Genomic DNA, 55,070 nt, shown 5'->3' on the forward strand with positions numbered 1-55,070 from the left:
ACGCAGACCATACCCATATGTAGCTGTATGCAGAAGGCTCGGCACCGAAAGTTATTTGCCGCATGACACGCATCTCTGCGGTGTCTTCGCCGGAATCGCCGGTGTACCAACGGTTTCCGGCCACCGAACCCGACACGAACCCGATCGTGGTACCCCGCGGCGTGTCGTCGACGCGCCAGGTTCCGCGGCATGTTCAACGTTCACAATCTGCACATAAATGGCAGCTGCCTGTGGCTCCGACGTGCACGGGAAGCGGTGGATGCTCGGGGGTGGCCACCCCGGTGACGGCGGGCGTGTTCACCGCGGGCGTGCACGGGCCGAGTCGGTGTCCGGCGGCTCGTTCGACGTCGACGCGCTGTTCGGCACGTTCGCGGCGCGGTCCCGCCAACTCGTCGACCGTCCCGAGAACGACGACTCGCTGTTCGCGCCGCGCTCATCGACAACGGGCTGCCTCGCCGCAGTCGGTGCGCCGGTGGGGCGTCGTGACCGGCGCGGCGGGCAGGTCGGCGGAACCCGCGGCGGCCGAAGGGAACCGTGCCGCGGCGTGGCTGCCGGGAAATCCTTGCGGTAGAAGGGTTTCATCGGCCGTGCGGACGGCGCTCCGGTACGAGGGGCTGAGGTGTTCGTGCAGCATCACCCAGGCGCCGTCGCGGCGTACGAGGACGTTGGTGCCGCGGCCGGCGCCGGTCCGCGGCACGCCGTCGACCAGGCCGCGCCAGGCGAAGCGGTACCGGCAGACCGCGGTGTCCGGTGTCTGTACGACCCATTCGACGTCGCTGATCTCGTACACCTCGTCGTGGATCGTGGCGAAGGTGCGCGCGATCGCCGCCGCGATCGCCGGCACGCCACGGAACGAGCCGTCGCTGAACCAGTACGTGGCGTCGGCGGCGATGTGCGGCACGATCCGGTCGATGTCGTGGCTGTTCGTCGCCCGTACGTAGGCGGCGAGGAACGACGCGGCCCCGGTGTCCGGCACGGCAACCTCCAACGTCGGCGGGTGGGCCGCCAGCGTACGACCCGCATCCGACGGTTTCGCGTCGCGCCGCCCCCGCCCGGCCCGGTCGGTGCCGAGCGTGGCGCGGAGGGCAGCGCGGGCGGAAGCGTTGGCCCGCAAGGGAACGGGACGGGTCAGCGGCGGCGCGCGGTGACCAGCGCGCACCCCAGGTACTCGCCGGCGTCGGCGGTGAGCATGTCGATGACGCGCCGGGCGTCGGCGCCGCCCGTACCGTGTTCGGCGACGGCGCGGGTCCACAGCAGCCCAGTCGCGCCAGCCGTCGGGTTGGTGTCGCGCCGAGGTGACGTCGACGAGTCCGGTGATCTCCCACTGGAAGCGCCACCAGGCGGCGGTGTGCCAGGCGATCGCCTCCCAGCCGACGACGGCCCGGATGTGCGGCGGCACCGCACCCATCTCGCGTACTTCCCGGGTCAGGGCCGGGGTCGCCATCCCGAGCTGGCCGCCGGGGCGCAGAAACCGTACCAGGTAAGGAAGGTAGCCGTCGGCGGTGCCGAAGTACTCGAAGGCGTCGATGCTCACGACGGCGTCGAAGGCGCCCTCGTCGAACGGCAGGGTGTGCGCTTCCGCGCGGACGGCCTCGACCCGGTCGCCGACGCCGGCCGCGGCGAACACGGCGGCGGCCTCCTCGGGGGCGATCCACCAGTCGGCGGCCACGACCCGCACCCCGTACTCGCGGGCCAGGAACACGGAGGTGGCGCCGCGGCCGGAGCCGAGGTCGAGTACCCGCATGCCGGGTCGGAGGTCGAGGTCGGCGGCCAGGTCCTCCAGTAGCCACAAGGGATTCGGCCCCATGTCGAGCGACAGCAGCCAGCCGGGGTCGTACCGGGCGGAGCGCGGGAAGCGGTCCGGGCGTACGAGGTCGGTCAGGGCGGTCATGTCGGGAAGCCAAGCGTGCCGCGCGCCCGCCCACCACCGGTTTTCGCGTCGCCGTGCCCGGCCGGCCACCGCCGCGACCCGTACGATGCGGTGCTGTGGACGAGGAGTCGGCGCCGCGCGGGCGGGTGTGGGCGTGGGTGCTGCTGGCGGCGGGCGGGGTACTGGGCGCGGTCGCCGGCGCGGTCTGGGAACTGCTGACCGAGCACGCGCACGACCACTGCGCGGTGGCCGACGCGCAGAACCCGGAGAGCTACTGCGCGCTGGGGTTCTTCGTGGCCACGCTGCCGGTGATGGTGCTGGCGGCGGGCGTCGCGGTGGGCCTGGCGACGTGGATCCTGCTGGCGGCGGTACGGCTCCGGCCCCGGGCGGGCCTCGTGCTGCTCGCCTTCGTCCTGACGCTCGTCGGCGGCGCCGTCTTCGCGTGGGCGGGGTCGTTCGCGCTGGAGCATCCGAGCCCGTGGCGGATCCTCGCGCCCACCCTCGTACTCGGGGCCGGGATGGGCGGTCTCGCCGCGCTCTCCGGCGTGCGCCGTACGGAGTGACGCTCAGTCGAGGGTGGCGAGGGCGCGCTCGGCCGCGTCGAACGCCTGGTGGTACGCGCGCACGCTGCCGGCGGTGATCGTGTCGGGGTCCGTGCCGGCCATGGCCCGGGTGGCGGCGGTGAGGTAGACGGACCGGTGCGCGGCCAGCACGTACGCCCCGGCGAGGCGCGCGCGGAGCCCGTGCGGGTCGATGCCCTCGGCCTCCGCGTACAGCCGGGCGACGAGGTCCTCCAGGTCCTGGACGACCTCGCGGACCCGGGCCCGCAGCGCGGCCGAGGCGGTCACGGTCCGCCAGAACGACGCGTACCGGGGCTCGGCGTACCCGCTGACCGGGTTCTTCGCCTTCAGCAGCGCCAGGTACATGTCGCGCAGGGCGCGCAGCACGCTCGATCCGGCGGGACGGTCGCGCACGGCCGTCGTGATCATCTCGCCGAGGGGCGCCAGCCGGTCGAGGAACAGGTCCTCCTTGCGCGGGAAGTAGTTGAACACCGTCTTGGTGGACACGTCCGCGGCGCGGGCCACCTCGGCGACGGTCACCTGGTCGAACCCGCGTTCGAGGAAGAGACCCGACGCCAGGTCGGAGATCTGCTGCCGCGTCGCGCGCTTCTTCCGCTCCCGCAGGCCGGGTTCGTCGCTCATGCCGACACTCTACTTGCTAAAAACTTTTAGTGACAGTACTTTTTCACTCGACGTACTGATCGGGGAGGACGACATGACCGAACACGTGGACGTGGTGGTGGCCGGCGGTGGGCCGGTCGGGCTGATGCTCGCCGTCGAGCTGCGGCTCGCAGGTGTCGCGGTGACGGTGCTGGAGCGCCGCACGGACATCGACCCGACGATCAAGGCCGGTTCGCTGAACTCGCCGACCATCCAGGCGCTGTACCGGCGGGGCATGCTGCCCGAGCTGGAGGCGGCGCGGGACGAGAACATGCGGCAGTTCGCGGCGTTCGCGGCGCAGCGCAGCGGTGGCGGCGGGCCGGCGATCCCGCGGTTCGCCGGCCACTTCGGCGGCGTGATGCTCGACCGGGACACCATCGACCAGGACGATCCGGTCCTCGTCGAGCAGGCGCACCTCGGCACCCTCGGCCTGGTCAGCCAGCAGCAGTTCGAGTCAATGCTGGAACGGCGCGCCCGGGACCTCGGCGTCGACGTACGGCGTGGCGTCACGCTCACCGGGTTCCACGACACCGGCGACGGCGTCACCGTCGACACCGACTCCGGTACGGTCACCGCCGGGTGGCTGGTCGGCTGCGACGGCGGCCGCAGCCTCGTACGCAAGCAGGCCGGGTTCGACTTCCCGGGCACGGCACCGGAGATCACGGCGTACCAGGCGATGGCGACGTTGCGCGGCACCGAGGCGCTGGAGGTCGGCTGGCACGTCACCGACACCGGTGTGTACGCGTACGGGCCGCATCCGGGACGGATCCTCGTCGCCGAGTTCGACGGCGCGCCGCGCGACCGGACCGAGCCGGTCACCCCCGCCGAACTCCAGGCCGCCGTACGCCGGGTCACCGGTGTCGACGTCGGCGTGGACGCGATCACCAGCGCGACCCGGTTCACCGACAACGCGCGCCAGGCCACCGAGTACCGGAAGGGGCGGGTGTTGCTGGCGGGGGACGCGGCGCACGTGCACTCGCCGTTCGGCGGGCAGGGGCTGAACCTGGGCGTCGGCGACGCGGTGAACCTGGGCTGGAAGCTCGCCGCGACGGTACGCGGGTGGGCGCCGGACGGGCTGCTGGACACGTACACGGCGGAGCGGCATCCGGTGGGGGAGTGGGTGCTGGACTGGACCCGCGCGCAGATCGCCATCATGCGGCCGGATCCGCACGCGCGCGCCATTCGCGCGGTGGTCGCCGACCTCGCCTCCCGCGGCGACGGCGCGACGTACCTCGCCACCCGGATCTCCGGCGTCTGGCAGCGGTACGACCTGCCCGGCGAGCATCCGCTCGTCGGCCGCAGCGCACCGGACCTGGCGTTCGCGGACGGCAGCCGGCTCGCCGACCACCTGCACGACGGTCGCGCGCTGCTGGTGGACCTGCGCGACGACGCCGGCCTTCGGCGCAGCGCCGACGGGTACGCCGACCGGCTCACCGTGCTCACCGCGACGGCCGACGACACCGACCTGCGCGCGCTGCTCGTCCGGCCCGACGGGTACGTGGCGTGGGCGGCGACGGACGCCGCGGACACCGGGCCCGACAAGTACCTGGGGCTGTGGTTGGGCGCGCCGGTCGGCGACTGAGCGGTGCCGGCGCCGTGTCGTCGTCGGGTCAGCCGGCGGCGGCGCGGGCGGCGGCGGCCGCGTCCAGCAGGTGCTGCTCGGCCTCGGCACTCAGCGACGTACGCAGCAGCGTGCCTTCGAAGTGGTACGGCGCCATCGCGGCCAGTACCTTGTCCTCGGTCATCTGGTCGACGAGCAGGAACAGCGCGGCGCTGCCCGGTTGCAGCCGCGCGCCGACGTCGCGCATGAACGCGTCGTCCACGCCGGTGTCGGCGAGCTTGCCGGTGAGCGCGCCGCCGGCGGCGCCGACCGCCATCCCGAACAGCGGGGCGAAGAACAGCAGGCCGATCAGCCCGCCCCACATCGCGCCGCCCGCGGCACCCCGGCCCGGTCCGCCGCGCAGCTGGTGCAGCTTGATGCTGCCGTCGTGGCGTGCCTCCACGATGACCGCGTCGGAGAGGGAGATCAGCCCCTCGCGCTGGAGTCCCAGGATCCTGTCCCGGGCCATGTCCGCGGTCGCCACGTCCCGGTATCCGATCGCCACCAGATCGCTCATGACTTCCCCCGTCTCCCCGTACGGTGCCGCGTACGCGCAGGTGAGCGGGCGTACGGGTGCGGCGGCCGTACGGTCGCGACGCTACGCGCGCTCGCCGCGCCCGGGTACCTGCCGAACGACCGTGCACCGGTCGGCCGCGCGTCGGCGCCGACCGGTACGTACGGGGCGGGCCGGGACGGCGTATGCGGCTCCGTGGGTGTGTCTGTCACCCGGACGGGCATCACCCGGTGCGGGTGGTCCCGCCGCCGTACGGGCCGGGCCAGGCTGACGGTGGGTGCCGCGACCCGGCGGCGCCGAGTCAGCGTGGAGGCGAGGATGGACACCTACCCCGCGATCGAGAACCACGGGTTGATCGGCGACCTGCAGACGGCGGCGCTGGTGTCGTCGGACGGCACGATCGACTGGTTCTGCGCGCCCCGGTTCGACTCGCCGAGCATCTTCGGCGCGTTGCTGGACCGCGAGCGCGGCGGGTACTTCCGCATCACGCCGGAGGGTACGGATTTCGTCAGCAAGCAGCTCTACCTGCCCGGCACCGCGATCCTGGTGACCCGGTTCCTGAGTACCGACGGGGTGGGCGAGGTGGTCGACTTCATGCCGATCGCCGGCGACCGCGCGACCGATCGGCACCGCCTGGTACGGATGGTCCGGGTGGTACGCGGGCAGATGCGCTTCCGGATGGAGTGCCACCCCAAGTTCGACTACGGGCGGACCGGCTGCACGGGGCGCATCACCGAGGACGGCGCCGTCCTGTCCGGCGCGGGCACGACCCTGAACGTCAGCGCCGCGCGCCGCGAGGACCGGCTCGTACGACCCGAGGACGTGCGGCTGACCGACGAGGGACTCACCGCGTTCGTGACGTTGTCGGCGGGGGAGATCGGCGGGATGGTCGTGGAGACCGCGCCGGACGGGCCGCCGCGGATCGTGCCGCCGGACCGGTTGGCCGAGCTGTTCCGCGAGACCCGGGACTTCTGGCGCTCCTGGATCGGCCGCTGCACGTACGCCGGGCGGTGGCGGGAGATGGTGGAACGCTCGGCGATGACCCTCAAACTCATGACGTACGCACCGAGCGGCGCGCTGGTCGCCGCGCCCACCGCCGGGCTGCCCGAACAGATCGGCGGCGAACGCAACTGGGACTACCGGTTCACCTGGGTCCGCGACGCCTCCTTCTCCGTGTACGCCCTGCTGGGGCTCGGATTCACCGACGAGGCGCGCGCCTTCATGGGTTGGCTCAACGACCGGGTCGGGCAGGTGCACTCGGGCTCGGCGCCGCTACAGATCATGTACCGCGTGGACGGGTCACCGGACCTCGACGAGGAGATCCTCGACCACCTGGCCGGCTACCGCGACTCCCGCCCGGTACGGATCGGCAACGGTGCGGCGGGCCAGCTCCAGCTCGACATCTTCGGCGAGGCCATGGACTCGGTGTACCTGGCGGACACGCACGGCCTGGAGGTCTCGTACGACGGGTGGCGGCGGCTCGTCGACCTGACCGGCTGGCTGTGCGAGCACTGGGACCAGCCGGACGACGGGATCTGGGAGACCCGCGGCGGCCGGCAGCACTTCACGTACGGACGGCTGATGTCGTGGGTGGCGTTCGACCGGGCGGTACGGCTCGCGGACCGGCGCGGCCGTCCCGGCGACGTGGCACGCTGGTCCGCCATGCGCGACGCGGTGTACCAGCAGGTGATGGACCGCGGCTTCGACGAGAAGCGGCAGGCGTTCGTGCAGCACTACGACACCGACGTACTGGACGCGTCGCTGCTGTACATGCCGCTGGTGGGGTTCGTGTCGCCGGCGGACCCGCGGTGGCGGTCGACGCTCGCGGCGATGGACGAGGAGCTGGTGTCCGACAGCCTCGTCTACCGGTACGACCCGGCGGCGTCACCGGACGGCCTGCGCGGCTCCGAGGGCACCTTCAGCATCTGCACCTTCTGGTACGTCGACGCGCTGGCCCGGTCCGGGCGGCTCGACGACGCCCGGCTGACGTTCGAGAAGATGCTCACGTACGCCAGCCCGCTCGGCCTGTACTCCGAGGAGATCGCGCCGACCGGCGAGCAGATCGGCAACTTCCCGCAGGCGTTCAGCCACCTGTCGCTGATCAGCGCCGCCGTCAACCTCGACTACCAGCTCGACCACGGCGCCGGTCAGGTCGGCGCGGTACTCGACCGCGCGCTGCGCGGGGTGGTCTGATCGCTCGTCCCGCCGCCCGCCGGTGCGGGCTGGCGGGGCAGCAACAGCGCCGCGACCAGGCCGAGCGCCGCGATCACGGCCAGCGCCACCAGCGACAGCAGGAACGGCCGGCCGCCCGGTACGGCCGCGGCCACCAGGATCGAGCCGGCGAACGCGGTGCCCATCGAGGAGCCCAGGTTGGAGACGCTGCGCGACAGTCCGGAGATCTCGCCCTGGTCCGGTTCCGGGAACGCCGACTGCACCACGTTCACCGACGACGTGAGCATCACGCCGATGCCCAGCCCCATCAGCAACAACCCGGGGATGAAACTGAGTACGCCGGAGTCGTCGCGGACGAACACCGGCAGCAGGATCATCCCGACCGTCGTCACCGTGAAGCCGATCCGGATCAGGAACCGCTGCGAGCGGCGCTGCGCCAGCCGGCCGGCCGCCGCCGACGCCAGCAGGATGCCGATCGTGGCCGGGGTGAGCATCAGGCCGGTCCGGATCGCGTCGTAGTGGCGGACCTGCTGGAGGAACACCGAGATCACGAAGAACGAGCCCTGCATGGTCAGCCACTGCACGTTCTGCGTGACCAGGCCGAGGTTCGACGTCCGGTTCCGGAACAACCGCAACGGTACGAGCGGCTCCCGGCCGCGGCGTTCCCGGCGCCGCACGTACAGCACGAAGGCGGCGAGCAGGATCGCGCCGACGCCGATGTACAGCCAGATCGGGGAGACGCCACCCTTCGGGATGACGACCGTGCCGCCGACCGTGAAGTCCTTGCGCGACACGAACCAGCCGTACGTGCTGGAGCGCAGGATGCCGAGGACGACGAAGAACAGTCCGGCCGCGGAGAGTACGGCGCCGACGACGTCGAACCGGGGGCGCGGCGACGCCGGCCGCTCGTCGGTGATCCGCAGCGCCAGCACCGCGACGACCGCGACGACCAGTACCTGCAGGCCGAACGCCGCGCGCCAGCTCACCGCGCTCGTCAGCAGCCCGCCGATCAGCGGACCGGCCGCGGCGCCCAGCCCGGCCGCGCCGCTCACCGCGCCGAAGTACTTGGCGCGCGACTTCGTGTCCCGGAACTTGACGGTGATCAGGATGTAGATCGGCGGGATCAGCAGCGCCGACCCGACGCCCTCCAGTACCGAGTAGCCGACGACCATCGCGGTGAGGCCCTGCGCGAGCAGCGCGATCACGGCGCCGACGCCGTACACGGTGAGGCCGGCGAGGAAACAGACCTTGCGGCCGAGGATGTCGGTCAGCTTGCTGCCCGGGATCATCAGCGCGGCCATCGTCAGGGTGAACAACGTGATGGTCGTCTGCATCCCGGCCACGGTCGTACCGATGTCGTCGGCGATCGTACTGATCGCCACGTTCATGTTCGTGCCGGCGTAGCTCGCGATGAACTGCGCGAGGACGAGCGGCAGCACCAGCGACCAGGCCGAGGTACGCCCGGCCGCGGGTGCCGCCGCTCCGCCGGATACCGCCGCCGTCATCGTCGACTGCCGGCGGGCCGGTCAGCTCATCGGTGACTGCGGACGGCCACCCGGTGCGTCGGCCGGCCGCGTTTCGGTCTCGGCGGGCCGGGGCGCCGGGGCGTCCATGCGGGCCGAGGTCGACGTACCCTGCTGACCCGCCATCGGCCAGCGTTCGGCATCCCCCACCGCGGTCGTCGTACCCATGCGCTCCTCGCGCCGGGCGCCCGACCCGACCGTGGCCAGCGACCAGATCACGAACGCGTCCAGCGCGATCATGACCAGCGACCAGAACGGGTAGTACGGGATGAAGAAGAAGTTGGCGATGGCCGAGAGGCTGGCGAGCACGATGCCCGCGCCCCGCGCCCACACCGACTGGTTCACGAACAGGAAGACACCGGTGAGCACGGCGACTGCGCCGATGGCCAGGTGGATCCAGCCCCAGGCCGTCGTGTTGAAGTGGTACAGGTAGTTGGGCGCGACGACGTAGAAACTGCCCCGGGCGATACCCTCGATGCCCTGCAGCACCTGGAACACGCCGACGATGAGCAGCATGGTGGCGGCGAAGACCGTTCCGCCCGCCGCCCACGACCGCGCGGCGTTCCGTTGACTCATGGCTGTGGACTCCTCCCACGTACGACGGTGCCGCCGAACCGGCACCCGGCGTCGCCGTGCCCCGGACGGCACCCCACCACCGTCCCGAACCGTGGCCGCGCGGACCTCACCCGGCGGGGGTGAACCGGCCCCGGGACCGGCTCACCCGGGCGGGGTGACGACAGCGCGGCCCGGCGTACGGAGGCTGGAACACGACGCCGAGGAGGGAGACACCCATGACCACCGACATGGCCCCGGAGCAGATGCTCGGTGCCGTCGCCCGCGGGGACGGCCCGGTGCTGGAGACCCTGGCCCAGATGCAGTACGACACCCTCGGCCGTTCGGGCCTCCCCGAACGGACCTACCACCTGGTACGCATCGCGGCACTCGCGGCGATGGGCGCGCCGCCCGCGTCGTACCTGGTGAATCTCGCCATGGCGAGCCGGGCGGGGGTGACGGTGGCCGACATCCAGGGCGTACTGACCGCCGTGGCGCCGATCGTCGGTGGCCCGCGCGTGGTGGCCGCCGCCGGTGCGTCGTTGCAGGCGATCGGCGTCGGCGACGACGGCAGCCCCGCGGAGTGAGGCCCGCCGACGTCAGTCGGAAACCGTGAGATCCACCAACCCGTCCGGATCCGTGCGGTCGACCGGCCCGTCGCAGGCCGGCGGTCGTACGGGATCCGGCGGGCCGTCGAGGTCGGCAAAGTCCGGCCACGCCGGGCTGTCCGGGAGCGCGTCGGGTACCGCGAAGTCCGGCCCCGCCGGGGCGTCCGGGAGCCCGTCGGGGTCACCGGTGCCGGACGGGCGGAGGAGGCCGAGCAGCCGGCCCCGCCGGATCGCCTCGCGCCGGCTGCTGACGGCGAGCTTGCGGTAGAGGCTCTTCAGGTGCGCCTTGACGGTGTTCACGCTGATGTGCAGGTCCCCGGCGATCTCGTCGTTGCTGCTCATGGTCGGCAGGTAGCGCAGCACGGTCAGTTCGCGGTCGGTCAGCGGCTCGGCGAGGCGTTCGGCGGGCGGGGCGGCCTGGTCGGTCAACACCATCTCCGCGAACGCCGCGTGCGTGCCGAGGACCCGCTGCTGCCGCCGGATCAGCGGTGCCAACCGGTTCCCCGCGGTACGGAACGGGTGGCTGAGGCGGTCGGGCGCGGCGAGTTCCAGGGCGCGGTCGACGGCTTCGACGGCGACGCCGTCCTGCCGTAGCGCGTCCGCGGCGAGCGCGGTGATCAGCGACTCCTCGACGGCGGCGGCCCGGCCGCGGTCGGGGGAGCGGCCCAGCGGGGCCACGCGGGCGCGCGCGCCCGCCGGGTGCCGCAGCGCCAGATCGGCCCAACCGAGCCAGATCCGCTCCCAGACGCCCGGGTCGGGGTCGGCGCGCAGGTGTTCGAGTACGGTGTCGGGCGCGCCGGCGGCGAGTTCCGCCTCGGCCTCGGCGCCCGCCAGCCATTCGGTGAGCAGCGCGGGCAGCCGGTTCCCGCTGTCGGCCCGCAGTTCGGCCAGGATCCGGCGGGCCGCGGCGGCGTCCCCGGCCTGTACGCGCAGCCGCGCCTCGGCGAGGCGTACGGCCCGGTCGAGGGTGCGGTCCGCGCCGGCCGCGGCGGACGCCCCGGCGCGGGCCAGGTGCCGGGCGGCGACGTGCGGATGATCCTGCTGTAGTTCGGCGAGCGCCAGCGCGAGGAACGCCCCCGCCGCGTACGGTTCCACCGCGCGGCCCTGGCGTTCGGCGGCCAGTACGGTCGAGCGGGCGCGGCGGGTGCCGGACCGCAGCTCGCCGCGTACCACGTCGATGACGGCGCGGTGCGCGTCGGCGCTCACCGCGGCCAGGTCCAGCCGGTGGTGGCCGGCGGCGGTCGCGGCGTCGCGCAGGCTCGCGTCCGCGGCGGCCATCCCGCCCTGCCACAGCTGGGCGCGGCCGAGGTTCCACCGCGCCAGCGCCCGGTACTCGGCGGCCGCCGGCAGTCCCGGCCTCGCGTCCGGCCCGGCCAGCGACAGCACCCGGGACGCCCCGGTACGGGCCGCGCGGACCGCGCCGGTGGAGCCGGCCGCGATCGCGTCGACCAGCGACAGCCCGATGTCGGCCGCGTCGCGCAGACCCGCCGGTACGCCCGGCAGCGTCGCCCGGGCGCGGCGCAGGTGCGCGCGGGCCCGGGCGAAGTCGTGCCGCTGTACGGCTGCGACCGCGGCGCAGGTCAGCGTCACCAGCGACGGCGCGTCGTCGGCCGCGTCGGCGAGCGGCCGTACGGTGTCGGCGAGTTGCGCGCCCTCCGCGGACAGCAGGCGCGGCAGCGCGAGCGTGAACAGTACCCGCGCCACCTCGTCGGTGTCGCCGGACCGTACCGCGTGCCACAGCGCGGTCACCGGCGCCCGGTGCGCGCCGTACCAGCGGGCCGCCCGGCGGTGCGCGTCGAGCGCCCCGGCCGGGTCCTCGGCCCGCAGCCGGTGGTACAGGTACTCGCGGAGCAGCGGATGGTAGTCGTACGGCCGGCCCCACGGGTCCGCCGCGGAGACGAGCCGGTTGCCGGCGGTCAGGTCCGTCAGCAGTCGCCGCCCCTCGGGCTGCCCGGACACGGCCGCGGCGAGCGGCCCGCTCAACGGTTCCGCCACGCTCGTCCGCAACAGGAACGACCGCACCGGCGGCGGCAGCGGGGCCAGTACCTCCCCGGCGAGGTAGTCGGCCACGGCCGGTGACTCGCCGGAGAACCGGGCGAGGCCGGTCGCCGGGTCGGCCGGGTCCACCGACATCGCGGCGAGCCGCAACCCCGCGGCCCACCCGCCGGTACGGGCCAGCAGCCGGTCGGTCTGCCCGGCATCCAGCCGCAGCCCGTGCGCGGACAGCAGGCGGCCGGCCTCGGCGCGGTCGAACCGCAGGTCCGGCGCGTGGATCTCGCCGAGCAGCCCGTCGAGCCGCAGCCGGTGCAGCCGCAACCCCGGATCCGCCCGACCGAGCAGTACCAGGCGCATCGCGGGCGGCGGCTGGGTGAGCAGCGCGTCGAGCCGGGCCAGTACGGAGGGGTCGTGCAGTTCGTGGATGCCGTCGAGGACCAGCACGATCGGCGTGGTCAGGTCGTACAGCAGGGCGTGGATGCGGTCGATGTGCCGCTCCGTCCCCCCGTCCGCGTACTCCAGCGGACGCGGCCCGCCGTCGCCGAGCGGTACGCCGGTCCAGCGGAGCGCGGCGAGGACGTCGGACCAGAAGGTCGCCGGGTCGGCGTCCGTACGGTCCAGGGTGAGCCAGCCGACGGTGCCCGGCGCCGCGCCCGCCTCGGCCCATGCCGCGACCAGCGCCGTCTTGCCCTCGCCCGGCCCGGCCGTGACCAGCGTCGTACCGGCGTCGGTCAGGTCGGTCAGCCGGCGCTCCAGCCGCGGCCGGGAGACGAGTACGGCCGGCCGCCGCGGCACGGTCAGCCGTGCCACCAGCGCCGGCGCCACGCCGACCGGAAGTGCCGTCCCGGGTGGCCGACGGTACGTGTCGACGCTCGCCACCACCCGGGGTTCCACCACGCGTGTCATCCACCGAGTCCAGATGAGGTGTCGGGACGGACCTACGAGAACGAGCCTACGAACACGGCGGACGAGGTGCCCGGGTACGCGGCGGCACGGGCACCTTATGGCTGTTCGGCCGAGCAGTACGGTCGGCGCATCGGCGTCCCGGTCCGGCCGATGGGTGGACCGGGGCTCGTCCGGCGGACCAGCACCAGGCGGCTCAACCCGGCCCGAACCGGTCGCCGGGCGCCTGGTAGTCCATCAACCGGACCTTCTCCCGCGCGAACTCGGCGTCCGTCAGCAGCCCGTCGTTGCGGGCCTGCCCGAGCCGCGTCAGCAGGGTCAGCCGGGCGTCCGTGGTGACGAGCTCGTCGACGGTACCGCCGGCTCCGGTGCCGGTCGCGCCGCTCAGCGTCCGGGTCTCCGGGCTGGCGATGTCGGCCACGCCCCGCGGACGGTCCGGCGCGGGCGCCGAGGCGCCACCCACCGACCCGGGCTCCGCGGCGCCACCCACCGACCCGGGCTCCGTCGTACCGCCCGCGGCGATCCCGGCGGGCATGGCACCCGCCACCGCGGCCGTACGGTCGCCGGACGGTCCGCCGTCCCCGCTCGGCGCGGCACCGACGGTCGTCTCACCCGGTACGGTGCCGCCGCGCGCCGCGACGACCTGGACCAGCCGCAGCACTCCGAGGTACAGGGCGACGATCGCGACGGTCCAGAGAAGTACGGAGAGGGTGGGGTGCGGCCAGATCAGCAGTACCAGCAGGCCGACCACGACACCCGCCCAGCGCCACGCGGCCGGACCGGCGTTGATCGCGGCGGCCGTACCGGAGAGCCGGCGCGGCAGGTCGAGCCCGTCGACGAACGCGCCGACCCACACCGCGAACCGCCGGTACCAGGGTGGGCGCGGCCCGGTCACGTCCGCCGTCGCCACCTCCGTCGACGCGGCGCCGGTCGTCGCGGCGTGCCGGCGGCCGCGGCCGATCGCGGCACGGCTCGCGGCGGCCGCGCGCCGCAGCGCGGACACCACGTGCAGCCGGCCCCACAGCGACACGACGACCGTCAGTACCACCATGATCAGGAACAGCCAGAGGGTCCAGGCGCGCAGGCTGTTGGCGACGATGTCGTACACGGCGCCGACGGCGTCCCGGCCGCCGGGTTGCGCCCGACCGACCACGATCGGCCGCGCGACGGTGATGCCGAGTGCCAGGATCAGGGCGCCGATGCCGGTCCACACCGCCCACGCCCGCAACGTACGACGGCGGCGGTGCGACACGACCAGCGCGCCGGCGAGCGCGCCCGCGGCGACGAGCCCCAGCCACAGCCACAGCCGCTTCAGCAGGTCGAGCGCCGAGTACAGCTGCGGGGCCTGGCTCTTCTGCAGCACCGTGATGCCGACGTTGCTCGGGATCAGCGACAGGATCTGGCCCACCACACCGGATTTCGCCGACGCGGGTAGCGCCGCCTTGGCGTCCCCGATGCTGAACCTGATGTCCTGCCCGGCGACGAGCTGGCTGTGCGCGTTCGTCAGCGCCGTCCGTACCACCTGGTCGAACGCGGCGGACGTGAGCACCGTACGGACACCGGTGGTGAGCAACGACTGCACGCCGTTCACGATCGACGGCTTGAACTGCTGCAGCGCCGGCGGCAGCTTCTGCACCGTCTGGTTGATCGCGGTCTGCACCCGGGGTCGCGCCATGATCGCCGTGACCACCTGGTCGGTGACCCGCGCCTGCACCGCCTTGTCCTGCATGACCTGCTGGGTCGTACTCACGAACACGCCCGTGTTGACCACGTGCCGCCGGGTCCACAGCGACGTACTGCTCAGGATCAGCGCCAGCACACTGACCGCGACGAGAATTCCGACCGCCCAGCGTCGCATCAGACACCTCCCGGCAAGTCCGGACCGCCCACGCGCACGGCAGACCCGTTCGTACCGTCGATGCTGCGCGGCGGGGGTGCGGCCGCTCATCACCCGGTACGGGTGACTCGCCGCCGCGAGGAGTGCCGTACTCCCGGAACCGGTGCCAGTCGGAGCGTCCGCACCGGGTACTCCCACTCGGCCGCCACGCCCGGCCCCTCTCGTACCCCGACTGTCGGACATGACGCATTATTCACGGCCCCGGCCGCCCGGACCCGGAAACGCCTGTGCGCAGCGGAAAGTACGCCGCGCCGGCCGGGCTCGCCTCCCGCTGCCCGACCCGGCGGCGTGACCGGGCGGCTGATCACCGCCGGCGCCGGGACCGCTTCAGTAGCAACGATCTCCGCTGCCCAGTGATCGGCGCGCGGCGCGGTCGCCGGGTTTGCGTCGATGGGCGGGTGCGGCTTCGGGCCCGAAGGCCGACGGCGACGCGGCCGGTCGTACTCGGACGACGCTCGGATCGCTTGCGCCGCAACGAATCCGTCAGGCGGCGGGGAAGGCGTGGGCGTTGCGGGCGCACCAGTCGGCGAAGGTACGGGGCGCGCGGCCGAGGATGCGCCGCACCGTGTCGCTGCGTACCCCGACGGTGTCGGCGCGCATCAGCCGCAGTCCCTCGACGAGCGCCTCGGCGAGTGCCGGCGGCGCGCCGTGCGGGTACCGGAAGCGCACCGCGTCGGCCGGGTCGTCCACCGGCCGTACGGTGAGGTCGCGGCCGACCGCCGCCGACAGGATCCGCACCTGCTCGGCCACGGTGAGCGTCTCCGCGCCGCTCAGCAGGTACTCGCGGTGCTCGTGCCCGTCGCCGGTCAGTACGTGTGCGGCGACGGCGGCGATGTCGGCGGGGTCGACCGGCGCGGCGCGGCCGGGGCCGACCGGGTCGAGGACGTACCCGCCGGCGCGGATGGTGGGCAGCCAGTCGAGTGCGTTGCTGGTGAACCCGGTGGGCCGCAGGATCGTGGCGGGGATGCCGCTGGCGCGGACCATGCGTTCGCGTTCGCGGTGCCAGCGACCCATCGCGGGCACCGGATCGCCGAGCGCCGCGTACGAGGAGACGAGCACGACGTGCCGTACGCCGGCAGCCGTGGCCGCGTCGAGCGCGTGCCGCGTGTGCTCCAGCCCGGTCCCCGGTACGAGCAGGAACAGTCGCTCGACGCCGTCGAGCGCGGGGGCCAGCGTGGCGGGGGAGTCGAGGTCTCCGACGACGCGTACGGCCCGGTCCGGCAGGTCGGTGGCGCGGGCCGGATCGCGCACCAGGATCCGGAACGTGGCGCGCCGGGCGTCGAGTTCGCGGACGAGTTCGCGGCCGATGTGTCCGGTGGCGCCGGTGATCAGTAGCATGGGACTCCGCAATGTCGTTTACCGGTTAACGTTCGAGGCGAAACGTTAACCGGTAAACGATCAGTCGTCAACCGGCGCCGGCCGGCCCGCGTACCCGGAGGACCGCGATGCCCGAACTCCTCGACCTGCACGGCAGGACGAACAAGGCGGTCCGCGCCGCGGCCGACGCCGCGCTCCGCCGCCACGGGCTGCGCCTCGGGCAGGACCATCTGCTCGCCGCCCTCTGGGACCGCGACGGCCGTACGCCGGGCGAGATCGCCGCCGCCGCGAACGTCACCACCCCCGCCGTCACGAAGCTCGCCGCCCGCCTCGCCGACGCGGGCCTGCTCACCCGCCGACGCGACGAGACCGACCAGCGCCTCGTACGGCTCTGGCTCACCGACGCCGGCCGCGCCCTCCAGGCCCCCGTCGAGGCCGAGCGCCGCCTCCTGGAGGAGCGGGTCACCGCGCAGCTCACCGCGACCGAACGCCGGCACCTGCGCAGCGCGCTCGCGAAGATCCACCGGTCCGCGACCGACCTGCTCGGCGGTGACGTCCCCGACGCCTGATCCGGCTCCGTTGAGCCGATCCGTACCCGTGTCGTCGGTGTCGCGTCGCTGCTCGTGGCTCGCACGGGGCGCGCCGCCGGACGGCGCTCGGGACGGGTCGGTCGCCGGGCCGCCGACCCCGAACGTGATCGGTGCACAACTGCCCGGGATCTGCCGACCCGATGCGGCGCCGGCCGCCGAGGGGACGACCGGCGCCGCCCACCGGACTCAGCCGCGGTACGTCTCCCACAGCCGCAGCCACACCTCGCTGATCGTCGGGTACGCCGGGACCGCGTGCCACAGCCGCGCGACCGGTACCTCGGCGACCACCGCGACGGTGGCCGAGTGCAGCAGTTCGGACACGCCGGCGCCGACGAACGTGACGCCCAGCAGTACCTCGCGGTCCAGGTCGACGACGGCGCGCGCCCGGCCGCGGTAGTCGTCGGCGTACAGGCTGGCGCCGGCCACGGAACCCAGGTCGTAGTCGACCGCGCGGACCCGGTGCCCCGCCGCCCGAGCCTCCTCGTACGTGCGCCCGACGGCGGCGACCTCCGGGTCGGTGAACACCACCTGCGGCACCGCGTACCGGTCGGCGGTGGCGACGCTGCGGCCCCAGTCGGTGGTGTCCAGCGCGCGGCCGGCGGCCCGGTCGGCGATCACCGCCCCGAACACCCGCCCCTGGTACTTGCCCTGGTGCGTCAGCAGGGCGCGGCCGTTGACGTCGCCCGCCGCGTACAGCCAGCCGCCGGGGACGCCGGTCGCCGCGCCGGTGTCGTCCACCTCGACGGGGCGGCCCGGCGTCAGCCCCACGGTGTCCAGCCCGATGTCGGCGGTGGCCGGCGTACGCCCGGTCGCGAACAGCACCTCGTCGGCCTCCACCGTCCCGTCCCCGGTGGTCAGCGTGACCGTGCCGCCGTCGCGGTGGACCTTCGTCACGGAGACGCCGAAACGTACGTCGACGCCGCTGTCGCGCAGGCTGTCCGCGACCAGGTCGCCGGCGAACGGCTCCAGCTTCGGCAGCAGCCGGGCCCCGCGTACCAGCAGGGTCACCTCGCTGCCCAGGGCGCGCCACGCGGTGGCCATCTCGACCGCGACGACGCCGCCGCCCACCACGGCCAGCCGGCCCGGCACCGCTTTGGCGCTGGTCGCCTCGCGGCTGGTCCACACCCGCGCGTCGGCGATCCCGGGCAGATCCGGCACCGCGGCCCGGGTACCGGTGCACACGGCGACCGCGTGCCGCGCGGTCAGTACCCGGTGGGTGCCGTCGGCGGCCTCGACCACCACGCGGCGCTCGCCGTCGAGCCGACCGTGCCCGCGAACGAGGGTGAGGCCGGCGCTCGCCACCCAGTCGGCCTGACCGTCGTCCTTCCAGTGCGACGCGAACGCGTCCCGCCGGGCCAGTACGGCCGCGGCGTCGAGCGGACCGGTGACGGCCTCGCGGGCGCCGGCCACCCGGGTCGCCTCGGCCCGCGCCGCCGCCGGCCGCAGCAGCGCCTTGCTGGGCATGCACGCCCAGTACGAGCACTCGCCGCCGACCAGTTCGGACTCGACGACGGCGACGCTCAGGCCACCGGCGTGCGCCCGTTCGGCGAGGTTCTCGCCCGTCGGACCCGCCCCCAGTACCACCAGATCGAACTCGTCCACCCGCTTCTCCTCACGCCACCCCGACGCCGCCGGACCCGACGGCGGTACGGCGTCGAGTGTCGCTCACCGGCCGGCGGCCGCGTGGAACCGGTCGGCGAGCGCGCCGATGCGGTCGGCCAGTTCGGGCGGGTCGAGCACGGTGAACGGCACGTCCATCAGCGCGACCCAGACGGCGATCTCGTCGAGCCGGTCCGCACCGCACAGCAGTACGCAGTTCCGCGCGTCGACGGGCTCCACCGTCGCCACCGTCGGCGGCATGTGCTCGGTCACCACCTCCGCCGGCGCCTGGACCGCCAGCCGCGCCCGGTACCGGTACGGCGCGCTGGAGATCGCCCGGGAGGTGTACGCGGCGAGGTCGTCGTCGGGCGGGTCGCGCGGGGCGAAGCGCGGCCCGTTCGGGGTGCGCAACCGCAGCCGGTCGACCCGGTACGTCCGCCAGTCGTGCCGGTCGGTGTCCCAGGCCACCAGGTACCAGCGGCGCCCGGAATGCACCAGCCGGTACGGTTCCGCGGCGCGCCGGCTGTCCCGGCCCCCGTGCGAGGTGTAGTCGAACCGCAGTACCTCGTGGTCGCGGCAGGCCGCGGCGATCGCGCCGAGCACGTCCGGATCCACCGGTACGGTCGCCGCCGGCAGGGCGACGGTCATCGAGCCGAGCGCCTGCACGCGCCGGCGGAGCCGCGCCGGGAGTACCCGTTCGAGCTTGGCGAGGGCACGGACGGAGGTCTCCTCGATGCCGGCGACCGTACCGCCGGCCGCGGTGCGCAGGCCCACCGCGACGGCGACCGCCTCGTCGTCGTCCAGCAGCAGCGGCGGCAGGTCGGACCCGGCGCCCAGCCGGTAGCCGGGCGTACCGGGGGTCGCGTGCACCGGGTATCCCAGCTCCCGCAGCCGGTCCACGTCGCGCCGTACGGTCCGGGTGGTGACGCCGAGCCGCTCCGCCAGCTCCGTACCGGAGCGGTCGCGGTGCGCCTGGAGCAGGGACAGCAGCCGGAGCAGCCGGGCCGAGGTCTCCATCATGGCGACCATTCTGTCGGCCAGCTAGGACTTGGGTTGTCCTAACCGGCTTCTAGCGTGGTGGGCATGGCTGAGATCAACCCGTTCCGCATCGACGTTCCGCAGGCCGACCTCGACGACCTGCACGACCGGCTGGCGCGTACCCGGTGGCCCGACGAACTGCCCGGCGTCGGCTGGTCGTACGGCGTGCCGACCTCGTACGCCCGGCGGTTGGCGGAACACTGGCGCACCCGGTACGACTGGCGCGCGCACGAGGCGGCGCTCAACGCGTTCCCGCAGTTCACCACGGAGATCGACGGGCAGAACATCCACTTCCTGCACGTCCGTTCGGCCGAGCCGGGTGCGCTGCCGCTGATCGTCACGCACGGCTGGCCCGGCTCGGTCGCCGAGTTCACGAAGGTCGTCGGGCCGCTGACCGACCCGGTGGCGTACGGCGGGTCGGCGGCGGACGCGTTCGACGTGGTGGTGCCGTCGATCCCCGGGTTCGGTTTCTCCGGGCCGACCACCGAACCCGGCTGGGACCTGGACCGGGTCGCGCGGGCGTGGGCCGAGCTGATGTCCCGGCTCGGCTACGAGCGCTACGGCGCGCAGGGCGGGGACAGCGGCGCCGTCATCTCCCCGGCGCTCGGCCGCGTCGCCCCCGACCGCGTGGCGGGCGTGCACGTCAACGGCGGGCTCGGGTTTCCCAGCGGCGACCCGGCCGAGTTCGCCGGCCTCACCCCGGCGGAACTGGCCCGGCTCGGGCAGTACCAGGACCAGGACCGCGCCGGGTACGCGATGATCCAGTCGACCCGGCCGCAGACGTTGGCGTACGGGCTGCACGACTCGCCGGCCGCGCAGCTCGCGTGGATCGCCGAGAAGTTCCGGGAGTGGACCGACCCGGCGCGCGAGCTGCCCGAGGACGCCGTCGACCTCGACCAGCTGCTCACCGACGTCAGCATCTACTGGTTCACCGGTACCGCCGCGTCGTCGTCCCGGCTGTACAAGGAGACGCAGCGGGCGTGGGGCGCGCCGGTGGAGTACTCGGGGGTGCCGCACGGGGTGGCGGTGTTCCCCGGTGACCCCGGCGTACGGCGGATCGCCGAGCGGGAGCACAAGGTCGTGCACTGGTCGGAGTACGACCGGGGCGGGCACTTCGCGGCGATGGAGGCGCCGGACCTCTTCGTCGAGGACGTGCGCGCCTTCTTCCGCCTCGTCCGGTGACGCGCCGCCCGCCGCCGGCCCGGTCCGTCCACTGTGGACGGTTCGGGTCAGTGGTGGTCGTGCGGCCGGTACACGTGCAGCATCGTGCCCGACGGGTACGTGGTCGCGGCGGCCAGGTCGAGGTGCAGCGCGCCCGGCAGGCCCCGGAAGACCGGCTCGCCACCGCCGTACGCGACCGGCTGCACGACCAGCGCGTACTCGTCGATCAGGTGGGCGCGGGAGAGCGCCTGCGCGAACCCGGCGCCGCCCCAGGCGATGATCTCCCCGCCCGGCTGCCGCTTCAGCGCCCCGATCTCCGCGGTCAGTTCGCCGCGCGCGATGCTCGACTCCGGCCAGGTCGCCTCGCGCAGCGTCCGGGAGAACACGACCTTGCGGATGTCGTTCATCGGCGCCGCGTACTCGTCGGTCGACGTCGGCCAGAACGACGCCATCTCCAGGTACGTGACGCGACCCATCACGTGCGTACCGGCGCGGCGGATCCGGTCGAGTTTCCACCGTTTCAGCTCGGCCGGCTCGGGCAGCCCACCGGCGTGCCCGGCCGGCGAGACGACGTACCCGTCGACGGACGCGGTCATGATCAACACCACGGTACGCATGTCCGGCTCCTCCCGGCCGCGGTCACCCGAGATCCTTCCCGGTAGACGGCGCGGACCGGCCCGACTCATCGCCGGTCAGACGCTGATCCGGCCGGGCTGCGGTACCGGCGTCTCCACCACGTACGTCCAGCGCTCGTGCCGGGTGGCGCCGGCACAGGTGAGCCGGACCGCGAGCAGCTCGGGCCGACCGGTACGCGGCAGGTCGATGCGCCAGACGGCCGAGTCGCCGACCGCCAGGTCGGTCCAGGTGGCCGTCGCGGTCGGGTACGGCCCGTACCCCTGGCCGCCGGCGAACTGCACGCCCTTGGTCCGGATCTCGGCCGTCAGCGCCGACAGCGGCGACGGCTCGTCCAGCCGCAGCGTCAGCTTGTACCACGCGCCGCCGTTCACCGACTCGATCACCGCCGTGAACCGTGGCCGCCGGTCGTGGGTGAACTGCCTGGTCGCGGTCACCGCCTGGCGCCGCGTGTACCAGCCGGACCCGGCCGCGACGACGACCGCGCCGGCCGCCGCGTACGTGCCCGCGCCGAGGTGCGTGACCCATGCCCACAACGTCATGACCCGACCGTAAGGTGCCGGTCGCGTCCCGTCTCCGGCTGTTTGGCCGATCCCGGTTGGACCGTACCGGCACGATCCGGCTCGTCCGTCCCGACATCGACCCGTGCCGATCCGTCGCGCGACCGGCGGTGTGCTCAGGCGGACGCCTCGCTGTCCAGCGAGGACATCAGCGCCTCCGGGTACCGGCTGCCGGCCACCGCGTCCGCCGGTACGGCCCGGTCGACGTCGGCGAGGTCGTCCGCGGTGAGCGTGACGGCGAGCGCGTCGACGGCCGGTTGCAACCGCGCGACGGTACGCATGCCGACCAGCGGCACGATGTCGCTGCCCTGCGCCGCCACCCAGGCGATCGCCAGCTGCGGGACGGTGAGCCCGTGCCGGGCCGCGATCGGTTCGAGGCGGGCGACGAGGTCGAGGTTGCGCCGGAGGTTCTCGCCCTGGAAGCGCGGCCAGGCGGCGTGCGTGGCGTCCGCGGTCCCGCCGTTGCCGCTCGCGCCGATCAGCCCGCGGGACAGCACCCCGTACGCGGTGATGCCGATGCCGAGTTCGCGGCAGGTGTCGAGGATGCCGTTCTCGATGCCGCGGGTGAGCACCGAGTACTCGATCTGCAGGTCGCTGATCGGGTGCACGGCCGCGGCCCGGCGGATCGTCTCGGAGCCGACCTCGGACAGCCCGATGTGGCGTACGTAGCCGCGCTCGACCTGCTCGGCGATCGCGCCGACGGTGTCCTCGATCGGAACGTCCGGGTCGAGCCGCCCCGGGCGGTAGATGTCGACGTGGTCGGTGCCGAGCCGGTTCAGGGAGTACGCGAGGAAGTTGCCGACCGCGGCCGGGCGCGCGTCGAAGCCGACGAACCGGCCCGCCGGATCCCGCATCCCACCGAACTTCACGCTCAGCACGTACTCGTCGCGGCGGCGGTCCCGCAGGGCGCGGCCGAGCAGCATCTCGTTGTGGCCGTTGCCGTAGAAGTCGCCGGTGTCGAGCAGCGTGACGCCGGCGTCGAGCGCCGCGTGGATGGTCCGGACGCTGTCGTCCTCGTCGGCACGCCCGTACGCGCCGGACATGCCCATGCAGCCGAGGCCGAGGGCGCCCACGGTCGGGCCGGTACTGCCGAGTGTCGTCGTGGTGATCGTCATGCGTCCACCATGGCGCGTCCGGGGACCGGCCGACAGGCATACCCGCTCCCAGGGACCGGCGGTCCCTGGATGCGTGCGGCGCCGCGGGGCACGGTGGGGACATGGACCGTGCCGCACTCGCCGACCTGCTGCGTACCCGCCGGGAACGGCTCGCGCCCGCCGACGTCGGCCTCCCGTCCGGCACCCGCCGCCGTACGCCGGGGCTGCGCCGGGACGAGGTCGCGGCGCTCGCGTCGATCTCCACCGACTACTACACCCGGCTCGAACAGCGCCGCGGCCCGCACCCGTCCACCGCCGTACTCGCCGCGCTGGCGCGGGCCCTGCGCCTCACCGACGACGAGCGCGACCACCTGTTCCACCTGACCGGGCAGCCCGCGCCGGAACGGCACAGTACGGGTGCGCACGTCAGCCCCGGCCTGCTGTACCTGCTGGACCGGTTGGTGGACACGCCCGCGCTGGTGGTCGACGACCTGTGCGGCGTCCTGGTGCAGAACCGGATGTCGACGCTGGTGTCCGGCGACCTGACCGGGCTGACCGGCCGCGCCCGCAACGCGGTGTGGCGCTGGTTCACCGACCCGGCGGCGCGCGAGCGCGTACCGGAGGAGGACTGGGCGGTGCACTCCCGGACGCACGCCGCGGACCTGCGTGCGGCGGCCGGGCGCCGCGCCGGTGACCCGGACGTCGAGGCGATGGTGGCCGACCTGATCGCCGCGAGCCCGGAGTTCGCCGCCGTGTGGGCGGAGCACGAGGTCGCCGTGCGGCACGCGGACACCAAGCGCATCGTGCACCCCGAGGTCGGCCTGCTGGACCTGCTGTGCGAGCGCCTCACCCGGGACGTCGACGGTACGACGCTCGTCCTGCTGCATCCGCGTCCGGGCACCGACTGCCGCGACAAGCTCGACCTCCTCGCGGTGGTCGGCAGCCAGGACCTGCGCCCCGCCGACTGACGGTTCCCTTGCCCGCACGAGACACCGGATACTGGGCCGATGCCGATCGACGCGGAACCGTACGACGTTGCGTTCGCCAGCGGGGAGGTCACGCTGGCCGGCGCGCTGGCGGTACCGGAGGGGGACGGGCCGCGTCCCGGGGTGGTGCTGGTCGGTGGGTCCGGGCCGTCCGATCGGCACAACGACACCTTCTTTCCGCCGATCCGCCGGCATCTCGTCGACTCGGGTGTCGCGGTGCTGTCGTACGACAAGCGCGGGGTGGGTGCGTCGTCCGGTGACTGGCTCGCGTCGACGATGGACGACCTTGCGGCCGACGCGGACGCGGCTCTGCGCTTCCTGCGTACGCGGCCGGGTGTGCGGTCCGATGCGGTGGGGCTGTTCGGGCACAGCGAAGGCGGGTGGGTGGTGCTGCGGGCGGCGGCCGGTCGGGATGACGTCGCCTGGGTGGTCACCAACAGCGGCCCCGGTACGACGCCGGCCGTTCAGGACCGCCATGCCCTGCTCACCGCGGTACGCCGGGACGGCTCGGCGACGCGGGCCGAGGTCGACGCCGCCGCGGAGACGTACGACAGGGTGATGGCGGTGGGACGTCGCGGTGGGAGTTTCGCCGAGGCGTGCGCGGTGGTCGAGGCGGCCGAGGTGCCGGCGGCGTTCACGGACTTCTGGGCGGACGTGGACGAGCGGCTGTGGAGGTTCCGGGCGCGGAAGCAGGACCACGATCCGATCCCGGACGTCTGCCGGCTGCGGTGCCCGCACCTCGCCGTGTTCGGCGCCGCGGACGAGCTGGTTCCCGTCGCCGACAGTCTCGCCTTGTTCGGCCGGGCGGCGTGCCGGCCGGGCCGGGACCGCCGCGCGTCGCTGACCGTCGAGGTGTTCCCGGGCGCCGACCACCGGCTCGGGACGGCCGCCGGCCTGGCGCCCGGGTACCTGGACGCGCTGGCCCGATGGATCGGCGCGCGCACCGGGAGCCGTACGAGCGCGTGACGGCTCGGTCAGGCCAGGGGAGCGTGGTGACGCCTCAGATCCAGGACGCGTCGCTGGCCGAGCCGACTACGGCGTACGACGAGCTGGTGGCGCGGGCGGCGGACCTCGACCCGGCAGTCCACTGTGGACACCGCGGTCACGGGGTGCGGAAGCCGCGGAACGTCACCGTTCTCCGGGTCGTGAAGCCGAGCCGCTCGTACAGTGCGAGGGCGCCGGTGTTGGCCTCGGCGACGTGCAGGAACGGCCGCTCGCCGCGCGCCGTGATGCCCGCCACGAGGGTACCGACCAGCCGGGCGGCGTACCCCCGGCCGCGTGCCTCGGGGGCCGTGCAGACGGCGCTGATCTCGGTCCAGCCGGGCGGCCGGAGGCGTTCGCCGGCCATCGCGACGAGCGTCCCGTCGACCCGGATCCCGAGGTAGCGGCCCATGTCCCGGGTACGCGGCCGGAACGGTCCGGGCTTCGTCCGCGCCACCAGGTCGAGCATCTCCGGCAGGCTGTCCGCACCCAGCTCGACGACCTCGCCGCCGGCCACCGGCCGTGCCCCGCCGGTTTCCGGCCGTACGGTGCCGGTCCAGGTCAGCTGGCGGCCGTCCAGGGCGAACACCGGCTCCCAGTCCGGGGGTGGGGTGGCCGTACCGCTGAACAGGTCGGCGAACCCGCCGGAGCCGAGCAGCGCGGCCAGGTCGGCCCAGTCCGCGGCGTCCGGAACGGCCGGCAGCGCCGAGAACGTCGCGACCTCCGGCAGGTACGTCGCGACCCGGCCCCGCCGCCGCGCCAGGTGCGCGTGCCGCCCGTGCAGCGAGGCGCCGACCGGGTCGTCGAGTACGGAGGGGTCGCTGGACATCGTGCCGTGCCTCCCGCGTCGTACGGTCCCGCCCGGTGCGGGCGTACGGAACGCTACGCCCGCGGCCCGGCGGTACGACGCGGCTGCCGGGCCCGGAGCGACCCGGGCCACTGCCGTACCGCCGGGGGAGCGGTCAGCGGGCGGCGGCGGCGAACATGCCCGCCTCGTACGAGCCGCCCTTGGTCCGGGTGATCACCAGCAGCCGGTTCGCCGCGTTGATCATCGCCACCAGGTACACCAGCGCGGCGACCTCGTCATCGGTGTAGTGCTCGCGCACCAGCGCCCACGTCTCGTCCGACACCCCCTCGTACGCGTCCGCCAGCCGGGTACCCTCCTCCGCGAACGCCAGCGCCGCGCGCTCCGCGTCGGAGTACACGGTGGACTCGCGCCACGCGGCGACCAGGTTGACGCGGACCGGGGGCTCGCCGGCGGCGGCGAGTTCCTTCGTGTGGGCGTCGACGCAGAAGCCGCACCCGTTGATCTGGCTGGCCCGCAGCTCCACCATTTCCACCGTGGACTTCGGCAGCGTCGACTCCAGGATCGCGGCGCTGGCGCCCGCGAACCGCTTGCCGATCCGCGCGCCGAGGCCGTTGCCGTTCAGGTCGAAACGGGGCTCGTTCATGGTTCCTCACTCGGGTCGATCGATGTGGACGACCATGGGACGACCGCCGGCCGCGGCGCGTCACGCGGACCGCCCTGTGACCGGCCCCACCGCCGATACCGTGTTACGGCGGGAGCCCCGGCGGCGTCCGATGGGTGACCCGTCCGTACCAGAGGAGGAGCGTCACCGATGGCCGGCAGCACCCCCGACGACCGCGGTACCGGCGAGCGGCGGCCCGACCCGGCCACCGAGACGTTCGTCGCGCACCGCAGCCTGCTCTTCACCGTCGCGTACGAGATGCTCTCCTCGGCGGCGGACGCCGAGGACGTGCTGCAGGAAACCTGGCTGCGATGGTCCCGGGTGGACCTCGACACGGTGCGCGAGCCGCGGGCGTACCTGGTGCGGATCACGACCCGGCAGGCGCTGGACCGGCTGCGCGCCCTGTCCCGCCGGCGCGAGTCGTACGTGGGGCCGTGGCTGCCCGAGCCGCTGCTCACCTCGCCCGACGTGGCCGACGACGTCGAACTCGCCGACAACGTCTCGATGGCCATGCTGCTCGTCCTGGAGACCCTGACCCCGGTCGAGCGCGCCGTGTTCGTCCTCCGCGACGTCTTCGACTTCGGGTACGACGAGATCGCCGCCGCGGTCGACCGCACCCCCGCCGCCGTACGCCAGCTCGCGTACCGGGCGCGCTCGCACGTGGCCGCCCGCCGGCCGCGCGAGGCCGTGTCCGCCGACCAGGCCCGCGACGCGCTCGGCGCGTTCCAGCGCGCCGTCACCACCGGCGACCTCCACCACCTCCTCGACGTACTCGCCCCCGACGTGGTGTTCCTCGGCGACGGCGGCGGCGTCGCGCAGGCCGCGCTGGAACCGGTCGTCGGCGCCGAGGCGGTCGCCGCCGTACTCGGCGCCGGGCTCGGTAACCTTGCCGCGCGTTCCCTGGAACCCGCGCAGGTCAACGGGCACCCGGCGCTGATCCTGCGGCTCGACGGCCGCATCGACACCGTCATCGCGGTACGCGTCGACGACGGTCTCGTCACCGGCCTGTACTCGGTGCGCAACCCCGACAAGCTCGCCCGCGTCGACCGGGAGACCACCCTCCGCCGCTGATCCCGCTCGGCCGGCGCCGCGGGGACGATCCCGAACGCCGACCCGTCCGACGAGGGGCGGGTGACACTGCGACCGGGTCGTCTCCGCCAGCGTGATGGGCGCGGTGTGCGCAGTCCGTCGAGCGGTCGGGTGACTCACCCGTCCGACGACGCGACCCGGGGACGGTCCGCGGCGGCCACGGGCCGGAAGGCCGGGGCGTGGCGGGAGGCGAGTTGGACGAGGACGACGCCGCCGAGGATCAGGACGCCGCCGGCGAGGTGGTTCCAGCGGAGCGCCTCGCCGAGCAGGAGCGCGCCGAGCAGCGTCGAGGCCACCGGCGTCAGGTACGTGACGGTCGCGGCGACGGTCGCCCCCGCGGTACGGATCACGTTCAGGTTGATGATGTACGCGACGCCGGTGCCGAACGCGCCCAGTACGAGCAGGGCGGTGGCCGCGGTCCAGCCGGGCCAGTGCGGTGCGCCGGCGCCGACCGGTGCGACGAACGCGAGTTCGGCGGTGGCGCAACACATCTGGACGGCGGACAGGCCGGCGGCGGAGGTGGCGCGGTGCGCGAAGTACCGGCGGGTGTAGGCGAAGCCGGCGCCGTAGCAGAGGGTGGAGGCGACGCAGGCGAGCGAGCCGCCGAGCGTACCGGCGGGCAGGCCGCGCCAGGCGCCGATGAGGACGAAAACGCCGGCGAGCCCGACGCCGATCCCGCCGAGGCGCCGGCCGGTGAGCCGTTCGGCGGGGACGAGGGCGACCGCGAACAGCAGCGTGGCGAGCGGCGTGACGGCGTTGCAGAGTCCGGCGAACACCGACGACACGTGCGTCTCGCCGTACGCGACGAGGGTGAACGGGACGGTGTGCAGCAGCAGCGCGACGAGCAGCCCGTGCAGCCAGGTGCGGGGGTCGCGGGGAATGGTCTCGCGGCGCAGCAGGCAGATCGCGACGAGGGTGCCGGCGCCGAGCGCGCAGCGGATCAGCGCCAGCCACGGCGGTGCGACCCCGCCGTCGACGGCGAGCTTGATGAACGTGAAGCTCGCGCCCCAGATCACGGCGACGAGCAGGAACCCTGGTACCCAGCGAGGCGGACGCACGGGCAGCATCGTGGCCGCCCGGGGCATCATGAGTCCAACAACGAGAACAGACCAGCCCATGAGGACCGCTCATGAACGTCAGCGTGCCGCAGCTGCGCGCCTTCCTCGCCGTCGTCGACGAGGGCGGGTTCGGTGCCGCCGCGATCCGGCTCGGGATCAGCCAGTCCGCCGTCTCGCACGCCGTGTCGGCGCTCGAACGCAGCCTCGACGGCCCCGTCCTCGAACGCGCCGGGCGCACCCGCGCCACCGCGTACGGCGAGCGGATCATGCCGGCCGCGCGCGACCTGGTCGCCGCCGCCACCCGGATCGAACGCCTCGCCGACCACCGCGACGGCCAGCCCGCCGGCACCGTACGGCTGGCCGCGCCGCCCACGGCGTGCCAGGGACTGCTGCCCGCGCTGCTGGCCCGGTGGCGTACCGAGTTGCCGCGGGTCGACGTGGAACTGTTCGAGGGGGAGGACGACGAGGTCGCCGGCTGGCTCGCGGCCCGCACCGTCGACCTCGCCGTACTCGTGGACGCGCCGGCGGGACGGGGCGTGACGCTCGCCGAGGACGCGTTCTGCGCGCTGCTGCGCCGCGACCACCCGCTCGCCGGTGAGGCGGCCGTCGATGTCGCCGACCTGGCCGACGACCCGTTCCTGCTGTCCCGTGGCGGCTGCGAGCGCCACATCCGCCGGCTGCACCGTGCCGCGCGAGTCCCGTTCGCCCCCACCCATCGGGTACGGGAGATGGGGACGTTGCTGGCGATGGTGCGGGCCGGGGTCGGCGTGTCGATCGTGCCGGACCTGGCGACGGCGATGCTCGACTCCACGCTCACGCTCGTACCGGTGCGGCCCCGGCGTACGCGACGGTTGGTGCTGGCCGGGCACGACGACGCCGGCCCGGCCGCCGCCGCGGTCCTCGCCCTCGCCGCGGACCGTCGCTGACCCGCGGTCCGCCGGCGGTCAGCGCCGGGCGTCCCCGGCCGGCAGGCCGAACTGTGCCGCGACGCGCGCGGTGAGCTCGTCCTCGCCGAGGCTCCCGTCGACCTCGATCGAGGGCAGCCCCAGCCGCGCGAGGTCCGCGGTGAGCCGGTCGGTGAACAGCCCGTCGCGGACGAGCAGGTTGTCCAGCGCCCGCTCCGGATCGCTGGTACGCCCGGCGATCGACCACAGGGATCCGCGGTGCTCGAACGCGGCCCGCCGGAACGCGGGCGTCGGCAGCAGCCACACCGCCTGCCGCGGCTCGGCCAGCAGCGGGCGTACCAGATGGGGCAGGGCACGGAAACCCTCGACCACCACGCCGGTGTCGGCACCCTGGTCGAGCAGGTCCTCGACGATCAGCCGGAACCCCTCCCCGCGGTACCAGTGGAACGTGTCGAGCATGGTGTGCGGACTGCGCAGCAGCCACCGCTGGTCCATGTCCATGCCGATGAACTCGTGCAGGTACGGGCTGTCCGCCGGCGTGGTGCGCCCGGTGTGGTCGGACATCAGCGCGTCGGTGTCGTAGATCCGCAGCCCGTACCGGTCGGCGAGGTGCCGGGCGACGGTCGACTTGCCGCCACCCGAGCCCCCACCGATCCAGTACACGTGGCGCAGCCGGCGCCGCAGCGTCTCGGTGTCGGCCGGGTACGGCTGGTCGGTCATGCGTGGTTCCTCCTCGGTGCCGGGCTCCCTCCCAGCCTGCCATCCCGACCGGTGGCGACGTCAGGGGCGCTGCGGGCCGGTGGTGCCGCCGGCCCGCGATGTACGTCAGGAGGTGTAGTTCCGGCCCGGTGCCCTGCCCGGCACCGGCTTGGCGATCAACGCGACCGGTACGAAGAAGCAGATCTGCCCGATGGCGAACACCAGCGTCCACAGCGCCCTGTGGTCGTCGAAGTCCGGTTCGCCGCGCCGTACCGGTGGCCGGCCGGCCGCGTACCGGATGGTGTTCCGAAGACTCCGACGACGCGGTCGGCCGAAACGTCAGGCGCCACCCGCGTCGTGCGGCGGAATGCCGCCCGCGGAACGGAAAGCGCGGCCATCTGTCCACAATGGAGCATCCGCGGCGGGTCAGCGGGGCGCGGACAGGACGCGGGCGACGAGCGTGGCGACCAGCTCGTCGGTCCGGTACTGGTCCGGGATCGCCGGCAGGGTCAGGTCGTCGAGCAGCAGGCCGGACATCGCGAAGTACAGCAGGGCCACGCCGATGCGGTCGCCGGGCAGCCCGGCACCGAGGTGGAAGTCGATCAGCTCGGTGTGTTCGGCGGTGAGGAAGCCGCCCAGTTCGTCGCCGAGCGCGGCGCGCCGGGTCGCCTCCAGCCGCAGTTCGAGCATGGCGAGGTTGCTGGCGCGGTCGGCGCGCATCCGGTCCACGAGCTGCCGCATCAGTTCGGCGACCAGCTTCGCGTCGCGCGGTGCGCGCATCGTCCTCTCGACGACGGCGGGGTCGGGCGCGAGCCGTTCCCGGGTCCGGCGCATCACCTGGCCGAGCAGGTCGTCGCGGTCCCGGAAGTAGTTCGTGGCCGTGCCGGTCGGTACGGAGGCGGCGGCGTCGATGGCGCGCAGCGTCAGGCCGCGCGACCCGTCCCGGGCGAGTACGTCGATGGCGGCGTCGAGCAGCGCGGTGCGCCGGGCCGGGTTCTGTCGCATGCGGGCGGCTCCCGAAGGTCGTTGACACCACTGCAAGTGCAGTGCTAACTTCTGACCACTGCAAGCGCAGTGCTTTAGCAGACCGTACTACCAAGGAGCACGTATCCGCACGCTCACGTACCTCGTCGCCGTCACGCTCGACGGGTTCGTCGCCGGCCCGGATGGCGCCGACCCGACCGGACCCGGCGGCTTCTGGCCGGTCACCGCCGCCGACATCGCCTACCTGACGGCGACGTACCCGGAGACGCTGCCCGGCCCGGCGCGTACCGCGCTGTCGGTGACCGCCGACGGCGACCACTTCGACACCGTGCTGGAGGGCCGGCGCAGCTATCAGGTCGGCCTCGACGCGGGCGTCACGAACGCGTACCCGCACCTGCGACACGTGGTGTTCTCCCGCACGCTGGCCGAGAGCCCGGACCCCGGCGTCGAGCTCGTCGCGACCGACCCGGTGGCGTACGTGCGGGAGCTGAAACGCCAGCAGGGCAAGGGAATCTGGCTCGTCGGCGGGGCCACGCTCGCCGCCGCGCTGCGACCCGAGATCGACCGGCTCGTCATCAAGCGCGCCCCGATCGCCATCGGCTCGGGCATCCCGCTGTTCGCGGGGGAGTTCGCGGTCGACACGTACCGGCCGGTGCACAGCGACGCGCTCGACTCGGGCGTCGTCGTCACCACGTACGAGCGGCCGGCGCCGACGCTGCCGACCGAACGGTTCGACCTGCGGCCGCTCACCCGGCAGCAGGCCGAGCGCATCCTCGCCGACGACCGGACCGGCCAACCCTGGTCACCCGGGTACCCGCGGGCGGACGACCGCGACGTGGCCCGGATGGCGCTGCGGCACGACGCGGCGGACGACCCGTGGTTCGGCGCGTTGCAGATCGTGGACCGCGACACCGGTCTCGTCGTCGGTGGGCTCGGCTGCTTCGGCCCGCCCGGCGACGACCGCACCGTCGAGTTCGGGTACGGCGTGGCGCCGGAGGTCGAGGGCCGCGGCATCGCCACCGAGGCCGTACGCGGGCTGCTCGACCACGTGTTCGCCACCGGGCGGGTCGACCTGGTGCGCGCCGACACCACGCACGACAACCTCGGATCCCAGCGGGTACTGGAGAAGGCCGGCCTGCACCGGTACGCCAGCGACGACCGCCTGCACTACTACGAGCGGCGCCGTACGACGTGACCGCCCGTCACGGGCGGAGCGTGACCTTGCCGGTGGTCGTACGGGCGAGCAGGTCACCGAACGCCCGGCGCACGTCACCGAGGCCGTACGCGGCGTCCGTGCGCGGGGTCAGCACGCCGTCGGCGACCAGCCGGAACATCGCCGCCAGCGGCTCCGCGTACGCGCCGGGCACGGCGAGCGCCGGCCGCAGCCAGAACCCGAGTACGGCCGTGTTGCGTTCGGCGAGGGCGCCCGGATCGACCAGCGGGCGCCCCTCGCGCGACGCGTTGCCGAAAGTGACCAGCCGACCGAACGGGGCCAGTACGTCGAGCCCGGCGGTGAACACCCGGCCGCCCACCGACTCCAGTACGACGTCGACGGGGTGGCCGTCGTTCGCGGCGAGCACCCGCTCGGCGTAGCCGTCCGCGTCGCCCGGGACCGCGGCGTCCGCGCCGATCGACCGCGCGTACGCCCGGCGTTCCGGTGTCGATGCGACCGCCACGACCCGGCCCGCGCCGAAGTGCCGGGCCAGCTGGACGGCGAGCGAGCCGACACCGCCCGCCGCGGCGTTGACGACGACCGACTCGCCCGGCCGGATCCGGGCGCAGCTCGCCAGTGCGTGCCAGGCGGTCAGACCCTGCACCAGCAACGCGAGCGCGGCGGCGTCGCCCACCCCCTCCGGTACGGTCACCGCGTCCGCGGCGGAAATCACCGCGCGCTCCGCGAACCCGCCACCGGCGAACGTCGGCGCGAGCACCCGGCGACCGTCCGCGGTGCGCCCCACCACCTCCGTACCCGGCACGAACGGCAGCTCCGGCGTCGGCCGGTACGTGCCCGCGATCCGCCCCGTGTCGGCGAAGTTGACGCCTGCGGCGAGGACGTCGACGACCACCTGCCCGTCCGCGGCGACCGGCGCGGCGGTCTCGACCAGCTCCAGTACCTCCGGCCCGCCGAACCGGTCCACCCGTACCGCCCGCACCCGTTCCCCCTCCACCGCCGATTGTCCACCACATCACTCGGTTTTACGTCGACGGTACGCGCCCGCTCGGTGCCAGCGGCGTACGGCCCGCGACGGACTCGGCGTTGGTGACCGGGCGGCTGACGCGAGGCGCCGGAACCCTTCCGCCGCAACGGATCCCGTACGTCCGGCCGTGTCGGCGGACATCGACGCCGCGCGCGTCGACGAGTGGTCGAGTCGGAGTCGTCCGCGCCCCGGGCGGCGCCATGAGTCCCGCCGCATCCGGCGCCACGAACCACCCCGCGCTCCGGCCGGGTGTATGCCTTCCACCGGCCCGCCACCGCGCCCCGCAGGACGTTCCGCGCGTCGATGGTGTGCCAGCCGCCCGGGTCGCCCGGCGGACGATGTGCCCCGGTGCCGGTCCGGGACGGCACGCGCGGGTTCGGCCGGTACGGCGGTGTTAGAGGTCCTAACAGAAAGGCGTCGGAAGGCTGGCGAGGCTCAGGGCGGGGCTGCCAAGGCGGAGGTGCAGTCGCATACCGGTGTTGTATGCGACTGTGCCGACAACGTCGGCAGCGTCGTCCTGAGTCCGCCAGGCGCCGACAGTCCTTTCTGTTAGGACCTCTTAGGCTGCCGGCATGTCGCGCATCGCCTACAAGCTGCCCCTGTACGGGGTGGACACCGAGCGCGGCGACCTCGCTTCGATGCCGTGACGCGACAGCGGATCCCGCTGCCCTCCCGTCACCGTCCACGGCCATCCCGACCTTCCGGAGCGATCCCGTGTCCCTGCCCGACGTCATCCGTGCCCTGCCCAAGACCGACCTGCACCTGCACCTGGTCGGCTCGGCGTCCGTACCGACAGTGCTCGACCTGGCCCGCCGGCATCCGGCGGCCGGCATCCGACCGGACGCCGAGCACCTGCGCCGCTTCTACACGTTCACCGACTTCGCCCACTTCATCGACGTGTACCACGCCGTCGACCAGCTCGTACGCACGCCGGAGGACGTGACCGCGCTGATCGTCGGCGCCGCCCGGGATGCCGCGGCCAACAACGTCCGGTGGGCCGAACTGACCGTCACCGCGAGCACCCATCTGGGGGTGGGGATGGATCCGGGCGCGCTCGCCGCGGCGATGGCGGCCGGCCGCGAGACCGCGCTGCGCGAGCACGGCGTACGCCTCGGGTTCATCGTGGACACGCCCGCCGAGTACGGCCTGGATGCGGCCGACGCGACGACCGCCTTCCTGCGCCACCACGCGCCGCCCGGTACGGTCGCGGTCGGGCTCGCCGGCCTGGAGCAGGCCGCACCCCGCGCCCTGTTCGCGCGGTACGTCGAGCAGGGGCGCGACCTGGGCTACCGCGCGGTCATCCACGCGGGCGAGTCGACCGGGCCGGACGCCGTCCGGTCGGCGCTGCACGACCTGCACGCGGACCGCATCGGCCACGGCATCGCCGCGGTCGCCGACCCCGAACTGCTCGCCCACCTCGCCCACACCGGTACGCCGCTGGAGGTGTGCCCGACGTCGAACCTGCGTACCGGGGTGGTGGCCGATCCCGCGCGGCACCCGGTCGTCGAGCTGCTGCGCGCCGGGGTGACCGTCACGCTGGGGACCGACGACCCGGGCATGTTCGACACCAACCTGTGCCGGGAGTACGGGTACGTGGCCCGGCTCGCCGGGTTGGACGCCCACGGGGTCGCCGGGATCGCCCGCGCCGGCGTACGCGCCTCGTTCGCCCCGGACGAGCTGAAACGCGACCTGCTCACCGAGATCGACGCCACCCTCTGACGCGGTACGCCGCGGTCCGGCCCGTGCGCGCGGGCCGCGGCTCACCGGCTCCGTCGGACGACGGTACCGACGGGGCGCTGCGTGGCCGTCGGCAGTGCGGCGGGCCGGGGAACGCGCCGAACCGTTGGCGCGTCTCACTGCCATGCCGAAGCATCCTGTCCGTCTCGCGGTGATCGCCGCCGTGGTCATAGCGGCCGTGGTCACGATCGGGCCCTGGCCGGTCGCGTCGCTGTGGCGGGGAAGCGGGATCCGCGGTCAGACGACGGTGGGGCCGACCTGCCCGGCCAGCAGCCCGGGGCACCCGTGCCCACCACCCGGGCACGTACGAGTGTGGTTGGTGCTGACCCGGCACGGCTGGCCCGGCGTCTTCGCGATCTCGCGCACCGACGCGGCCGGCAGGTTCCGGGTGGGTGTGCCGCCGGGCGACTACACGGTGCGCGTGGAATGGCCCGGCGCCGCCTTCGACGGCTCCCCGTTCCCGGTCCTGCGGAACCCGGTGGTGCCGGTGCGGGTACGCCCGCACTCCTTCACGACCGTCCCGCTGGGGTTCGACTCGGGAATCCGTTGAACACACCGGTATCGAGGGGCCCACGCCCGCTGCGCTGACCGTCCGGTACGTGCAGACCGCCCGGAGCGTTGGTCGTTCGGGCGATGGCCGGTGCCACCGTCGTCGGGCAGCCTGGTCCCGTGTACCGACCGCGGATGCCCGACGAAGACTCCGTACCGGGCAAGCTCGTGCTGACGTTCACCGCGCTGCTGATGGGCGTCGGCGGCGGACTCTCCGCGTGCCTGCACGTGTCACTGCTGCTCGGCGTACCGCTGGTCGTGGTGGGGTGCCTGATCTGCGTCGTCGGCGTGGCGAGCCTGGTACGGCGGGTGCCGCTCGGCGACGCCCTCGCCCGCCGCGGCAAGGACGACAGCGGCCCCGCCTAGCGGGCGAGGTCGTGTTCCCAGGCCCAGGCGGCGATCTCGACCCGGTTGCGCAGCCCGAGCTTGGTCTGCACCGCCGACACGTGGCTCTTGACCGTACTGAGGGAGATGAAGAGTTCGGCGCCGATCTCCCGATTCGTACGGCCGCGCGCGATGGCGCGGACCACGTCGAGTTCCCTTTCGGACAAGGGATGCGGCTCGTGCCGGGGGCGTACGGCGGTGAGGTGGCGGAGCAGCCGGAGCGTGACGGACGGGGAGACGAGGGCGTCGCCGTGGTGCGCGGCGCGGACGGCTTCGACGAGCAGGGCGGGCCCGGCGTCCTTGAGGACGAAGCCGACGGCGCCGCCGCGCAGCGCGCCGTGCACGTACTCGTCGAGGTCGAAGGTGGTGACCACGACGACCCGCAGCGGATCCGGTACGTCCGGGCCGGCGAGCGCGCGGGTGACCTCGATGCCGTCGATGCGCGGCATCCGGATGTCGACGAGGCACACGTCGGGGCGGAGCCGCCGGGCCTGCTCGACGGCCTCGACGCCATCGGCGGCCTCCGCGACGACGGTGATGTCCGGCTGGTCCTCCAGGATCATCCGCAGCCCGCCGCGGACCATCGCCTGGTCGTCGGCGACGAGTACCCGGATGGTCATGCCGGGTCCTGCGCGGGGAGGGTGGCGACGACGGACCAGCCGGCGCCGGTACGCGGGCCGGCGGACAGGGTGCCGCCGAGGGCCTCGACACGTTCGCGCATTCCGACCAGACCGTACCCGCCGGGGTGGCGTCGGGTCCGGGCCGGTGCGGCGTCGTCGGTGACCTCGACGGTCAGGCCGCGCCGGTCGCGGGTGACGGTGACGGTGACGGCGGTGGCGCGCGGGGCGTGCCGCGCCACGTTCGTCAGCGCCTCCTGCACGATCCGGTACACGGTGGCGGAGGTGGCGGCGTCCGGTTCGCCGTCCGGCAGCGTCAACCGTACGGTCGGGCCGCGTTCGGCGAAGCGCGTCACCAGCTCCCGCAGGTCCTCGGTACGGGCGCTCGGTGCGTCGGCCGCGTCGCGCAGCAGCCCGACGACGCGCCGGATCGCGGTCAGCGCCTCGGCACCGGCCGTCTCGATGTCGGTCAGCGCGTCGTCGACCAGGGCCGGGTCGCGCCGGGCGGCGATGTGCGCGGCCTGCGCGGTGACCACGATCCCGGTCACGTGGTGGGCGACGACGTCGTGCAGCTCGCGGGCGAGTTCCAGCCGCTCCTCCCGGCGTACGGCGTCGGCGGTGGCGCGGCGGCGGGCCGCGAGCAGCCGCAACGGCAGCGCGACGGCGAGCGCCACGCCCAGCAGCAGCGCGCCGATCGCCGGTACCGCGGTCGACCCGGACGCGAGGCCGGTGAGCCAGCTCGCGGCGATGATGGCGACGGCGGCGCCGGCTGTACCGAGGGCGGGGCGCACCGGGCGCCGGAGTACCGCGGCGGCGGCGAGGACGGCGAGCGACAGCGCCATCGCGGGACTCGGCTCGCGCGGCAGCCCGGCGTACGCGGCGGCGCCGACCGTGGCGGCCGCCACCGCCAGCCCGAGCACCGTCGACGCGGGGCCACGGCGCCGCAGCAGTACGGTGCCGCACACCGCCGCGCCGGCGACCACGTCGACCACCCAGTACGTGCCGCCCCAGCTGTCCGCGATCCGTACCGCCTGCACGGCGAGCATCGCCGCGACCGCGACGGCGAGCGCCACGTCCCCCGCGTACCGTCGGAACCGTTCCACCCGGCCAGGTTACGCAGTCCCGGTCCGCGCCGAACCGGCCGAAAGAACGACCGGCGCGCCGCCGGTGCGTCCTTCCGGCCGATGCCCGCGTACGGGTGCGGCGCCGAGGATTCGTGCCATGTCCGCACTCTCCACCGGCCCCGGGGCCGCCCTGCCACCGCCCACCGAACCCACGCCCGATCCGTTGCGTACCAAGGGATCCGGCGATCGTGCCCGGATCTCGGCGCTGGACGTGCTGCGCGGGTTCGCGCTGTGCGGGATCCTGCTGGCCAACGTGCAGCCGATCGCCAACGCGGGCGCGCGGATCCTGACCGCCCCGCTGACCGGCGCCGACTGGCCGGGCCTGCTGGTCGACCAGCGGTTCTTCCCGATCTTCTCGATGCTGTTCGGTGTGGGGTTCGCGCTGCTGCTCGGATCGGCCGGCGACCGCGTCGCGCGCCCCCGGATCGTGCTGCTGCGCCGGCTCCTCGTACTGCTGGCGGTGGGCCTGGCGCACCACCTGCTGCTGTGGGAGGGCGACATTCTGGCCGTGTACGCCGTCGTCGGCCTCGTCGTCCTGCTGCCGTCGAGCTGGCCGCCGCGCTGGGCGGTCGCCGGCCTGGCCGCCGTACTGTTGGTCGTGCCGCTTCTCGCCGGGTACGGCTTATTCGCGCTGATTCCCGGGCTGTTCCTGCTCGGCGCCGCCCTCACCCGGTACGGCGTGGTCGCCCGCATCGAGCGCTCCACCACCGTGCCGGCCGTACTCGGGCTCGGTCTGGTCGCCGGTGCCGTGCCGCTCGCGTGGTGGCAGGTACGGTCCGGCGGCTCGGGCGCGTTCGCCGCCGCCGGCCTCTGCACCGCCGGTGCGTACGTGTGCGCGGTGCTGGTGGCGCTCCGCACCCCGCTGCGACCCGTACTCCGGGCGGTGTTCGCGCCGCTGGGCCGGATGGCGCTGACCAACTACCTGACCGCGACCGTCGTCGTACGGATCGTGGCGCCGCTGATCGGTGGCCGGCCCGAGGACTGGAGTACCGGCACGGTGTTGGCGGTCGCGGGGTCGATCCTCGCCGCGCAGTGGCTGCTGTCCACGCTGTGGCTGCGCCGGTTCCGGCAGGGGCCGCTGGAATGGTTGTGGCGCTGGGCGACCTGGCTGCGCCGCCCGCCGCTGCGCCGCGCCACCGGTGCGCGCTGACCGCGCGGGTCGCTGACCGCGGGGAGCGCTGAGGGCGCGCTGACCGCGGGGTGCGGCGCGTCGCGCGCCGACCGGGCAGGAGGGCGATTCCGGGCACGTGACGACCGATCGGGTGCATCGCCCCCTCCGGGCCGAGAGCGGCATCGACGTCGACGCGGGGTGACCGCGTCGCGTCCCCCGTACGAGCTACGGGCGAGTGTCCGCTTCGCGGGGACGATTCCGGCTCGTCCGGTCCGTAGCGTTCGGCGCAGCCGCGGCGGGTCGGCCGCGGATCCGGCGAGGGAGTCAGCGTGAAGGTGATCGGAAAGACCGTCCTGCAACTGGTGGCCGTGGTGGTGATCTCGGCCCTCGGCGGGCAGGCGCTGGCCGCGGTACAGGGGAAACCCTGGCTGATGCTCGCCGCCGGCCTGCTGACCGCCGCCGCCGCGGTCGCCGCGTACGCCGGGCTGGTGCGGCTGACCGAGAAGCGCCGGGTCGACGAGGTCGGCCGCACGGGCCTGGTCGGTGGCCTGAGCCTGGGCACGGTACTGGGCGTTGCGGTGTTCGCGCTGGTGGTCGTGAACATCTGGTTCCTCGGCTACTACCACGTGAACGGCCCGGGTCAGGTCGGCGGTGCGGTCGGCCTGTTCGGGTTCATGGCGGCGGCGGCGGTGACCGAGGAGCTGATGTTCCGTGGCGTGCTGTTCCGCGTCATCGAACGCCGCACCGGTACGTGGCTCGCGATGCTGCTGACCGGTCTGCTGTTCGGCGCGTACCACCTGGCGAATCCGGACGCGAGCGTGTGGGGGGCGCTCGCGATCGTGGTCGAGGCCGGGAGCATGCTGACCGCCGCGTACGTCGCGACGCGCCGGCTGTGGGTGCCGATCGGGCTGCACTTCGGGTGGAACTTCGCCGCCGCCGCCATCTTCAGTACCGAGGTGTCGGGCAACGGGTCCAACCACGGGCTGCTCGACGCGACGATGTCCGGGCCGTCGCTGGTCACCGGCGGCAGCTTCGGCCCCGAGGGCAGCCTGTACTCGGTGGTCTTCTGCCTGCTCACCGCGGTCGTGTTCCTGTGGGTCGCGCACCGGCGGGGCCGCATCGTACCGATGGGCGGCCAGCGGCTCGCCCGCCTCGAAGCCGCCACTACGCTGCCACGGTGACCGGACTCCGACGCGTACCCGTACCGTGGCGCCGGATCGGCGCCGCGGTCTGGTACGCGCCGCTGGCGTTGCTGCTGCTGGTCGGCTCGCTCGTACCGTCGCTGCACAACTTCGGTACGCAGCTCGGCGGCGTCCCCGCCCACCCGTACGACGCGGTCGCGCTGGTGGCCATCGGGGTGCAGTGCCTGCCGCTGGTCGTGCGGCGCCGCTGGCCGGTCTGGTGCCTGGCGCTGGTGTCCGTCGGGTTCGCCGTCGACCAGCTCCGCGGCTACCACACGATGGCCGGCACCGCGCTGCCGATCGCGCTCGTCGCCGTCGGCGCCAACGCCGGCCGGCTCCGGCGCACCACCGCCCTCGCCTTCTCCCTAGCGTACGCGGGGCTCGCGGTGACGCTGGCGCGGGTCGGCCCCGGCGAGTCGGTCAGCGGGTACGTGATGTTCTACCTGGCGTGCGCGCTGGCCTGGGGGATCGGCACCTGGTGGCGCGCCACCCGGGCCGCGGAGGCCGAACGGCGCAGCCGCGTCGCCGAGGCCACCCGTACGGCCGAGCGCACCCGGATCGCCCGCGAACTGCACGACGTCGTCACCCACCACGTGACGGCGATGGTGGTGCAGGCGGAGGCCGCGCAGTACCTGACCGGCGCGCCGGAGCGGCTGAGCGAGACGCTCACCGCCGTCACCGACACCGGCCGCCGCGCCATCACCGACCTGCGGCACCTGCTCGACCTGCTCGACCCGGGCCACGACGGCGACGCCCGGACCCCGCCCGCCGGCCGGCTGCGTACGCTGGTGGACCAGACGCGGCGGGCCGGCCAGCCCGTCGAGTTCACCGAGCGGGGCACGCCGGCGGAGTCGGCCGGCAGCGCCGACCTCGTGGCGTACCGGGTTGTGCAGGAGGCGCTGACCAACGCGCTCAAGCACGCGCGCGGCAGCCGTACCGAGGTCCTGGTGCACCACGGCGAACGGGAGATCAGCGTGGAGGTCGCGACCGACGGCGCCGGCGCCCGCCCGGCCGTACCGGCGGGTGGTGGGCGCGGGCTCGCCGGCCTGCGCGACCGGGTGGACGTCCTCGGCGGCGACTTCACCGCGGACGGCCGGCCCGACGGCGGCTTCGTCGTACGGGCGCGGATCCCGGCCGGGAAGGTGTCGTGACCGCGCCGATCCGGGTCCTGGTCTGCGACGACCAGGTACTGATCCGGACCGGTCTCGCCACGATCATCGACGCGCAACGCGACCTGGAGACCGTCGGCGAGTGCGGCGACGGGCAGGCCGCGGTCGACCTTACCGCCCGGCTGCGCCCCGACGTGGTCGTCATGGACGTCCGGATGCCGGTCCTGGACGGCATCCAGGCCACCCGGCAGCTGGCCGGCGCGGGCGTGCCGCACCCGGTGAAGGTCCTCGTCGTCACCACCTTCAACCTCGACGAGTACGTCTACGAGGCGCTGCGCGCCGGGGCGAGCGGCTTCCTGCTCAAGGACGCGCCGCCGGCCCAGCTCCTGCACGGCATCCGTACCGTCGCCAGCGGCGCCGCGCTGCTCGACCCCGAGGTCACCCGCCAACTCGTCGGCCGGTACGCCGCGCGCATCCGGCCCGCCGACCGCGCCGACCCCGACATCCCGCTCACCCCACGCGAGCTGGAGGTACTCCGGCTGCTCGCGGACGGCCGCTCGAACAGCGAGATCGCCGCCGCGCTGGTGATCAGCCCGGAGACGGTCAAGACGTTCGTGTCGCGGATCCTGACGAAACTCGACCTGCGCGACCGCGTCCAGGCCGTCGTCTACGCGTACCGTCGCGGCCTGGTCACCTGATCCGCCCGTACGTCAGCGGCGGCGCCGGTCGTACGCGTCCTGGGCGGCGAGCACGTCCGGCAGCGTCTCCTCGACCAGCTGGTACAGCCGGCGGACGTGCCGGGCCATGCGCCGGCCGAGGTCGGTGAGCCGGTAGTTCACGTGCGGCGGGATGACGGGCAGCACCTCGCGCTCGACCATGCCGTCGCGTTCGAGGGACTGGAGGGTGGACGACAGCATCTTCTCGCTGACGCCGTCGACCTCGCGGCGCAGCTCGGTGAACCGCCGGGTGCCGCCGAGCAACGCACCCAGTACGAGGACGCCCCAGCGGCTGGTGGCGTGCTCCAGCACCGGCCGCGACGGGCAGTTGCGGTCGAAGACGTTGCCGGGGCGCGGGGCGGTGGCTGCCATGCCGCCAAGCTTACCGCTGGTAAGTGACTGTGCACAGGTCAGGTAACGGCGAACACAACCGGTGCCGAACGCACCCGCTCTGAGCTGGGGTTTCACCTGGGTGTCCGATACTAACCCGAAGGTTAGTACTTACCGATCGAAAGTTTGGCTCCTACGGTTAGTGGCGAACCACCCGAGACCAGGACCGGAGAACCAGGAGCAGCCATGACCATTCTCGTGACCGGAGCCACCGGTGCCCTCGGCGGCCGTATCGTCGCGCACCTGCTGGACCGCGTGCCCGCCGCCGAGATCGCCGTCTCCGTACGCGATGCCGGCCGCGCCGCCGACCTGGCCGCCGCCGGCGTCGACGTACGCCAGGCCGACTTCGACGACGCCGCCTCCGTACGCCGGGCGTTCGACGGGGTGGACCGGCTGGTTCTGGTGTCCACCAACGGATCCGACGACCAGCGGCTCGCCCAGCACGCCACCGCGGTACGTGCCGCGGCAGACGCGGGCGTCGGCTTCCTCGCGTACACGAGCGTGACGGCGGCGGACGCGGACAGCGTCGCCGGCCTCGCCGAGGTGCACGGCGGTACCGAACGGGCGATCCGGGACACCGGCATCCCCTTCTCGTTCCTGCGCAACAACATGTACCACGAGAACTACACCGGTCAGCTCGCCGCCGCTTACGACCGGGGCGCGCTGGTCACCGCGACCGGCAGCGGCCGGCTCGCCAGCGCCGCCCGCGACGACTACGCCGAGGCCGCGGCGGTCGTGGCCAGCACCCCCGGCCACGACCGCACCGTGTACGAGCTGACCGGGCCGCGCGCGTGGACGTTCGACGAGCTGGCGGCGATCGCCACCGGGATCACCGGCCGGCCGCTGGCGCACGTCGGTGCCGCCGACGCCGACCTGGCGCAGGGCCTGCGCGACGCCGGCCTCCCCGGCTTCCTCGCCGACACCCTCGTCGCGATCGACGTCGCGGTCCGCGCCGGCCGGCTCGCCGAGGTACGCCCGGACCTGCCGAAGCTGCTGGGGCGCGCGCCGGTCGACATCGCCGACGCCGCCCGCGCCGCCCTCGCCTGAGCCACGCCGGTTCCGACTGCCGACGCCCGCGCCGCGGCGTCGGCAGTCGGCCCCCGCCGCACCGTGTACCTGGATCCGCGCGCGAGGGCGCCAGCAGTCGCCGTCCGGGGCACCGTGTACCTGGATCCGCCCGCCGGGGCGCCCGCAGCCGCCGCCACCCGGCACCGTGTACCCGGCCGCCCGGCGACGCCTAGGCTGGCCGGATGCCGATCGTGGAGGTCACGTACGCGCCGCACGTCGCCGACGGCACGCTGCGCGCGCTCGCCTCGGCCCTGCCGCACCTGGTGTCCACCGCCGTCGAGTGCCCCGAGGAGCCGTACGACGGGGACCTGCGGCCGGGCGACGTGGACCTGCGCCTCCGCCCGCGCGGGCCGTACGACAGCGGTGGTCTGGCCGTCGTGGTCGAGGTGCGCTCCAAGTGGTTCGCCAGCCGCGCCGCGGACCGGCAGGAGCGTGCCGACCGCCTGTACGCCGACCTCGTGGCCGCCGTCGACCTGCCCGACCTCGGCGTGTACCTGACGCTCCCGGTGGCCGCCTGGTCCCAGGGCGACTGACGGTTCAGCCCGCGGAGCAGTACGTCGGCCAGCCGTGGCCGGGCTGCTCGCTCCCGTCCCCGCTGTACGTCAGGGCGAAGACCAGTCCCGTCGTCACCAGCAGCAGCGTGGCGGCGAGCGTGACGAGCAGCGCTCCGGGGCGGGGAGCCCGGTGCAGCGCCAGCACCCCGAGTACGGCGGCGCCCACCAGGAACGCCACCGCGCACGCCAGCAGTACGACGACGCCGAGGGTCGGCGCCATCGTCACGCATGCCGTACGGCTGCTGAGGATGCGCGCGTTCTCGGCGTCGCGGGCCGACGCCAGCGCGAGCCAGCCGGCGGACGCGCCCACGCTGGCGAGACAGAGCACGGCGGCGAGCAGCGGTCGCCAGGGGAGCCGGGTCGTGGACGGGTCCGTACGCACCGGGCCAGGGTAGGTCCACCGGACGAGTACCGCCGCCGGGCTGTCGTCGCACCTCACCGTGCCCCGCGGTACCGTTCCTCGCGACGCCGCGCGTGTACGGCGACGGTCCGCGAACGGCGCGGGCCGAGGGGCGGGCGGACGGAGAACATGGCGTCGGACGAGCTGACCGGGACCGGCCGGCCCACCCCCGAGCCCGGACCCGCCACCGACCCGCCCTCGCCCGGGGAAGCCGGAGCGGACCCGGCCACGCCCGACTCGCGTGGCCCCGGCGACGCCCCGGCCGGGGAAACCACCGCCGATCCGGTCACGCGCGGCGCGGGTACCGGAACCGACGCCGACCCATCCACACCCGACTCGCGCGGCACTGACGACGCCCCAGGCGGGGGAGCCGCCGCCGGTCCGGCCACGCGCGATGCGGGTACCGGAACCGACGCCGTGGTGGCGTCCCCTGCCGAGGGCGCGGACGACGCGGGAGATGGCTCAACCCCAACCGATCCGGCCGGTACGGAGCCGGTGCCGGGGTGGCGGCGGGCGTCGCGGCCGCGGCGGATCGGGACGTTGCTGCGCCTGACGGTGGTGGCGGCGTGGCGGCAGGACCCGTTCGCGAAGGCCGCGCAGTCGGCGTTCTGGCTGACGCTGTCGCTGCCGCCACTGCTGCTGGGCCTGCTGGGCTGCGTCGGGTACCTGGGGGACTGGGTCGGCGCGCCGCTGGTGGAGGAGCTGCGGGACGAGATCTTGACGTTCGCGAACGCGGTGTTCACGCACCAGGTGGTCGTGGACATCATCCGGCCGACGGTCGCGGACACGCTGTCGCACGGCAAGGCGGAGGTCGCGTCGCTCGGGTTCGTCCTGTCGCTGTGGGCCGGTTCGTCGGCGATGTCCTGCTACGTCGACGCCATCACCGCCGCGTACGGGCAGAAGTCGGTGCGGCACGAGGTGTGGCAGCGGCTGTTCGCGCTGTTGTTGAACCTCGCGGGGCTGATCGTGGCGGTGGTGACGTTGCCGCTGCTGGCGCTCGGCCCGGACGTGCTGCCCCGGCTGGTACCGGTGGCGCACCGGCAGGGTGTCGAGGACATCGTCGGCGCCTCGTACTACCCGGTCGTGGGGCTGCTGCTGATCCTGGCCCTGACCACGCTGTACAAGCTGGCGCCGCCGCACAAGCTGCCGTGGCACCGGGGGCTGCCGGGCGCGGTGACGGCGATGGCGTCGTTCCTGGTGGCGAGCATCGGGCTGCGGGCGTACATCGGGTGGATCGGGTCGACGGGATACACGTACGGTGCGCTCGCCACACCGATCGCGTTCCTGCTGTTCGCGTTCTTCGCCGGGCTCGCCACCGTACTCGGCGCGCACCTGAACGCCACGGTGCAGCGCCTCTGGCCGGCCAAGACCGTACGGTGGTCGCGGCGGCTGCTGCGCCGGGCCCGCGGCCTCTGACCCGCCCGGGTGACAGGATGGACCGGTGATCGCACTGGTGACCGGGGCCAACCGGGGGATCGGCCGCGAGGTGGCCCGGCAGCTCGTCGAGGCCGGCCACACCGTCCTGGTGACCGCCCGGTCCGCGGACGCCGCCGCCGGGGTCGCCGCCGAGCTGGGACCGGACGCGCACCCGTTGCGGCTCGACGTCACCTCCACCGACGACGTCGTACGCTGCGCCGCGGACGTCGCCGACCGGTTCGGCGTCCTCGACGCGCTCGTCAACAACGCCGCCATCACGTACGACACGTGGCAGCGTGCGGCGGACGCGGACCTGGACGTGGTGCGCGACGCCGCCGAGACCAACCTGTACGGGCCGTGGCGGCTGGTCCAGGCACTGCTGCCGCTGCTGCGCGCGAGCCGGCACGGCCGGATCGTGAACGTGTCGAGCGAGGCGGCGTCACTCGCCGGGATGGGCGGCGGGACGCCGGCGTACACGGTGTCGAAGGTGGGGTTGAACGCGCTGACCCGGATGCTCGCCGCCGAACTGCGCCCGGACCGGATCCTCGTGAACGCGGTCTGTCCCGGCTGGGTCGCCACCGACATGGGCGGGCCGGGCGGCCGACCGGTGACCGCGGGCGCGGCGAGCGTGGTGTGGGCCGTGACGCTGCCCGACGACGGGCCGACCGGCGGCTTCTTCCGGGACGGCCGCCCGCTGCGCTGGTAGGCGTACGGGTCTGCGCGCGGGCGGCGCGGCGTGCACCATGGGCGCATGGCGTACGTCCTGCTGCACAGCCCGCTGGTCGGCCCCTCGACCTGGTACCCGGTCGCCGACCGGCTGCGCGCCGCCGGTGCCACCGTCGTGGTCCCCGTACTCACCCCCGCGCTCGCCGGCGACCCGCCGTACTGGCCGCGCATGGTCCGCGTGGTCCGCACCGCTCTCGCCGGCGTACCCCGGGACGAACCGGTCGCCGTGGTGGCGCACAGCAACGCCGGCCTGTACGTGCCCGTCGTGTGCGCCGAGCTGGACCACCCCGTCGCCGCCTCGGTGTTCGTCGACGCCGCCATGCCGGCCCGATCCGGCGACACCCCGGTCGAACCCCCGCACATGCTGCACATGGTCCGCGGCATGGCCGTCGACGGTGTCGTCCCGCGCTGGACCGACTGGTGGGACGCCGCGGACGTGGCGACGCTGTTCCCCGACGACACCACCCGGCAGCGCGTCACCGCCGAACAACCCTGCCTGCCCCTCGCGTACTTCGAGTCCAGCGTGCCCGTACCGGACGGCTGGGCCGACCACCCGGTCGCGTACCTGCAGCTGAGCCCCGGGTACGAGGCCGAGGCGGCGGAGGCGGCGGACCGCGCCTGGCGCGTCGAGTCGCTGCCCGGCGACCACCTGCACCAGCTCGTCGACCCCGACGCCGTCACCGCCCGCCTGCTCCAGCTCGCGCGCTGAGGCGCCCCGGCGGGTCACCCCGGGTCCCCGGCATCGTGGTGATGCTCCCGGCATCGGGACCGACAGATCCCGTTGAAGACCCGAGGGGTCAGCCAGGCGAAGGTCGGATCTCGCCGGGAGGCGTTCGCTGACGTCCTCACTGTCGGTCGGTGGGCCAGACGCGCAACGGCGTCACCACCAACATCATCACTGTCAGTCGAGGAGGCCGGCGCGGTGGGCGAAGGCGGCCGCCTCGGTACGGGTGGCGACGCCGAGCTTGGTGAGGATGCGCGCGACGTGCGTGGCGACGGTGTTGCCGGTGACGAACAGTTCGGCGGCGATCTGCGCGTTGGACCGGCCGCGGGCGAGGACCCGCAGGACGTCGAGTTCCCGTGCGGTGAGGCCGAATCCGGGTGTGGCGGGCGGTTCGGCGGCGGGGGAGAGCCGGGCCCGGGCGAGCATCTCGTCGACGCGGGCGAGCAGCGGCCGGGCGCCGAGCGCCGAGGCGATCCGGCGGGCCTCGTCGAGCCGGGTACGGGCGCCGGGACGGTTGTTGGTGGCGAGCGCGATGCCGGCGCCGTCGGCCAGTACGGTGGCGAGCTCGTGGGGGTTGTGCAGCGCGCGCCACGCGTCGGCGGCACGGTCGGCGGCGGCCAGGTCGCCGTGGCCGGCGAGTACGTCGAACGTGGCCCGGTACGCCCGCCGCGTCGCCGTGCACGCCTCGACGGCGTCGACGAACCGGGTCAGCGCGGCGATCCGGTCGGCGGTGGCGGCGGCGACGCGCCGGTTGCGGGGCGCCGCCGCGCGCCGCGCCCGCTGTAGCCGTACGCCGGCGAGGGCCAGCCGCATCGCGTCCGTCGGGTACGGCGGCGGCCAGTCCAGGTATCCGGTGAGGATGCTGTCGGCGGCGTCCAGCTCGCCGCGTGCGGTGGCGTCGGCGATGCGCTGGACGGCGAAGTCCGGGTCGAAGTCGCGGCGGTCCCGCCGGTGCGCGCCGAACTCGGTCAGCTGCCGCAGCAACACCTCGAACCGGTCGGCGTCGCCGCGGCAGCGCGCCACGTCGGCGGCGACCAGCCGCAGGAACGCGGCGTACAGCGGGGGCGGGCCGTCGGCGAGGGCGTCGGTGACGACGTCGACCGCCGCGTCCCACTCGCCGAGGAACCGGAGCTGACCGGCGCGTACGACGGCGAGCATGCTGCCGCGGGACCGCGCCATGCCGAGGCGTTCGGCGGCCCGCTGCCCGTCGTGGCACAGGTCCGCCGCCAGCCGGTACTCGCCGGCCTCGCCGAGCGCCAGCGCCTCCCACTGGTACGTCGTGAGGTAGGTGGGGTCGTCGCCGGCGGTGCGTGCCGCCTGCCGTGCCTCGGCGAACGTCCGCCGGGAGCGTACGGTGTCGCCGGCGGCGCCGGCCAGCATCGCCAGTACCAGCAGGGGACGGGCGCGCAGACCCGGATCGCCGTAGCCGTCGGCGAGGCGCAGCGACTCCTCGGCGTGCACGCGGGCCCGCGCGTAGCGTTCGGTGCTCGCGTCGACGAACGCGGCGTCGGCCAGCAGTTCGGCGCGCAGCCGGTCCGACCGGCCCGGCGGTACGAGCGCCAGCGCGTCGTGCAGGTCGGGGCCGTCCGAGCCGTCGAGCCGGTGCGCGAGCCGGCCGCGCAACCCCAGCAGCCGCGCCGTACGGTCCGGTTCGGCGGCGGGGTCCAGCGCGTCCAGCGCCGCCGTGGCGTACGTGATGCCGTCGGCGGAACGGCCCGCCGCGAACGCCGCGAACGTCGCCTCCTCCAGTACGGCGGTGCGCTCGGTTCCGGTCAGGGAAGCCGGATCCGCGACCCGCGACCAGCCGTCGAGTACCAGGCCCAGCAGGTGCAGGCGCTCGTCGTGCGCGGAGCCGACGTGCCGGCTGGCCCGCCACGCGGCCGGCAGCGCCAGCTCGGGTTCCCCGGCGGCGGTCCAGTGCTCGGCCAGCGCCGGGGCGTCCGGGTCGCGACCGGCGAGCGCCCGCGCGTACCGGGCGTGTCCGTGGCGGCGGTCGAGCGGCAGGAGCGTGTCGTACACGGCGTCGCGGATCAGGTCGTGCCGGATCCGGTACCCGTCGGCGCCGGCGACGACCAGGTCGCGCCCGACCAGCGCCCCCAGCCCGTCGCGCAACCGGGTGACCCCGGCGACCTCGGCGAGCAGGTCGTCGGGTACCTCGGCGCCGGCGACGGCGAGGACGGACAGCAGCGCGCGGGCCTGGTCCGGGAGGTCGGCGATCCGGTCGAGCAGCAGGTCGCGCAGGTCGCCGGCGGACATCGGCGCGGCCCCGCTCAGCGCCTCGACGAACAGCGGATTGCCGCCACTGCGCCGATGTACGGCACCGGCGCGCTCCGGGTCGCCCGGCCGCCCGTCGATCGCCGCCAGCAGTTCCGAGACCTGCCGGCGGGACAGCGGACCCAGCTCCACGCGGACCAGTTCGGCGCGGCGGCCGAGTTCGGCGAGCAGCCGGCGGTTCGGGTGGTCGGCGGCGAGGCTGCCGGTACGGACCGTGCCGACGAGTAGCACGCGGCTGTCGCCGAGGTTCCGCGACAGGTACGTGAACAGTTCGCGGCTGGACGCGTCGGCCCAGTGCAGGTCCTCGACGACGACCACGACGGGGCGCTCCGCCGCGGCCGCGCCGAGCAGCGTCAGCATCTCCTCCAACAACCGGGTACGCCCGAGCGCCGGCACCGCGGGCCGTACGCCCGGCAGCCACGCGCCCAGCGCCGACCCGTCGAGCGGCAGGTACGCGTCGACCCGGTCGCGGCCGAGACGCCGCACGAGGTGCCGCAGCACCGCCACGAACGGCACGTACGGCGCGGCGTCGGCGCCGAGTTCGAGGCAGCCGCCGGACAGTACGAGCGGGTCGTCGGGCAGGCCGGACAGCGCGGCCGTGACGAGCCGGGACTTGCCGATGCCGGCCTCGCCGGACACCAGCACCGTGACCGCCGCGCCGGACCGGGCCCGCGCGTACGCGTCGCGCACCGCGCCGGTCTCGGCCGCCCGCCCGACCAGCACCGGGCTGACCACCGAACCCGACATCCCCCGTACCCCCGAATTCCCGGATCCGATCTCACCAGGACTGACGATGACATGCCGGTACCACGACCGGCAGCCTGCTGGTGTCACCCACCGCACCGGCAAGGAGCCACCGCGATGAACACCACCGAAGGCCGTACCGTCGTCGCCAACATCTCGCTGTCGCTGGACGGCCGGACCAGCGGCCCGGGCGGCGAGTACGACCTGGGATGGATCGTGCCGCACGCCGTCAGCGACGGCGCCCGCGACCACATGGTCGAGGTCACCGGCAAGGCCACCACGGCGCTGCTCGGCCGCAAGAACTACCAGGGGTTCTCGGGGTTCTGGCCGTCGGTCGCCGACGACGCGGCCGCCGACCCGCGGGACCGGACGTTCGCCCGCTGGCTCAACGAGGTCGAGAAGGTCGTCTTCGGCCGTACACTGTCCACTGTGGACTGGTCGAACGCGCGGCTGGCCGACGCCGACCCGGTGGCCACCGTCCGCGCCCTGCGCGCCGCGCCGGGTGACGACATCATCGTCCTGGCCAGCAGCAGCATCATCCGGCAACTGCTCGCCGCGGACGAGGTCGACCGGCTCAGCATCACCCTGTGCCCCGAGGTCGCCGGCGGCGGCGCGCGGCTGTTCGACGACGGGCTGCCCGGCTCGTCGTGGACCCTCGCCTCCACCGCCACGACCGACACCGGGGCGATCTGCCTGCTGTACGACCGCGCCCGGTCCTGACGGCACGCGAACGACGGCACCCGGCCGTACCGGGGACCGACGCGGGGCCCGCGCCTCAGGCCCCGCATGCCATGCGCGTCCCGCCACGGGCACGCACCAGCAGTACGGACAACGGAACGGGAGAGTCCCATGAAGATCGTGGTATGGATCGCGTCGGCGCTGCTGGCGGTGACGTTCCTCGTGGTCGGCGGCGGCAAGCTGCTGGCACCGACGGCCGAACTCCACCAGACCGCCGCCGGAGTACCGGTCGCCCTACTGAAGCTCGCCGGCGCCGCCGAGGTACTCGGTGCGCTCGGTCTGGTGCTGCCCGCCGCGACCCGCATCCGCCCGGTACTCACTCCGGTCGCGGCGGTCGGGCTGGTGCTCACCATGCTCGGCGCGACCATCACGAACCTGGCGGTCGGCGTGCCCGCGAGCGCCGTCGCCACCCTCGTACTCGGTGCCGTCGCGGCGTTCGTGGGCTGGGCCCGGTTCGGCCCCGCCGCAGTACGACCGCGCACCGGCGGCCGGCGCGCCGAGCCCGCCGGCCCGACCGTACGGGTCGACGGCTGACGTCACCGGTGCCGGCCCTGGCGCCGCACTCCGCGGTTCCGGGTCCGGCGGACTGCCGGTGACGGGCACGTCGCTGCCGCTGTACGGAGCCGCCGGCGGCGTACTGCTCGCCGGCGGCGCCGGTCTCGTCGTCCTCGCCCGTCGGGGCCGCGCACGAGCCGACGCCAGCGCGGGGTGAGTCAGCCGGACCGACCACGACGCCACAGTACGACCGCGAACGGTGCGCACACCGCGACGACCACCACCGCCACCACCGTGTACGGCGTGAGGTCGTGCGCGGCGACCGCCCGGACGATCTCCACCGCGCCGGCCAGCGCGAGGACGGCCGCCGGGACCATCAGGCGCAGCCGTACGTCGGCGTCGGTTCTCGCACCGCCGAACGGGAACACGATCCGTCGCCACAGCGGCCGATCCTCGTGCGGGTCCATGCCCCATCGGTAGCACACCCGCCGTACGTCCCAGCGCCCGGCCACACTCTCCGGCGTCGGGCCGGCCTCGCCGAGGTCAACGCGGACGCGGGCGCGTCGGCGGGATCGGTGACGTGGCAACGGTTCCAGGCCGCTGCCGCCACGGCCGGCAGGTCGGCGTGGGCGCGCCGTCACCATCGTGGGACCGCCCGGTCACGAGTGTGGCGCGGTCGTCCACCCAACGCGCCATGCGGCCGCGGATCCGTCGTTCCGGACAGGAACCGGGCGCATGCGACGGACCTGTCCGGAGGACGCTCAGGACGGCGACAGGATGGTGTGGATCGCGGTGACGGCGGTGGCCGGGCCGTCCTCGGCGCGCATCGCCGCGCCGACGGTCGCCGCCCGCTCCCGTACCTCGGGGGTCTGTGCGGCGGCGATCGCGCGCGCCAGTACGGGAGCGGTGACGTGCCGGGCGTCGGTGGTGGCCGGCGCGGTCCCGAGGCGGCAGAGCGCCGATGCCCAGAAGTACTGGTCGGCGGCGAACGGGAGGACGACGGAGGGCACGCCGGCGCGCGCGGCCGAGTGCGTCGTACCGGATCCGCCGTGGTGGACGACGAGGCTGGTACGCGGGAACAGCCAGTCGTGCGGGGTGTCGCCGACGACGTGGAAGTTCGGCGGCAGGTCCAGCGCGCCGGGATCGCCCCAGCCGGGCGAGAACACGACGCGCGCGCCGTCCGCCGCCTCCACGAGTACCCGGCGGAGGGCGCCATGGTCGAGGCCCGCCATGCTGCCGAACCCCATGTACATCGGCGGATCGCCCGCGGCGAGGAAGTCGCGCAGCGGGCCGGGCGGCGTCCACTCGTCGGTGGGGCGGATCCACTGGCCGCACATCCACGCGTCGTCCGGCCAGTCCGCGGGCTTCGGCAGCAGCGTCGGCGAGATCCCGTACAGCATCGGATGTCCGGCCCACAGCCGGCGGCCGGGCGGCATCCCCACCGCCGCGCGCGCCTCGTTCGTCGCGGCCCGGAACGCGCGCCACAGCACCGCGTTGACGAGCCCGTAACTGAGACGGTTGAGCCAGTGTGGCAGCCGGCGCGGCGGCAGGAACGGCGACGGGAACGCGGAGGTCGGCGTGAGCGGGATCATCCCCGCGCCGACGACCGGCACGCGCAGCTTCTCGGCCGCCGAGAACCCCACGTACGCCGCGAGCCCCGCCACGATCAGCCCGTCACACCCCTTCGCCGTTGACAGGATCTGACGCAGCCAGGACTCCGCGTTCTCGTTGGCGAGATGGCCGAGCGCCTTCGCCGTACTGTCCAGACCGTTCCGGCCCGCGGCCGCCGACGCCAGATCACCGCTCGGCCGCAGCGCCCGGCGGATGTCCCCGTCCAACGCCACATGCGGTACGCCACCGTCGCGCGCGCTGCGCAACGTGCCGCCGTCGGCGAGCAGCGTCACGTCGTGCCCGGCATCGATCAGGGCGGCGCAGAGCGCGGCGACCGGCCGCGTGTCGCCCTCGGTGCCGTACGTCACCGCCACCAGCTTCATCCAGCCTCCAACCCTGCCTGCACCGTACCGCGCGGCCGGATCGGCGCCACGCAGCCAGGCCCGGCGCGCTCCGGGTCAGCGCTGCCGGGCGGTCCGGGGCCAGCGCACACACACCGCGTCCGGCGCGTTGTCCTGCTCACCCGCCGTGAGTTCGACGATGCCGCGACTGCGGATCCCGCCCGCGTACCGCATGCCGGTGCGTTCCATGACGGCACATGAACGGAAGTTGTGGCGGACCGTGCAGGACACGACCGCCCGCATGCCGAGTACGCCAGCCCGGCGCGGCCGATCTCGGCCGCGTACCCGCGACCCCGGATCCCGCCGCGCAGCGCCGAGACTCGCATCGCCTGCGCCGACCGTTCCACCTGCGCGAGGGTCGGCTTGTCCGCGACGTACCACGGCCAGACCCACGCGCCACAGGTCGGCGACGGTGCGGGCCCGCCGGTACGAGCCGCAGGCGTTCCGTGTACCGGTCGCCGCTCAGCAACGCCCAGCGCGACGGCGCCGCACCTGACATCGCCGCGATGGTGTCGGCGTCGGCCGGCACGGTTGCCGGTCGGTTCTACGCTGGCCCGCGTGCGACGGTGGATCGTGATTCCGATCGGTGCCGCGGTCGTGGTCGCGCTGCTGGCCGCGGGCGCGGTCTCGGCGGTCTGGTACCGGGTGCCGGACCGTCTGCGGTCCGGCATCCCGTGCAGCGACGCCGAAGCCCGCTTCGCCGCGGCACTCGGCCGCGACCCGCTGCTCACCCAACCGCCGCCCGGCGTGACGCCGGTGTCCAAGCCGCCGGCCGCCGAGGTCTACCAACCGTGCGAGGGCAACGGCAGCAGCAGCTACTACGGCGGCGCGCTCCGCGGGTTCACGATGCCGTCCACCGATCGTGGCGTGGCCGCGGCGCGCGCCTACTACCGGCGGCTCACCGTCGCCGACGGCTGGACGGTCACCGTACGGGCCAACGGCGACATCCTCGGTACGAAGACGATCGACGGCACCGCCGTGGTCTGCGACGTACGCGACATGCGGCGCGCCGATCCGGTCCACCACGTCCGCTACACCGCGTACTGGATCGAGCTGCGGTACCGCCGGCTCGGCTCGCACCGGCCGATGCTCCAGACGCCCGAGGACACGACCTGACCGCGCCGGTCCGACGCTCGAACCTCGGTCAGTCCCCGGTGGGGCGCCAGATCCAGCGCAGGGCGTCGGGCAGGAGTACGCCGGCGTGGTTGGGGGTGTGCCCGCCGTCGCCGAGTACCAGGCGGAGGTCGTAGCCCGCCTCGGCGAGCGCGGCGGCCACGCGCAGGTTCTCGGCGAACCAGTTGTGGTGCGGCTCGTTCCAGCGCAGGTCGCGGTGGCCGGCCTGCAGGAAGATGCGCAGCGGCCGGCGCGGGACCAGCGGAATCGTTGCGGGGTAAGGGTTTCCGCCCGGCATCTGCGCGAAGCTCGACAGGAACCCGACGACCCGGCGGAACGTGTCCGGCCGCAGCCACGCGGCGGTCACCGCGCAGTTGCCGCCGCTGCTCCCGCCGCAGATGCCCCAGCGTTCGGGCGCCGGATCGATCGCGTACCGCCGGGAGGCGTCGTACTCGACGGTGCGTGAGTGCCCAGGTGGCGGGCACCCGCCGAGCGGCGGGTGCGGTGTACGTCGGTAGCGTTCGGGCTGCTTGATCGGTGGAGACGCGGCGCGGCGGCGCGGCAGAGGAGTGACCGCATGAGTGACCTGTCCCGGCTCGCCCACGGCGTACTGTTTCCCGGCGTCGGCCGGCCCCGGCTGCCGCGGTGGGCGGCCAAGCGGATCGACCGCGGT

At 74.3% G+C, this 55,070-nt stretch carries 56 protein-coding genes (1 of these 56 running past the window's edge); 28 read left to right on the forward strand and 28 right to left on the reverse strand.

The window, feature by feature from the left end:
- Positions 1-433 precede the first annotated feature (433 nt).
- A complete protein-coding gene (locus Aru02nite_RS35005; protein WP_203664806.1) occupies positions 434-1,891 on the reverse strand; it encodes a methyltransferase domain-containing protein in 1,458 nt (485 codons plus the stop codon).
- A gap of 95 nt (positions 1,892-1,986) precedes the next feature.
- On the opposite strand from Aru02nite_RS35005, the gene Aru02nite_RS35010 reads away from it, so the two are divergent.
- The gene (locus Aru02nite_RS35010; protein ID WP_203664808.1) at positions 1,987-2,433 is read left to right on the forward strand and encodes a hypothetical protein; all 447 of its coding nucleotides are present in this window, start codon (positions 1,987-1,989) and stop codon (positions 2,431-2,433) included.
- A gap of 3 nt (positions 2,434-2,436) precedes the next feature.
- Here the strand turns inward: Aru02nite_RS35010 and Aru02nite_RS35015 are convergent, their stop codons facing one another.
- A complete protein-coding gene (locus Aru02nite_RS35015) occupies positions 2,437-3,072 on the reverse strand; it encodes a TetR/AcrR family transcriptional regulator (protein WP_203664809.1) in 636 nt (211 codons plus the stop codon).
- Between Aru02nite_RS35015 and Aru02nite_RS35020 the strand changes: the two genes are divergently transcribed.
- Positions 3,071-4,672, forward strand: coding sequence for an FAD-dependent oxidoreductase (locus Aru02nite_RS35020; protein WP_239077153.1), 1,602 nt, complete (start codon positions 3,071-3,073; stop codon positions 4,670-4,672). The genes Aru02nite_RS35015 and Aru02nite_RS35020 overlap by 2 nt on opposite strands.
- 28 nt (positions 4,673-4,700) lie before the next feature.
- Here Aru02nite_RS35020 and Aru02nite_RS35025 read toward each other — a convergent pair whose 3' ends face one another.
- On the reverse strand, positions 4,701-5,207 hold the full coding sequence (locus Aru02nite_RS35025; protein ID WP_203664811.1) for a DUF1269 domain-containing protein: 507 nt from the start codon (positions 5,205-5,207) through the stop codon (positions 4,701-4,703).
- Positions 5,208-5,522: 315 nt separating this feature from the next.
- Between Aru02nite_RS35025 and Aru02nite_RS35030 the strand changes: the two genes are divergently transcribed.
- Positions 5,523-7,397 (forward strand): glycoside hydrolase family 15 protein, encoded by a 1,875-nt coding sequence (locus Aru02nite_RS35030; RefSeq protein ID WP_203664813.1) that lies wholly within the window; start codon positions 5,523-5,525, stop codon positions 7,395-7,397.
- On the opposite strand, the gene Aru02nite_RS35035 is transcribed toward Aru02nite_RS35030, so the two are convergent.
- Together Aru02nite_RS35035 and Aru02nite_RS35040 are read right to left on the reverse strand one after the other, a co-directional pair.
- Positions 7,352-8,881, reverse strand: a complete 1,530-nt coding sequence (locus Aru02nite_RS35035; protein ID WP_203664814.1) for an MFS transporter — start codon at positions 8,879-8,881, stop codon at positions 7,352-7,354. The genes Aru02nite_RS35030 and Aru02nite_RS35035 overlap by 46 nt on opposite strands.
- Positions 8,882-8,902: 21 nt before the next feature.
- Complete coding sequence (locus tag Aru02nite_RS35040; protein ID WP_203664815.1) at positions 8,903-9,475, reverse strand: DUF7144 family membrane protein; 573 nt, start codon at positions 9,473-9,475, stop codon at positions 8,903-8,905.
- Between the two features lie 215 nt (positions 9,476-9,690).
- Between Aru02nite_RS35040 and Aru02nite_RS35045 the strand changes: the two genes are divergently transcribed.
- On the forward strand, positions 9,691-10,038 hold the full coding sequence (locus Aru02nite_RS35045) for a carboxymuconolactone decarboxylase family protein (RefSeq protein ID WP_203664816.1): 348 nt from the start codon (positions 9,691-9,693) through the stop codon (positions 10,036-10,038).
- A 12-nt stretch (positions 10,039-10,050) separates the two neighbouring features.
- Here Aru02nite_RS35045 and Aru02nite_RS35050 read toward each other — a convergent pair whose 3' ends face one another.
- From Aru02nite_RS35050 to Aru02nite_RS35060, 3 genes are all read right to left on the reverse strand, one after another.
- Positions 10,051-12,960 carry a winged helix-turn-helix domain-containing protein gene (locus Aru02nite_RS35050; RefSeq protein WP_203664817.1) on the reverse strand — a complete coding sequence of 970 codons (2,910 nt, stop codon included), beginning with the start codon at positions 12,958-12,960 and terminating at the stop codon, positions 10,051-10,053.
- Between the two features lie 193 nt (positions 12,961-13,153).
- Positions 13,154-14,815 carry a hypothetical protein gene (locus tag Aru02nite_RS35055; protein ID WP_203664818.1) on the reverse strand — a complete coding sequence of 554 codons (1,662 nt, stop codon included), beginning with the start codon at positions 14,813-14,815 and terminating at the stop codon, positions 13,154-13,156.
- 522 nt (positions 14,816-15,337) lie between these two features.
- Positions 15,338-16,192, reverse strand: coding sequence for an SDR family oxidoreductase (locus Aru02nite_RS35060; RefSeq protein WP_203664819.1), 855 nt, complete (start codon positions 16,190-16,192; stop codon positions 15,338-15,340).
- A 107-nt stretch (positions 16,193-16,299) separates the two neighbouring features.
- On the opposite strand from Aru02nite_RS35060, the gene Aru02nite_RS35065 reads away from it, so the two are divergent.
- Positions 16,300-16,740 carry a MarR family winged helix-turn-helix transcriptional regulator gene (locus tag Aru02nite_RS35065; RefSeq protein WP_203664821.1) on the forward strand — a complete coding sequence of 147 codons (441 nt, stop codon included), beginning with the start codon at positions 16,300-16,302 and terminating at the stop codon, positions 16,738-16,740.
- A gap of 207 nt (positions 16,741-16,947) precedes the next feature.
- Here Aru02nite_RS35065 and Aru02nite_RS35070 read toward each other — a convergent pair whose 3' ends face one another.
- On the reverse strand, positions 16,948-18,363 hold the full coding sequence (locus Aru02nite_RS35070; protein ID WP_203664823.1) for a dihydrolipoyl dehydrogenase family protein: 1,416 nt from the start codon (positions 18,361-18,363) through the stop codon (positions 16,948-16,950).
- A gap of 63 nt (positions 18,364-18,426) precedes the next feature.
- A complete protein-coding gene (locus Aru02nite_RS35075; protein ID WP_203664825.1) occupies positions 18,427-19,380 on the reverse strand; it encodes a helix-turn-helix transcriptional regulator in 954 nt (317 codons plus the stop codon).
- A gap of 72 nt (positions 19,381-19,452) precedes the next feature.
- Here Aru02nite_RS35075 and Aru02nite_RS35080 point away from each other — a divergent pair, with 72 nt between their 5' ends.
- On the forward strand, positions 19,453-20,580 hold the full coding sequence (locus Aru02nite_RS35080) for an epoxide hydrolase family protein (RefSeq protein ID WP_203664898.1): 1,128 nt from the start codon (positions 19,453-19,455) through the stop codon (positions 20,578-20,580).
- Positions 20,581-20,627: 47 nt separating this feature from the next.
- Here the strand turns inward: Aru02nite_RS35080 and Aru02nite_RS35085 are convergent, their stop codons facing one another.
- The 3 genes from Aru02nite_RS35085 to Aru02nite_RS35095 form a co-directional block, all read right to left on the reverse strand.
- Positions 20,628-21,176 (reverse strand): dihydrofolate reductase family protein, encoded by a 549-nt coding sequence (locus Aru02nite_RS35085; RefSeq protein ID WP_203664827.1) that lies wholly within the window; start codon positions 21,174-21,176, stop codon positions 20,628-20,630.
- 75 nt (positions 21,177-21,251) lie between these two features.
- Positions 21,252-21,734, reverse strand: coding sequence for a hypothetical protein (locus Aru02nite_RS35090; RefSeq protein ID WP_203664829.1), 483 nt, complete (start codon positions 21,732-21,734; stop codon positions 21,252-21,254).
- A gap of 134 nt (positions 21,735-21,868) precedes the next feature.
- Positions 21,869-22,867, reverse strand: coding sequence for an aldo/keto reductase (locus Aru02nite_RS35095; protein WP_203664831.1), 999 nt, complete (start codon positions 22,865-22,867; stop codon positions 21,869-21,871).
- A gap of 101 nt (positions 22,868-22,968) precedes the next feature.
- Between Aru02nite_RS35095 and Aru02nite_RS35100 the strand changes: the two genes are divergently transcribed.
- Both Aru02nite_RS35100 and Aru02nite_RS35105 read left to right on the forward strand, forming a co-directional pair.
- Complete coding sequence (locus Aru02nite_RS35100; RefSeq protein WP_203664833.1) at positions 22,969-23,814, forward strand: helix-turn-helix transcriptional regulator; 846 nt, start codon at positions 22,969-22,971, stop codon at positions 23,812-23,814.
- A gap of 39 nt (positions 23,815-23,853) precedes the next feature.
- On the forward strand, positions 23,854-24,798 hold the full coding sequence (locus tag Aru02nite_RS35105; RefSeq protein WP_203664834.1) for an alpha/beta hydrolase family protein: 945 nt from the start codon (positions 23,854-23,856) through the stop codon (positions 24,796-24,798).
- Between the two features lie 136 nt (positions 24,799-24,934).
- Here the strand turns inward: Aru02nite_RS35105 and Aru02nite_RS35110 are convergent, their stop codons facing one another.
- Both Aru02nite_RS35110 and Aru02nite_RS35115 read right to left on the reverse strand, forming a co-directional pair.
- Positions 24,935-25,642 carry a GNAT family N-acetyltransferase gene (locus Aru02nite_RS35110; protein WP_203664835.1) on the reverse strand — a complete coding sequence of 236 codons (708 nt, stop codon included), beginning with the start codon at positions 25,640-25,642 and terminating at the stop codon, positions 24,935-24,937.
- Between the two features lie 133 nt (positions 25,643-25,775).
- Complete coding sequence (locus Aru02nite_RS35115; protein ID WP_203664836.1) at positions 25,776-26,264, reverse strand: carboxymuconolactone decarboxylase family protein; 489 nt, start codon at positions 26,262-26,264, stop codon at positions 25,776-25,778.
- Between the two features lie 168 nt (positions 26,265-26,432).
- Here Aru02nite_RS35115 and Aru02nite_RS35120 point away from each other — a divergent pair, with 168 nt between their 5' ends.
- Positions 26,433-27,353 (forward strand): RNA polymerase sigma-70 factor, encoded by a 921-nt coding sequence (locus Aru02nite_RS35120; RefSeq protein WP_203664837.1) that lies wholly within the window; start codon positions 26,433-26,435, stop codon positions 27,351-27,353.
- A gap of 134 nt (positions 27,354-27,487) precedes the next feature.
- Here the strand turns inward: Aru02nite_RS35120 and Aru02nite_RS35125 are convergent, their stop codons facing one another.
- On the reverse strand, positions 27,488-28,429 hold the full coding sequence (locus tag Aru02nite_RS35125; protein WP_203664838.1) for a DMT family transporter: 942 nt from the start codon (positions 28,427-28,429) through the stop codon (positions 27,488-27,490).
- Between the two features lie 71 nt (positions 28,430-28,500).
- Between Aru02nite_RS35125 and Aru02nite_RS35130 the strand changes: the two genes are divergently transcribed.
- A complete protein-coding gene (locus Aru02nite_RS35130) occupies positions 28,501-29,355 on the forward strand; it encodes a LysR family transcriptional regulator (protein WP_203664839.1) in 855 nt (284 codons plus the stop codon).
- 18 nt (positions 29,356-29,373) lie between these two features.
- Here Aru02nite_RS35130 and Aru02nite_RS35135 read toward each other — a convergent pair whose 3' ends face one another.
- A complete protein-coding gene (locus Aru02nite_RS35135) occupies positions 29,374-30,054 on the reverse strand; it encodes a shikimate kinase (RefSeq protein ID WP_239077154.1) in 681 nt (226 codons plus the stop codon).
- A 405-nt stretch (positions 30,055-30,459) separates the two neighbouring features.
- Positions 30,460-31,038 carry a TetR/AcrR family transcriptional regulator gene (locus tag Aru02nite_RS35140; RefSeq protein WP_203664841.1) on the reverse strand — a complete coding sequence of 193 codons (579 nt, stop codon included), beginning with the start codon at positions 31,036-31,038 and terminating at the stop codon, positions 30,460-30,462.
- A 103-nt stretch (positions 31,039-31,141) separates the two neighbouring features.
- Here Aru02nite_RS35140 and Aru02nite_RS37060 point away from each other — a divergent pair, with 103 nt between their 5' ends.
- Entirely contained in the window at positions 31,142-32,212 is a 1,071-nt protein-coding gene (locus tag Aru02nite_RS37060) for a GNAT family N-acetyltransferase (RefSeq protein ID WP_239077162.1), read from the forward strand.
- Positions 32,213-32,219: 7 nt separating this feature from the next.
- On the opposite strand, the gene Aru02nite_RS35150 is transcribed toward Aru02nite_RS37060, so the two are convergent.
- Positions 32,220-33,185, reverse strand: coding sequence for a quinone oxidoreductase family protein (locus Aru02nite_RS35150; protein WP_239077155.1), 966 nt, complete (start codon positions 33,183-33,185; stop codon positions 32,220-32,222).
- Positions 33,186-33,929: 744 nt separating this feature from the next.
- On the opposite strand from Aru02nite_RS35150, the gene add reads away from it, so the two are divergent.
- From add to Aru02nite_RS35165, 3 genes are all read left to right on the forward strand, one after another.
- Positions 33,930-34,934 (forward strand): adenosine deaminase, encoded by a 1,005-nt coding sequence (gene add / locus Aru02nite_RS35155; protein WP_203664843.1) that lies wholly within the window; start codon positions 33,930-33,932, stop codon positions 34,932-34,934.
- A 334-nt stretch (positions 34,935-35,268) separates the two neighbouring features.
- Positions 35,269-35,502, forward strand: a complete 234-nt coding sequence (locus Aru02nite_RS35160; RefSeq protein ID WP_203664845.1) for a carboxypeptidase-like regulatory domain-containing protein — start codon at positions 35,269-35,271, stop codon at positions 35,500-35,502.
- A gap of 134 nt (positions 35,503-35,636) precedes the next feature.
- Entirely contained in the window at positions 35,637-35,867 is a 231-nt protein-coding gene (locus Aru02nite_RS35165; RefSeq protein WP_203664847.1) for a hypothetical protein, read from the forward strand.
- Here Aru02nite_RS35165 and Aru02nite_RS35170 read toward each other — a convergent pair.
- Together Aru02nite_RS35170 and Aru02nite_RS35175 are read right to left on the reverse strand one after the other, a co-directional pair.
- Positions 35,864-36,505: a response regulator gene (locus tag Aru02nite_RS35170; RefSeq protein WP_203664849.1), complete on the reverse strand. Its 642-nt coding sequence runs from the start codon at positions 36,503-36,505 to the stop codon at positions 35,864-35,866. The two genes, Aru02nite_RS35165 and Aru02nite_RS35170, sit on opposite strands and share 4 nt — an antisense overlap.
- A complete protein-coding gene (locus tag Aru02nite_RS35175; protein WP_239077156.1) occupies positions 36,502-37,605 on the reverse strand; it encodes a sensor histidine kinase in 1,104 nt (367 codons plus the stop codon). The genes Aru02nite_RS35170 and Aru02nite_RS35175 overlap by 4 nt, the downstream gene beginning before the upstream one ends.
- Before the next feature lie 118 nt (positions 37,606-37,723).
- Between Aru02nite_RS35175 and Aru02nite_RS35180 the strand changes: the two genes are divergently transcribed.
- The 4 genes from Aru02nite_RS35180 (at position 37,724) to Aru02nite_RS35195 (ending at position 41,725) form a co-directional block, all read left to right on the forward strand.
- The gene (locus Aru02nite_RS35180; protein ID WP_203664851.1) at positions 37,724-38,776 is read left to right on the forward strand and encodes a DUF418 domain-containing protein; all 1,053 of its coding nucleotides are present in this window, start codon (positions 37,724-37,726) and stop codon (positions 38,774-38,776) included.
- Positions 38,777-39,066: 290 nt separating this feature from the next.
- Positions 39,067-39,918, forward strand: a complete 852-nt coding sequence (locus tag Aru02nite_RS35185) for a CPBP family intramembrane glutamic endopeptidase (protein WP_239077157.1) — start codon at positions 39,067-39,069, stop codon at positions 39,916-39,918.
- Complete coding sequence (locus Aru02nite_RS35190) at positions 39,915-41,069, forward strand: sensor histidine kinase (protein ID WP_203664853.1); 1,155 nt, start codon at positions 39,915-39,917, stop codon at positions 41,067-41,069. The genes Aru02nite_RS35185 and Aru02nite_RS35190 overlap by 4 nt, the downstream gene beginning before the upstream one ends.
- The gene (locus tag Aru02nite_RS35195; protein WP_203664856.1) at positions 41,066-41,725 is read left to right on the forward strand and encodes a response regulator; all 660 of its coding nucleotides are present in this window, start codon (positions 41,066-41,068) and stop codon (positions 41,723-41,725) included. Before Aru02nite_RS35190 ends, Aru02nite_RS35195 begins: the two co-directional genes overlap by 4 nt.
- A 12-nt stretch (positions 41,726-41,737) precedes the next feature.
- On the opposite strand, the gene Aru02nite_RS35200 is transcribed toward Aru02nite_RS35195, so the two are convergent.
- A complete protein-coding gene (locus Aru02nite_RS35200; RefSeq protein ID WP_203664858.1) occupies positions 41,738-42,115 on the reverse strand; it encodes a winged helix-turn-helix transcriptional regulator in 378 nt (125 codons plus the stop codon).
- A gap of 204 nt (positions 42,116-42,319) precedes the next feature.
- Between Aru02nite_RS35200 and Aru02nite_RS35205 the strand changes: the two genes are divergently transcribed.
- Positions 42,320-43,180, forward strand: a complete 861-nt coding sequence (locus Aru02nite_RS35205) for an SDR family oxidoreductase (protein ID WP_203664860.1) — start codon at positions 42,320-42,322, stop codon at positions 43,178-43,180.
- 203 nt (positions 43,181-43,383) lie between these two features.
- A complete protein-coding gene (locus Aru02nite_RS35210) occupies positions 43,384-43,734 on the forward strand; it encodes a hypothetical protein (protein ID WP_203664862.1) in 351 nt (116 codons plus the stop codon).
- A 4-nt stretch (positions 43,735-43,738) separates the two neighbouring features.
- Here the strand turns inward: Aru02nite_RS35210 and Aru02nite_RS35215 are convergent, their stop codons facing one another.
- Positions 43,739-44,137 (reverse strand): hypothetical protein, encoded by a 399-nt coding sequence (locus Aru02nite_RS35215; protein WP_203664864.1) that lies wholly within the window; start codon positions 44,135-44,137, stop codon positions 43,739-43,741.
- 513 nt (positions 44,138-44,650) lie between these two features.
- Between Aru02nite_RS35215 and Aru02nite_RS35220 the strand changes: the two genes are divergently transcribed.
- The 3 genes from Aru02nite_RS35220 to Aru02nite_RS35230 are packed head-to-tail and all read left to right on the forward strand — an operon-like array spanning position 44,651 to position 47,006.
- The gene (locus tag Aru02nite_RS35220) at positions 44,651-45,571 is read left to right on the forward strand and encodes a YihY/virulence factor BrkB family protein (RefSeq protein WP_239077158.1); all 921 of its coding nucleotides are present in this window, start codon (positions 44,651-44,653) and stop codon (positions 45,569-45,571) included.
- Between the two features lie 25 nt (positions 45,572-45,596).
- Positions 45,597-46,277 (forward strand): SDR family NAD(P)-dependent oxidoreductase, encoded by a 681-nt coding sequence (locus tag Aru02nite_RS35225; protein WP_203664868.1) that lies wholly within the window; start codon positions 45,597-45,599, stop codon positions 46,275-46,277.
- A 45-nt stretch (positions 46,278-46,322) separates the two neighbouring features.
- Positions 46,323-47,006 (forward strand): alpha/beta fold hydrolase, encoded by a 684-nt coding sequence (locus Aru02nite_RS35230; protein ID WP_203664869.1) that lies wholly within the window; start codon positions 46,323-46,325, stop codon positions 47,004-47,006.
- A gap of 192 nt (positions 47,007-47,198) precedes the next feature.
- Here the strand turns inward: Aru02nite_RS35230 and Aru02nite_RS35235 are convergent, their stop codons facing one another.
- Positions 47,199-50,042 (reverse strand): helix-turn-helix transcriptional regulator, encoded by a 2,844-nt coding sequence (locus tag Aru02nite_RS35235; protein WP_203664870.1) that lies wholly within the window; start codon positions 50,040-50,042, stop codon positions 47,199-47,201.
- Between the two features lie 114 nt (positions 50,043-50,156).
- On the opposite strand from Aru02nite_RS35235, the gene Aru02nite_RS35240 reads away from it, so the two are divergent.
- The 3 genes from Aru02nite_RS35240 (at position 50,157) to Aru02nite_RS35250 (ending at position 51,489) form a co-directional block, all read left to right on the forward strand.
- On the forward strand, positions 50,157-50,759 hold the full coding sequence (locus Aru02nite_RS35240; protein WP_203664871.1) for a dihydrofolate reductase family protein: 603 nt from the start codon (positions 50,157-50,159) through the stop codon (positions 50,757-50,759).
- 129 nt (positions 50,760-50,888) lie between these two features.
- On the forward strand, positions 50,889-51,311 hold the full coding sequence (locus tag Aru02nite_RS35245) for a DoxX family protein (RefSeq protein WP_239077159.1): 423 nt from the start codon (positions 50,889-50,891) through the stop codon (positions 51,309-51,311).
- A gap of 58 nt (positions 51,312-51,369) precedes the next feature.
- Positions 51,370-51,489: an LPXTG cell wall anchor domain-containing protein gene (locus tag Aru02nite_RS35250; protein WP_203664873.1), complete on the forward strand. Its 120-nt coding sequence runs from the start codon at positions 51,370-51,372 to the stop codon at positions 51,487-51,489.
- A 1-nt stretch (position 51,490) separates the two neighbouring features.
- Here the strand turns inward: Aru02nite_RS35250 and Aru02nite_RS35255 are convergent, their stop codons facing one another.
- From Aru02nite_RS35255 to Aru02nite_RS37400, 3 genes are all read right to left on the reverse strand, one after another.
- A complete protein-coding gene (locus Aru02nite_RS35255) occupies positions 51,491-51,739 on the reverse strand; it encodes a hypothetical protein (protein ID WP_203664874.1) in 249 nt (82 codons plus the stop codon).
- Positions 51,740-52,033: 294 nt separating this feature from the next.
- Entirely contained in the window at positions 52,034-53,266 is a 1,233-nt protein-coding gene (locus tag Aru02nite_RS35260) for a glycosyltransferase (RefSeq protein ID WP_203664876.1), read from the reverse strand.
- A 75-nt stretch (positions 53,267-53,341) separates the two neighbouring features.
- Complete coding sequence (locus Aru02nite_RS37400) at positions 53,342-53,473, reverse strand: hypothetical protein (RefSeq protein WP_275408789.1); 132 nt, start codon at positions 53,471-53,473, stop codon at positions 53,342-53,344.
- A gap of 369 nt (positions 53,474-53,842) precedes the next feature.
- On the opposite strand from Aru02nite_RS37400, the gene Aru02nite_RS35265 reads away from it, so the two are divergent.
- Positions 53,843-54,400 carry a hypothetical protein gene (locus tag Aru02nite_RS35265; protein WP_239077160.1) on the forward strand — a complete coding sequence of 186 codons (558 nt, stop codon included), beginning with the start codon at positions 53,843-53,845 and terminating at the stop codon, positions 54,398-54,400.
- Positions 54,401-54,428: 28 nt separating this feature from the next.
- On the opposite strand, the gene Aru02nite_RS35270 is transcribed toward Aru02nite_RS35265, so the two are convergent.
- Positions 54,429-54,764 carry an alpha/beta hydrolase gene (locus tag Aru02nite_RS35270; protein WP_239077161.1) on the reverse strand — a complete coding sequence of 112 codons (336 nt, stop codon included), beginning with the start codon at positions 54,762-54,764 and terminating at the stop codon, positions 54,429-54,431.
- 210 nt (positions 54,765-54,974) lie between these two features.
- Here Aru02nite_RS35270 and Aru02nite_RS35275 point away from each other — a divergent pair, with 210 nt between their 5' ends.
- On the forward strand, positions 54,975-55,070 hold the beginning of the coding sequence (locus tag Aru02nite_RS35275) for a glycoside hydrolase family 3 N-terminal domain-containing protein (RefSeq protein ID WP_203664878.1). 1,368 nt of this gene lie beyond the right edge of the window; the window shows 96 of its 1,464 coding nt (coding positions 1-96); its start codon is at positions 54,975-54,977; the stop codon falls past the right edge of the window.

The organism is Actinocatenispora rupis (assembly GCF_016861975.1).
Taxonomy (GTDB): domain Bacteria; phylum Actinomycetota; class Actinomycetes; order Mycobacteriales; family Micromonosporaceae; genus Actinocatenispora; species Actinocatenispora rupis.

Excerpts from the sequence above, each read along its gene's own strand:
- Aru02nite_RS35235 (WP_203664870.1), bottom strand. The coding sequence starts at position 50,042 with ATGTCGGGTTCGGTGGTCAGCCCGGTGCTGGTCGGGCGGGCGGCCGAG.
- Aru02nite_RS35200 (WP_203664858.1), bottom strand. The coding sequence starts at position 42,115 with ATGGCAGCCACCGCCCCGCGCCCCGGCAACGTCTTCGACCGCAACTGC.
- Aru02nite_RS35240 (WP_203664871.1), top strand. The coding sequence starts at position 50,157 with ATGAACACCACCGAAGGCCGTACCGTCGTCGCCAACATCTCGCTGTCG.
- Aru02nite_RS35120 (WP_203664837.1), top strand. The coding sequence starts at position 26,433 with ATGGCCGGCAGCACCCCCGACGACCGCGGTACCGGCGAGCGGCGGCCC.
- Aru02nite_RS35020 (WP_239077153.1), top strand. The coding sequence starts at position 3,071 with ATGCCGACACTCTACTTGCTAAAAACTTTTAGTGACAGTACTTTTTCA.
- Aru02nite_RS35035 (WP_203664814.1), bottom strand. The coding sequence starts at position 8,881 with ATGACGGCGGCGGTATCCGGCGGAGCGGCGGCACCCGCGGCCGGGCGT.
- Aru02nite_RS35135 (WP_239077154.1), bottom strand. The coding sequence starts at position 30,054 with ATGACCGACCAGCCGTACCCGGCCGACACCGAGACGCTGCGGCGCCGG.
- Aru02nite_RS35210 (WP_203664862.1), top strand. The coding sequence starts at position 43,384 with ATGCCGATCGTGGAGGTCACGTACGCGCCGCACGTCGCCGACGGCACG.
- Aru02nite_RS35075 (WP_203664825.1), bottom strand. The coding sequence starts at position 19,380 with ATGATGGAGACCTCGGCCCGGCTGCTCCGGCTGCTGTCCCTGCTCCAG.
- Aru02nite_RS35085 (WP_203664827.1), bottom strand. The coding sequence starts at position 21,176 with ATGCGTACCGTGGTGTTGATCATGACCGCGTCCGTCGACGGGTACGTC.
- Aru02nite_RS35245 (WP_239077159.1), top strand. The coding sequence starts at position 50,889 with ATGAAGATCGTGGTATGGATCGCGTCGGCGCTGCTGGCGGTGACGTTC.
- Aru02nite_RS35105 (WP_203664834.1), top strand. The coding sequence starts at position 23,854 with ATGCCGATCGACGCGGAACCGTACGACGTTGCGTTCGCCAGCGGGGAG.
- Aru02nite_RS35055 (WP_203664818.1), bottom strand. The coding sequence starts at position 14,815 with ATGCGACGCTGGGCGGTCGGAATTCTCGTCGCGGTCAGTGTGCTGGCG.
- Aru02nite_RS35025 (WP_203664811.1), bottom strand. The coding sequence starts at position 5,207 with ATGAGCGATCTGGTGGCGATCGGATACCGGGACGTGGCGACCGCGGAC.
- Aru02nite_RS35230 (WP_203664869.1), top strand. The coding sequence starts at position 46,323 with ATGGCGTACGTCCTGCTGCACAGCCCGCTGGTCGGCCCCTCGACCTGG.
- Aru02nite_RS35130 (WP_203664839.1), top strand. The coding sequence starts at position 28,501 with ATGAACGTCAGCGTGCCGCAGCTGCGCGCCTTCCTCGCCGTCGTCGAC.
- Aru02nite_RS35050 (WP_203664817.1), bottom strand. The coding sequence starts at position 12,960 with ATGACACGCGTGGTGGAACCCCGGGTGGTGGCGAGCGTCGACACGTAC.
- Aru02nite_RS35110 (WP_203664835.1), bottom strand. The coding sequence starts at position 25,642 with ATGTCCAGCGACCCCTCCGTACTCGACGACCCGGTCGGCGCCTCGCTG.
- Aru02nite_RS35260 (WP_203664876.1), bottom strand. The coding sequence starts at position 53,266 with ATGAAGCTGGTGGCGGTGACGTACGGCACCGAGGGCGACACGCGGCCG.
- Aru02nite_RS35180 (WP_203664851.1), top strand. The coding sequence starts at position 37,724 with ATGTCCGCACTCTCCACCGGCCCCGGGGCCGCCCTGCCACCGCCCACC.
- Aru02nite_RS35015 (WP_203664809.1), bottom strand. The coding sequence starts at position 3,072 with ATGAGCGACGAACCCGGCCTGCGGGAGCGGAAGAAGCGCGCGACGCGG.
- Aru02nite_RS35095 (WP_203664831.1), bottom strand. The coding sequence starts at position 22,867 with ATGACGATCACCACGACGACACTCGGCAGTACCGGCCCGACCGTGGGC.
- Aru02nite_RS35060 (WP_203664819.1), bottom strand. The coding sequence starts at position 16,192 with ATGCTACTGATCACCGGCGCCACCGGACACATCGGCCGCGAACTCGTC.
- Aru02nite_RS35255 (WP_203664874.1), bottom strand. The coding sequence starts at position 51,739 with ATGGACCCGCACGAGGATCGGCCGCTGTGGCGACGGATCGTGTTCCCG.
- Aru02nite_RS35100 (WP_203664833.1), top strand. The coding sequence starts at position 22,969 with ATGGACCGTGCCGCACTCGCCGACCTGCTGCGTACCCGCCGGGAACGG.
- Aru02nite_RS35065 (WP_203664821.1), top strand. The coding sequence starts at position 16,300 with ATGCCCGAACTCCTCGACCTGCACGGCAGGACGAACAAGGCGGTCCGC.
- Aru02nite_RS35170 (WP_203664849.1), bottom strand. The coding sequence starts at position 36,505 with ATGACCATCCGGGTACTCGTCGCCGACGACCAGGCGATGGTCCGCGGC.
- Aru02nite_RS35090 (WP_203664829.1), bottom strand. The coding sequence starts at position 21,734 with ATGACGTTGTGGGCATGGGTCACGCACCTCGGCGCGGGCACGTACGCG.
- Aru02nite_RS35045 (WP_203664816.1), top strand. The coding sequence starts at position 9,691 with ATGACCACCGACATGGCCCCGGAGCAGATGCTCGGTGCCGTCGCCCGC.
- Aru02nite_RS35040 (WP_203664815.1), bottom strand. The coding sequence starts at position 9,475 with ATGAGTCAACGGAACGCCGCGCGGTCGTGGGCGGCGGGCGGAACGGTC.
- Aru02nite_RS35005 (WP_203664806.1), bottom strand. The coding sequence starts at position 1,891 with ATGACCGCCCTGACCGACCTCGTACGCCCGGACCGCTTCCCGCGCTCC.
- Aru02nite_RS35165 (WP_203664847.1), top strand. The coding sequence starts at position 35,637 with ATGCCCGACGAAGACTCCGTACCGGGCAAGCTCGTGCTGACGTTCACC.
- Aru02nite_RS35115 (WP_203664836.1), bottom strand. The coding sequence starts at position 26,264 with ATGAACGAGCCCCGTTTCGACCTGAACGGCAACGGCCTCGGCGCGCGG.
- Aru02nite_RS37400 (WP_275408789.1), bottom strand. The coding sequence starts at position 53,473 with ATGGAACGCACCGGCATGCGGTACGCGGGCGGGATCCGCAGTCGCGGC.
- Aru02nite_RS35140 (WP_203664841.1), bottom strand. The coding sequence starts at position 31,038 with ATGCGACAGAACCCGGCCCGGCGCACCGCGCTGCTCGACGCCGCCATC.
- Aru02nite_RS35030 (WP_203664813.1), top strand. The coding sequence starts at position 5,523 with ATGGACACCTACCCCGCGATCGAGAACCACGGGTTGATCGGCGACCTG.
- Aru02nite_RS35205 (WP_203664860.1), top strand. The coding sequence starts at position 42,320 with ATGACCATTCTCGTGACCGGAGCCACCGGTGCCCTCGGCGGCCGTATC.